We start from the raw sequence: 45,316 nt of genomic DNA, 5'->3' as shown, positions 1-45,316 counted from the left end.
GTGAGTTTGAAAACTTTTCTGAAGTTGAGAATTTTAGCTCTCATACCGGAGAGGATAGGCTTTTTTGTTTCCTATGGCAATTTTCAAACACCCTCATCGATAGTGTAAAAAGTTTGTTAGAATTTACTAAATTATTAAAATCTCTAAGGAGGAAGGATGCAGAAGGTTCTCCTAATCCTAAACAGGGAGCCCTACGATGGAACAGATGTAACCTGGAATGCCCTAAGGCTTGCAGGAAAGCTCCTTGAAAAGGGAGCAATTGTCAGGATTTTCCTCATGAACGATGCAGTTGACCTTGCAAGAAACGAAACGGTAAAACCTGAAAACTACGACCAGGATTTGGTAGTAATGTTAAAGGAACTAATCGAAAGGGGAGTGCCTGTAAAGGTCTGCGGGACGTGTATGGCGAGGTGTGGGATTCACAAGGGAAAACCCTACTTTGAGGGAGCTGAAAAGGCTACAATGAACGACCTTACAGAGTGGGTTTTAGACAGCAACAAGGTTTTAACGTTTTAAAGGGAGCTCTAAAGGAGCTCCCTGTATATATCCTTTCCTATTCTCTCTGCAAGTCCCTTAATGCCATCCTTTAGAACAAACGTGTTTCCGAATCCTAATAGCCTTAGTGCTATAACTACAGCAGTTGCTCTCCTGTCTGTATGACAGAGGACAATTATGGTTCTATCCTTAGGGAGTTTCTCTAAATTTTCCTCCTTAAAGAGCTCGTGCATAGGAATGTAGAGAGTATCCTTTAATCTTGGAGCTATAAATTCCTGTTCAAGAGGTGTTCTGATGTCCAGAATAACAAAAGGTTGCTTCTCCTTAATCATTCTGACGACCTGTTCTGCTTCAACAATACAGGGATTTCTCGTGAGCTTCTGAGGAGTAAACTCTGAAAAGATAGCCTGGATTCTCTTTAAAAGTTCCCTATCAAGCTCCATTTTTTATCTCCTTAAGATAGTTCCTTCATAGTTACCTCATGACACAATCTGCAGTCCATCTTTGTCTTCTGGCTACCCTTAACCTTATGTGGCTTAAAGTTACCAAAGTGGTAATCGTTCAACATCTCAACAACCTTTGCTGCAACCGTTGCTGAAAGCCTTGCACACCTTTCAGAACGCTCCTTGCTGTTGTATAGAATTGGCCTTCCGAAGTAAACAGATGCATTTTTACACCACCTCTGAACTGAAACGTGGCATAAGGGTGAGTGAGAAACACCTTTTGGGAAAGGTTGCTTGCACCAGTTACCCTTACACGGAATGTAGGTGGGTAGAGGAGTAGTTTGGTACCACTCGTAAAGTGTATCAATCATAGCTTTAAAGTCCTTTTGTTTACACGTCAGGTTAAAAATAGCACCTGCAGCATTCAGAGTTCCGCAGAGAGTTCCCCATCCTGCTGCTCCTCCACCTCCATACCAGAACATGAGTGTTGGAATTCCAAGGTAGGGTCCACCTACCTTTCTCTGGAGTTCACCGATTACTGCGTTAAAAACACCGTAGGCACACTCGTGCTCGTAGTAACCATCGTAAGCCCTATCGGCAACCTTTTTTGGGTCAAGTTTAACGTAAGGTAAGGGAAGTTCTATTTTCCCTTGAGAGGCAAAGCTCAAAGCTGAACCTACTGTAAGTCCGGCAGTTACCCCTACTCCTGCCTTTAAAACATCCTTTAAAAACTTTCTCCTTTCCATGGTACCCTCCTTAACCACTTATTGGTGGTGAATTTATTCTATTGTATCATAGGAAGTATGGAAAAGGCAGTGAAACTTTTAAAGGAGTTTGGTCTTAATTCCTACGAGGCAAAGGCTTATATTTCTCTCCTTACCATCTCAAGGGGAACAGCTACCGAAATTTCCGGAAGGTCGGGAGTTCCTCCTCAGAGGATTTACGACTCCCTAAAGGGGCTTGAGGAAAAGGGATTCGTTCACTCAATCAATGAAAAGCCAAAGGTTTACATCCCCGTCCCCGTTAGGGAAGCCCTCCTTGGTAGAATCTACCATTTAAAAACTGAGTTTGAGAAGAGGGAAAAGTTTTTAAGGAAGCTCATTGGAGAGATAGAGGAGCTCCTTCCAAAAGGTGATGAGAGGGAAAGTTTTACCGGAGTGATAAACATAGTAGGAGAGGAAAGTATCGTTTCAAAGGCAGTAAACTTGATATCGGAGGCAAAAGAGTTTCTATGGATAGCCGGAGTTCGTCCACTTTTTAAGTTTGGATGCAGGGGGAACTTGGACAGATACTTAAATCCATCCGTTAAACTAACTGCCGTTGGAATTTTTGACTTTCCATGCAAAAATGAGATAAAGAAGTTGGGGGGAGTCTACATTGAAAGGGAGGTTAAACTTCCCTACCTGTTAATAGCGGACGGAGAAAAAGCAATGATTGTTTACAGCAATTCCTCTGCTCTGTTTACTGAGAACCCTTCGGTTATTGAACCATTTAAGGTCTACTTTGAAAGCCTACTTCGTTGATGGAGCAGGTTGACTGTCGACTGTGTACCAGTTTTCGTGAACGTGGATAACCTTACCATCCTTTGTCTTTACATCGTAGTCTGTATCTGCACTGACCGTATGGGTGTTTTGCTGGTCGCTTCCAAAGACGTAGCCTAAAATTCCACCGGCAACTGCTCCGTAAATGGCAGCATCTTTTGCCTTTGTCTTGTAGTGTTTGTGTGTTGCAGCTCCTACGGCAGCACCTCCTAAAGCTCCAAGCATTGCAGCATCGGTCTTTGAAAGCTGGGTTGAGGTGCACCCTGAAATTAAGAGCCCTGAAACGCTAAGTGCCAAAACTAACCTTTTCATTGTACTTCTCCATAATCCGTTTGTACTCATCGAGAACCTTCCTCCTTATGTGGAGGTAGAGCTCCTTACTCAAGGGATTAACTATCGGGACAAACTCCCCCGTCCTGCTCCTTTTAGAGGGCATCTGTATAAAGTAGCCCTTGTTTGAATATATAACCTTAATATCCCTGATTTCCAAAATGTTGTTAATCTTCACTGTTGCAACTGCTTTCACATTTCCACCTATACCAGAGGTATCAAAGGGATAAATTTTTACATCCGTAACCTCTAAATTCATAACAGGGAGTCTCTCAATCTCCTTACGTGTCATCCTATTGAAACTCCTTCCTCAATGCGTTTGTATATGGAGCTCCCCATCTCCCTCCACCTGTTAAGTCTCCTCTTTGATATAACCTGAAGGGGGATGTAAACGTTCATTTCCTCGTAAACCTTAAGGGCCTCCTCCATTGCAGGTTTTAGTGAGGAGGTTTCATCATCAACAAGCAGAAAGACCTCAAATCCCTCGTCCTCTTCAACAACCTTTACATCAATGTAGCTTATCCTTTTCCTTATATTCACTGAAAACCTTAAGAGGGCTCTCCTCTTCTCCTCGTCTACCGAAAGCTTATCCCACCAGCTTGGTTTCTCTGCTTTCTCCTCTTTTTTCAAATAGACAACAATACCCTCGGTACCCTCAGGAATTGGTGCGGGCTCTAACGGAACGAACACACCGTTTTTAAAGACAACCTTTAAGCTTTTCATTTTCTGTAATTCTCCACATATTGAATACGTAGAAAATTTATTTTGAGGAGGGAGAGATGGCCATATTTAAGGACAGGCTCCACGGGGGAATAGAGGTCTCTAAAAAGATAGAGCTCCCTAAAAACAGCGTAATATTTGCCATTCCAAGGGGAGGAGTTCCTGTAGGTTATGCAATGGCAAAGAAAAAGAAACTACCTTTAGACATTATAGTTGTCAGAAAACTACCTATACCTTGGAATCCAGAGGCAGGTTTTGGGGCTATAACCCTTGATGGGGAGGTTGTTCTAAATCCCGATTTTAAGGATTACCTATCTCCGAAGACGATTAAGGAGATAGCAAGGGAGGTTTACAGGGAGGTTTTAAGGAGAAACGAGGTTTACAGAAGTGGAAAGGGTTATAAAAAACTAAACGGAAAGGTTGCAGTTGTTGTCGACGACGGATTTGCTTCAGGTTATACGGCAATTGCCGCCGTTAAGTTTTTAAGGAAATTGAACCCTGAAAAGGTCTTTGCAGTATCACCGGTGTGTCCCGTTCACACAAAGGAGCTCTTAGAGAGATACTACGACGGTGTCTACTGTCTAATTGAGAGTAGGGAGCTTCCCTTTGCAGTTGCCTCCTTTTACCAGGACTTCCACGATTTAAGCGATGAGGAGGTTTTAGAGTTGATTGAGGAGTTAAAGAGGGAAAACCTCTTTTGGCCGGAGGTGAAATGAGGACTGTTGAACTCTTAAAAGTAGCAAAAAAGGCTTTAGAAAACTCTTACTCTCCCTACTCAAATGTTAGGATTTCTGCAGTTCTATTCGGAGATGACGGAATCTATACGGGAGTGAACGTTGAGAATGCCTCCTACGGATTAACTGTCTGTGCAGAGAGGGTAGCCGTTTTTAAGGCAGTTTCTGAAGGAAAGAAAAACTTTAAAAAGATGTTAATATACTCTCCTGACGTTTTCCCCTATCCATGTGGAGCATGCAGACAGGTTCTATCGGAGTTTTTTCCTGAGGACTTTGAGGTAATAGTTACAGATGGAAGGAGTGAGGAGTCCTTCACGTTGGGAGAGCTCCTTCCCTTCAACTTTAAACTCTAAGGAGGAAGAATGGTTGAAGTTCTCTTGGTTGAGGACGATGAAGTAATCGGAGAAATGGTAAAGGAAAGGCTTGAGGATAACGGGTACTACGTTGACTGGGTTACAGACGGAAAGGAAGCTTACGATAAGTTGAAGGAGAGAAAGTACGACGTTGTTATTTTGGACCTCATGATACCGGGAATTGAAGGAATAGAGCTCTGTAGGAGAATAAGGAAGGAAACGATTAACTTTGATACACCAGTAATAATGTTAACAGCCTTAGGAGATGAGGATACGAAGGTTAAAGGATTAACGACGGGGGCGGACGACTACATAACAAAGCCGTTTAGCATAAAGGAACTCCTTGCAAGAATTGAGGCAGTTTTAAGGAGAACGGGAAAGGGAAAGAAGGACATTTTGGAGTTTGAGGGAATTGTTGAAAATAAGCGTTCAAAGTCTGTAACTGTTGATGGAAAACCGATTCAGCTAACAAAGACGGAGCTCCAGCTCTTAGAGTTCTTTTTGGAGCATCCCGAGGAACTATTTTCGAGGGAGGAGCTCCTTGAGAAAATCTGGGGTGCAGACCACGATGAAACTACAAGAACTGTTGATGTCTACATAAGCCGTTTGAGAAAGAAGTTGGGAGAGAAGGGAAAATATTTAAAAACCCTTCCAAGGCTCGGGTACAAACTAACAAAAGAAGTTTGAGCTAATCCTCATTAAATTGAGGAACTCCTTACTCCAGCGAACTCTCGTACAGGCTTCGGGATTTCCAATACTGCTTGGTTAAAACATTAATAGAGTTAAACGGCGATTTAGCCGTAGGTGTATCTCTCCTTATACGTTCCAGTAAGTAAACTATTCAGCCACAATTTCTTTAGCATCAATGTTTCCTAAAATAACTACGCTACTTCCCAATTTTACCCTTCCTCCAGCCTTAATGCCTCCCTTACCAGGTCCACTTCCAACAATAACTCTATTCCTAATTTCTACGTCCTGTAGAGAGGAAATTTTCCCGTAGATAAATGTCCCCTCATCTACCACAACATTCTTTGCAGAAACGTTACCCAATATTTTGCTATTTTTTCCTATTTTAAGATTACCACCAACCTCCACACTTCCTTGAATCAGCAGTCCATCGGAAAGTTCCAAGTCTCCATTACTCTTCAAACCACCAGATACGGGAACTTCAGTTTCTGGAATTTTAGGGAGCTCCTCGTCCCTTATGGTATGAACAATAGGAGCCAATATTTTTCCTGTTTTAACATTCTTTTCAAGTTTTACGTACTTTTCTGCGGTTATACTTCCTGTTATTCTGGAATTGTTCTCTACAATAACAGAATCCTTTGATACTACATCTCCTGTTATAGAAGTGGATTCCCCTATAACTAATTTCCCGTAGGAAACTAAGATTCCTCCTTTTTCGTGAGTAAATTTTGTTTCCTGAAACTTCTCTTCCTCTACCGGGTTCTTAATTTGAAGTGTTTCTTGAATTTCCCTGCTATCTTCTGTTTCCAAGTTTTTTAATTCTATTTCATCATATTTTTCATTTTCTTCAGAATTCTCAATACTTTCATCTTCCATTTGATGACTTACCGTTTCATCCTCAATGTGAGTTTTTTCCCTGAGTTTTTTAATTAGATATCTAATAATTATTAGAAAGACAATTAAAAAGACTAATAAAACAGCAATAACTTCAAAATTCATCCTCCCCTCCTTTTTGGTATTCAGATTTGTTATTTTATGAATGTGAAGAGTACCGTTACTTTTCTCCTCTTTATTTTGACTTTCTCTATTAATTGCTTTTAAATTACCGAGATAATCAACCTTTTTAATCAGAGTAGTGTAATTTGTACTTTGATAACTGTTTTCTTTTTTTAAAGAGGTTTCTTTACTATTACTAACTTTATCAAAACTTTCAGACGTAATATTATCTATTGTCTGAATGAGCTTTTTCTTCTTTTCTAGGTTCTTCTTTTCCAGGTTCGAAGCTAAAACTGTTCTTCGAGGTTCGTAATTAATTAAGCTTATATATCCCTTTCCTTCAAGATTGTGTTTTAGAACAAATTTCTTTGCTTCCTCATAACTTTTGAAGTTTCCAATTCTTACTTTGTACCAGTCATTTACCTTATCTATACGTACAGGTAAGTTCTTCTTCTTTAACGACTCAAAAACCCTTACAGCTTCATCCTTTGATTTAGTAGCTATAATTTGCAAAACGTACGTTTTCATTTCTAACCTATCTTAACTCCAATAATGACTTCATAGGTAGAATTCTAACCCAACTTAGCTACAATATGTTGAAACGAAATTTTTATAAGTTAAATTAACTCTAACATGAAACAGACCTTAAAGAGAATTAAAGAGCTCCTATTTTTAGTTACACGGGACAACTTTAAGTACTTTAACAGGGTAAAAGATCCAGATGTAGTCCTATCAAAGCTCTTTAAGGAACTTCTTCCTTACCTTGATAGAAAGAGGAAATCTTGGCTAAACAGGGTTTTAAAGGTTTTAGAAAACTATAAAGGACTGCCTGAAAAGAGGAAAAAGGAGCTATTAAAGGAGCTCCACACAGTCTTTACACTAAAGTTCCTCCCCGAAGAGATTGAAAGGGCAAGGGAAAGGGAAATTCCAAGGGAGAGAATAATATCCAAGAGGGAAAAAATAGAGAGGAAAAAAACCTATCCTATTGAGGCATTCTTTCAGGAAGTAGAAAAAGTAAAGGGAATTGACAAAAGGAGGTTAAACAGGCTTAAGAAGTTAGGAATTGAAAGGATAATAGACGGAATTTACTACCTTCCCTTCAGGTACGAGGACAGGACAACAGTGACTCCGATGGCATATCTAAAGCCAAACGGTGAGTTCTTAGTAAAGGGAAAGGTTGTAAACGTCTCAGAGCTCCAAACCTCCAAAAAGAAGAAGAGAATTCTAAAGGTAGTTCTATACGACAGAACCGGCTCTGTAACACTCCTCTTTCTTCAGGAGAGGGTCTTAAACTACTACAAGAGCCTGTTTAAAAAGGTAAAGGAGTTAGGGAGGGAAGTCCTTGCCTTTGGAACGGTTAAGAGAAAAACCTCTGGATTCGAAATTGTCCATCCGGAGGTTGAGATTCTTGACCCTCATAAGGGAAAGCTTGAAAAGTTGGGAACGATTCTCCCCGTATACCACTGTGCAGAGGGAATAAAGCAGACAACAGTTAGAAAGGACATTCACTTTCTGATAAAGAAGGTCCTTCCCTACTTTCCCGAGTACCTCCCTAAGGAGATTCTCAAAAAGTACAACTTTCCAGAAGCCCACGAGGCATTCTGGAGGGTTCACTTTCCCCAAGATGAAGACGTTGAGGAGCTCCAAAATTTTAAGTCTCCCTCGCAGAAAAGAGTAATTTTTGATGAGCTTTTCCTGTTCCAGCTTGCAATAGGTCTCTACAAACAGAAAGTAAAGAAGGAAAAGGGTATCTCTTTTCCAATAGATGAGGGACTGATAGAGGAGTTTAAAAAGGTTCTTCCGTTTAAGTTAACGGGAGCCCAAGAGAAGGTTTTAAGGGAAATTGTTAACGATATGAAAAGCCCTGAGCCGATGAACAGGCTCGTCCAGGGAGATGTTGGAAGTGGAAAGACCGTTGTTTCTGCAGCTGCAGCCTTTTTTGCTGCAAGGAGTGGCTATCAAACTGCTGTTATGGCCCCAACGGAAATTTTAGCAAATCAGCACTTTAAAAAGTTCAAGGAGTTTCTAAACCCCTACGGGATAAGGGTTGGTCTTCTAACTGGAAGCCTTTCAAAGAAGCAGAAAGAAACAATGTACAAGGCAATAAAGGAAGGTTATTTTCAGGTTGTTGTTGGAACTCATGCCCTCATTCAAGAGGGTGTTGAATTTAAGAACTTAGGACTTGTAGTTATAGACGAACAGCACAGGTTTGGCGTTAAACAGAGGGCAGAGCTTAAGAAAAAGGGAAGGATGCCCGACGTTTTGGTTATGACGGCAACACCGATTCCGAGAACCCTTGCAATGACTGCCTACGGGGACCTTGATGTTTCTGTAATAGACGAGCTTCCGGCGGGAAGGAAGCCGATAGAGACGAAAATTGTCTTTGAGGATGAGAGGAGAAGTTTGGTTGAGTTCTTAAGGAAGGAGCTTTCAAAGGGAAACAGGGTTTACATAGTCTATCCACTCATTGAGGAATCGGAGAAGTTGGAACTAAAGGCTGCAACTGAGATGTTTCACTACTGGAACGAGAAGCTAAAGCCCTATCCTGTGGGACTTCTCCACGGCAGGATGAAGCAGGAGGAGAAGGACAGCGTAATGGAGAAGTTCAAGAGGGGTGAGTTTTCCGTCTTGGTTTCAACAACTGTAATTGAAGTTGGAGTTGACGTTCCAGAAGCTACAGTTATGGTAATCGAACATGCCGAGAGGTTTGGACTTGCTCAACTCCACCAGCTTAGAGGAAGGGTAGGAAGAGGAGATAGGAAATCCTACTGTTTTTTAGTAACCTCGAGGGGAATTGGTGAAGATTCGGTAAAGAGACTAAAGGTTTTAGAGTCAACAAATGACGGATTTAAGATTGCAGAGGCGGACTTTCTCTTTAGGGGGCCAGGTGAAATCTTTGGAACAAGGCAGTCTGGGCTTGGAGACTTCAAAGTAGCAGACCTCAGGAGGGACTACGAAGTCCTAAAGTTGGCAAGGAAAGCAGCTGAGGAGTTAGTATCGAAAAATCCCGAGCTTGAGGGACTCGATAACCTAAGGAAACTGTTGAGTTTAAGGTTCGGTAAAAAGTTTGACCTTGTAGGGGTTGGTTAGTAGGTCCTCTCAACTATAAAGTCGGCAACCTCACAGAGAGCTCCCCTGTACTCTGATTCGGGGAACTGTTTTAGGAGCTCCTTTGCCCTCTCAACGTATTCCCTTGCAAGCTGAAACGTTTTCCTGTCTCCCCCCTTACTCAGAACAATCTTCCTTACTCTGTCTATCTCCTCTCTGCTCGGTTCTACTTCAGAGAAAACCTTTCTAATAAACTCCCTTTCCTTATCTGACAGCTCGCTCCAAACGGAAAGGAGGGGATACGTAACTTTCCCCTCTCTAATATCGTTTCCTGCAGGTTTCCCTATCCTCTCTGAATGGGAAACGTAATCGAATGCATCGTCAACCAACTGAAAGGCATAACCTATAAATTCACCAAACTTCCTTAGAGATTCCCTCTTCTCGTCTGAGGGATTTCCCAAGAGAGCTCCGCACTCACAACAGGTGGAAAGCAGAGAAGCCGTTTTCCTGTATATAACATCAAAGTAGTAGTCTTCGTCAACATCAGTATTTCCAACATTTTCAAGCTGAAGGAGCTCTCCCTCAGACATGTCCTGAACGGTCTTTGCAGCTACCTTTAAAACTTCCTCTCCCCCGTAAACTGCCAGTACGTAAATTGCCTTTGCAAACATGTAGTCACCGACCAAAACGGCAACATCGTTTCCAAAAACGTCGTTTGCAGAAGGCTTTCCCCTCCTAAGCTTTGCTCCATCAACTATATCATCGTGAAGGAGGGTTGCAGTGTGCATGTACTCCATGACGGTTGCAACGGGAATTAACCTCTCAAGGGGAGCTCCAACCAACTTTCCAGAGAGAATCGTAAGTCCCGGCCTTATCCTCTTTCCACCGCTGTCTAAAATGTACCCACCAGCCTTTAAAACGAGGGAAACCTTTGTTGAAAGGAGCTCCCTTGAAAACTCCTCACTCTTAAAGAGCTCTTCCTTTATAACTTCAAAGGGTTTAAAAATCTTCATCCCTGCTATTTTAACCTACTTTAAGGGTATGTTTCTACTTCCCGGTTTGACCAAGGGTTCCTTTCCCTCTTTACACAGCGGACACTCGTCAGGTTGATATACAGGAACCTCCAACCTCCAAAGGGTTTCGAATGGGACTCCAAAATCCACCTTTCCACCGCTCCTGTCAACTAAGCTTCCAACTGCAACAACCTCTCCACCGTGGGATTTAACGACTTCAATAGTCTCCCTCGTTGACTTTCCCGTTGTAACAACGTCCTCAACAACAACAGCCCTCTCTCCCGGTTTTATCTCAAATCCCCTTCTCAGCGTCAACTCTCCATCTACCCTCTCTGCAAAAATTCCTCTCACCTTTAGGTGCCTTGCAGTTTCGTAGGAAACAATAATTCCACCTATGGCAGGAGCTATTACGAAATCGTAGTCAACTCCCAATTCCTTTATCCTCTCGGCAAGCTCCCTACATAGAACTTCTGAGTACTCCGGATACTGAAGAACCTTTGCACACTGAAGGTAGTAAGGACTGTGAAGGCCACTTGACAGCAAGAAGTGTCCTGTCAGAAAGGCATCTGCCTTGAGGAATATTTCCTTTATCTCCTCCTCTGTAAGCATATCTCCTCCGGCAATTCTTAAATTTCTGTTTAGTCAAAATTTATCCTAAAAAGGAGAGTTTGGAATGGAATTAGGGGAAATTATTCTGAAGAACTCCGAGGAGATAAAGGAAGAGGTCACATCCTGGAGAAGGCACATCCACATGTACCCGGAGCTCTCAGGAAGGGAGTTTAACACGGCAGAGTTTGTCTCAAACAAGCTTAGAGAGTTCGGGGTCGATGAGGTAATTGAAAACTTTGCAGACTCCACTGCAGTTGTTGGATTAATAAGGGGAAAGAAGGAGGGAAGAACCGTTGCACTTAGGGCGGATATGGATGCCCTACCAACGGAGGAAAAAACGGGAAAGCCTTATTCCTCTAAAATCAAGGGGATTATGCACTCCTGCGGTCACGATGCCCACACTGCAGTTCTCTTGGGGGCTGCAAAGCTCCTGTGTAATCTGAGAGAGCACATAAGGGGAAATGTAAAACTAATCTTCCAGCCCTGTGAGGAGAGGCACGACTGTAAGGGAGCAAAGTGGTTGGTCGAAAACGGGGTTTTGGAAAATCCAAAAGTTTCAGCCATATTTGGCCTACACGTCTATCCGGAGCTCCCAACGGGATTTGTAGGGACAAGGCCTGGGCCTCTCCTTGCCTCCTCTGACGTTTTCAGAGTAAAGATAAAGGGAAGGAGCTCCCATGCTTCCCGCCCCCACTTGGGAATAGACCCTGTAGTTGTTGCATCACAGACGATAACTTCACTCCACCACATCGTCAGCAGGTACGTTGACCCTTTAGAACCGGCAGTTTTAACGGTAGGTAGGATTAAGGGGGGATTTGCAGAGAACGTTATCCCCGACGAGGTTTCCTTTGAGGGAACGGTAAGAGCCCTCTCAAACGAGGTTAGAGAAAACTTCCCAAAACTCATAGAGAGAGTCCTTTCGGGAGTAACATCTGCCTACGGTGGAGATTACGAGTTTAGGTTTGAGGAGGGAACACCTCCCCTAATAAACGACCAGGAGACAACGAAGTTTGCCCTTTTAAAGATGGCAGAACTCTTGGGAAGTGAAAGGGTCGTAGTCCTTGAAAAGCCGTCAATGGGTGGGGAGGACTTTTCCGTTTACCTCCAGCACGTTCCCGGAACGTTCATAAGGCTTGGAACGGGAAACGAAGAGAAGGGAACGAACTATCCACTCCACAACTCAAGGTTTGACATCGATGAGGATGCTCTCCCTGTAGGTGTTGCCGTCGAAACTTACTTGGCAGTTAAGTGGTTGGAGGAAGGAAAATAATTCAATTTTATTGAAAATTTTTCTCAATAATATAGAATTAATAGTGCCGCGGGGGTGGAGCGGAGCTCCTGAGACCTGCGATGCAGGAACCCCTGGAACCTGATCCGGGTAATGCCGGCGTAGGGAGCGGCAAAGGTTCCCCTTTCCCTCCTTACAGCCTCCCTCGTGGTAAAAAATACAATTTCAGGAGGCAGAAGTGGAAAACTTAAGTGAGGTAACCATTTCTCAGGCAATCATCTCTTCTTTTATGGAAAAGCTCCAAAATCACTTGGAAAATGACGTTTCAATTGTTGGAGGAGGTCCTTCGGGACTCGTTGCTGCCTACTATTTAGCAAAGGAAGGTTACAGGGTAGCCCTCTTTGAGAGAAAGCTCTCAATCGGTGGTGGAATGTGGGCAGGAGCGATGTTTTTCAACGAAATTGTTGTTCAGGAGATGGGAAGGGAAATTCTTGATGAGTTTGGCGTTAACTACAGGGAGTTTAAACCCGGTTACTACGTTGCTGATGCCGTTGAGGCCGTAACAACGATTGCATCAAAGGCAGTAAAGGCTGGAGCAACTGTATTTAACGGTGTAACTGCCGAGGACGTTGTTCTGAAAAGGGTAAACAGCCAGTACAGGGTATGTGGCCTTGTGATAAACTGGAGTACCGTTGATATGGCACACCTGATGGTTGACCCTTTAGTTGTAACCTCAAAGTACGTTATCGATGCAACGGGACACGATGCGACGGTTGTTTCAACCCTCCAGAGAAAGGCTGGGATAAGGTTGGATACAGAAACCGGTTGTGTAGTTGGAGAGAAACCCCTGTGGGCGTCTGTTGGGGAGGAGGATACAGTTAAAAACTCCCGTGAGGTCTTCCCAGGAATATTTGTCAGCGGAATGGCAGCAAATGCAACGTGCGGTTCCCATAGGATGGGTCCCGTTTTCGGAGGAATGTTGATGTCAGGCAAAAAGGTTGCCTCTCAAATATCAGAGAGGCTTAAACAGAATGAGGAGGAGTAATGGCAACGTTAGTTGAACTTGCTAAAAAGGGAATTGTTACAAGGGAGATAGAGTTTTGTGCAGACTATGAGAAGAGGCCTGTTGAATACATAGTAAACGGACTTATAGAGGGAACAATAGTAATTCCTGCAAACATCTACCACAGGGAGAGAAGCGATTTCACACCGAGAGCAATAGGTAAAGGACTTAAGACAAAGGTAAATGCAAATATTGGAACATCCGGAGATATTGAGAACATAGAACTTGAAATCGAAAAGCTCAGAGTTGCAGTGAAGTACGGTGCAGATGCTGTCATGGACCTATCTACTGGAAAGTTCATAGACGAAACGAGAAAAAAGATTGTTGAAAATTCACCTGTCATGGTTGGAACAGTTCCAATATACCAGGCTGCAAGGGAGGCAGCAGAGAAGTACGGGTTTATAGGAAAGATGACCGTTGACGACCTCTTTGACGTTATTGAGAGGCACTGTAAGGATGGAGTTGATTTTATAACGGTCCACTGCGGCGTTACACAGAGCTCCTTGGAGAGGTTGAGGAGAGAAGGAAGAATAATGAACATCGTTTCAAGGGGTGGAGCTCTTATGGCCGAGTGGATGGTCTACAACGATGCTGAGAACCCACTCTATGAACACTACGATAGGCTGTTGGAGATAGCCAAGAAGTACGACGTTACCCTGTCCTTGGGTGATGGAATGAGACCTGGATGTATAGCAGATGCAACGGACAGGTGTCAGATAGAGGAGCTCATAACGTTGGGAGAGTTGGTTGATAGGGCAAGGGAAGCGGACGTTCAGGCAATGGTTGAGGGTCCGGGTCACGTTCCCTTAGACCAGGTGGAGGCAAACATACTCCTTCAAAAAAAACTGTGCCACGGAGCTCCCTTCTACGTTTTGGGACCGATAGTAACCGACGTTGCACCGGGTTACGACCACATAACAGGTGCAATTGGAGGGGCTATTGCAGCAAGGGCAGGAGCCGATTTTCTGTGCTATCTAACTCCGGCAGAACACTTAGCCCTTCCAGATGTTGAGGATGTTAAACAGGGAGTTATAGCTGCGAGAATTGCGGGGCATGCTGCAGACATTGTCAAGGGAGTCCCGGGAGCCCTTGAGTGGGATATTGAAATGGCAAAGGCAAGGGAAAACTTGGACTGGGAAAAACAGTTTGAACTCGCAATAGACCCTGAAACTGCAAGAAGGTACAGGGAGGAGAGGGCTCCTCAGGAGGATGAAAAGACCTGTACAATGTGCGGAAAGCTCTGTTCGATAAAGAGGGTAGAAGAGTATCTTAAGAGGAAGTAGGGAGCTCCCTACTTCTTCCTCTCTTAAAATTAACTTCTTCGGTTTTATAATTACACCTGTAGTCAATTTTAAGCTTAAAAAAGGTGGAAAATGAAGAGATTAGGGATTCTCCTGTTAACATCAATTTTCATCGGCTCCTGTGTAAACTTTCCAAAACCAAGGGTAAATCCGAAGGAAGTAAAAAAAGAAAGTAATTCTGAAAAAACCTCTCAGAGGAAAAAGGTAAGGGAGGTAAAAGAGAAGGGGGCTAAACCCGTAAGGATAAAATTAGACTACACCTACTACTACGCCCTTTACTTAAATTTTACATCGAAGGGAGACAACTTAAACGCCTACAAGGCAATAAAGAAGGCCTACGAACTGAGTAAAAGAACGGACTTAGGAATAGAAACTGCAAGGCTTGCAGCCTCCCTACACAAGTTTGATGAAGCAAAGGAGATTCTACAGAGTATTCTAAAAAAGGAACCGAAAAATGTTGATGCCCTTAAACTCCTTGCAGGAACCTGCGTGGTTGAGAGGGACTTTAGGTGTGCAGAGGAGCTCTACAGGAAGGTTTTAAACGAGAAAAAGGATAGGGATACGTACGTATTCCTCTCAAACCTATTTATAAATGAGAAAAAGTACGACGAAGCCTTAAAGTTTTTAAAGGAGGCAGAAAAACGGTTTAGGAATGACTATCTAATAGACTACTTCTTGGGTCAGGTTTTCTACTTGAAGGGAGAAATTAAAAAAGCTGAGAAGTACTTGGAGAAGTCAATTTCAGAAAACACGGATTTTGAGAGTTCATACATCCTCCTTGGAAAGGTCTATCAAAAAACAAAAAACTACAAAAAAGCAGAGGAGTTTTTAAAGAAGGTTCTAAAGGACTCTCCGGACAACGTTTATGCTCTGAGAGAGCTCCTAACGGTCTACATATCTGAGGGAAAGACAGACGAAGCTGTTAAACTGATAAACAAGTTGGTCTCCCTCCACCCTTACAACCTTAAGCTTCTATCGTGGGTTGCTGCAAACCTGTTTCAGATGAAGGAGTACAAAAAGGTAATTCCGATAATTGAGAGGATTTCTAAGCTCAATCCGGACAATCCTAACGTTTACTTTATGTTGGGACTTGCTTACGAAATGTCGGGAGACCTCCAAAAAGCAGAAAAGGCCTACGAGACTTCGCTAAAGTACTACCGTAAAAATCCAACAGTTCTTGAAAGACTGGCACTGGTCAAGTACAAGCTTAAAAAATTGGGTGAGGCGGAGGAGGTTTACGAGGAGCTCTGGGAGCTTACTGGAAATCCCGACTACCTCATAAAGGCAGCTATTTTAAAGGATAAGTTGGGAGATACTGAAGGGGCATTTGAGCTACTTTCAGATTTTAAAAAGGACTTGGAAAACAATCCGGACTTTCTCTTCTACTATTCATTTTTTGCAGACAAGTTGGGAAAGGACGAGGAAGCTGAAGAAGGTCTAAAAAAACTTTTAAAATTGAAGCCATCTCCAGACATTTACAACTATTTGGCCTACTTCTATGCCCTAAGGAATAAGAACTTAAAAGAAGCTCTAAGGTTGGTTGATAGAGCTCTCAAGTCAAAACCTAACAGTCCTGCCTACATAGATACAAAGGGCTGGATACTCTACAAAATGGGGAACTACAAACAGGCCTGCTCCCTCTTGAAAAGGGCACTTTCAATGAAGCCAAACGACGCAGTTATCATGTACCACTACGGAAGCTGTCTCTTAAAAGCTGGAAGTAAAAAGGAAGCGAGGAAGTATTTGGAGGAAGCTCTTAAAATTGTAAGGGAAAATCCAGATGTCGAATCTGAAGAGCCGGGAATCTTAGAAAAGATTGAGGGAGCTCTAAAGGAAATAAAAACTAACGAATCGGGGAGGAAAAAGTGAACTGGCAGATGCTTCTCTGGGGATTGATAGCCTTCTTAGTAATTTCACTTCCAACAATTACTGGACTGATGAGGATACTGTCAGCCCTTAAATTTTTGGAAAAGACAAAGACCGACAGCTACAACCCGTTAAATGCTATAAAGCCGGGGGGATTTGCCTACGCACTGACGTTCAGCTTCAAGATAACGTTTCTAACGGCGGTTATCCTTGACTACGTTGAGTACGTAAAGCAGGTTTACTACATAATCTCCCTATACATTTTCTTTTTGATGGTTGACTTTATCGTCCAAAACTCCGGAAAGGAACTGTTTACACTATCTATGAACATAAAGAGTGCATTTGTAGGTGCATCACTTCCCGTATTTACAATATTCGTCCTCAATTTCCTCATTCAGAGAAAGTTTAAAAGGATACTTCCCTCAGAAATGGAAAACTACAGGAGAGGAAAAAGCTCCCCTGCACTTAAAACCTTTGACCAAAGGGGATAGTTATGGAATTTAAAACGTTAGAGTTTGACTTAAGCAACGAAAGGGTAATCTTTAAACCATTCGAAAAGGAAGGAATTTACGGAGTAATAGACTACGGAATATACCTCCATAAGAACGTCCTCAAAAGCTACAAATTCCCTCCCTACGATAAAAAGAATGCAGTTGTGGTTGGGATTGGTCCCTTTGCCGGTTCGGTTTTACCGGGCTCTCACAGACTAACATTTTTCTTCCGCTCTCCACTCTACGGAACCCTCTACCCCTCAACGATGGGAGGTGCAGCTTACACGTTTTTAAGAACGGGCATTGATATCATCTCGATTACAGGAAGGTCTGAGAAACCTGCCATTTTGGTCATAAACGGAAGTCCATCAAACGTTTCGGTATCGATAGAGTTTGTTGAGGAGGAACTCCTTTACAAAATTTGGAAAAACTACAAGGAAAAGGAAGGAGTTTACGCCTTCAGCCACTATCTATTGGACAGATTTTCTGACTTGTTTGATGGGAAGAAATTTAGAATGGCATGTGTAGGGCCTGCTGCATACACGACAAACTACGCCTCAATATTCTCTCAGGACGTCAGGGATGGAAAGTTCGTTGAAGGAGCTGAGGATTGGGCAGCGAGGGGAGGAGGTGGTTCAGTCCTTGCAAGGGCTCACAACGTTGTAGGAATTGTCTTTGGTGGAAACTGGGAAGGAAAGAGGTTTAAGGCCTTAGACCTTTCGAACTACGACTTTGTCAAAAAGCTCTTTTCTGAGGTCTACGATAAACCCCTCTTCAAGGTAATTGCCGAAAAGACGGAGAAGTACAGGTACAATCCAAAACTCAAAACCGGAGGAACCTTTGGAGGGGATTACCTATCAGAGAAGGATAAGACTCCCGTTCTCAACTGGCAGATTGCCTACATGGACAGGGGAGACAGAGAGAAGCTCTACAGGGTAATTGAGGAGTTTTACGTTAAAGTCTTTAACTCTGAGAGCATTGAAACTAAGAAGTGGACAACGTGTGGAGAGCCGTGCCCTGCAGTCTGTAAAAAGGTTAGGGAGGGTTACAAAACAGACTACGAGCCCTACAACGCCAACGGTCCACTGTCCGGAAGTTTTTGGTTGAAGGCAAGCGACAGAGCAGTTAAAAAGGTTGACTCTTTGGGCTTTGATGCTATTGAGTTTGGAGGGGTTGCAGCCTGGATATTTGAAGTTGTCCACAGGGGAATGTTAAAACCTGAAGAGGTCGGAATATCGGATAAGCCCGATTTTGATGTTAGTTCAATTTTAAACGACCCTGTAAGGACGAGTGAAAAGAATGCAGACCTTCTCTGTCAGCTTGCAGAAAAGGTTGCCTATGCCGATGGTGATATACCGAAACTAATTGGACTTGGAAAGAGGAGGGCGTCAGAAATTCTTGATGAAAAGTTTAAAGATAGACTACCAGAAGGAAAGAGCTTTAAGGACTTTGCCGTTTTCGTCCCCCTTGGAAAGAAAGGAGAAGTTAACCCTACAATGTACTGGGCCATGGGAAACTTTATTCCGCTTCCCGTTCAGGGAAAGTACTGGACATACTACAAGTTTGGAGTCTTTCCGGAGCCTGAGGAACTTGCAGAGAAGATTGTTGAGAGCTCAGTAGGGGAGTACTGGTACGACAACGTAGGGTGGTGCAGGTTCCACAGGAGGTGGATGAGGAGCTTGGCAAGTGTTGAGTGTGAGCTTTCTGAAGGAAAGAGCTGCAACGTTCCCGTCAAGTGGACAAAATCTGTTGTTGAACTCCTCTTCCTGAGGGCTTACGGTGAGAAGCTCAATGCAGAGGAGCACGGAAAGAAAGTTTTGGCCGAACTTGTCGATTACGCACTGAAGGTGGACTGCTATCCCGTGTTTCCTGACAGTGAAAGGGTAGTTGACCTTATTGTTTCTGCAAGTAAGGAATTTAAAGGAAACAAGTGGCTGGAGAAGTTTAGCGAAAATAAAATAAAGTTTGTCCGTGAGTACATATCAAGGACACTTGAGGAGTACAGCAGAATTTTGGATGTAAACTGGAACATTTAGGAGGTGGAAGATGAAGATAACATATTCAACAGAGATAAAAGGGAAGAAAGCAGATGCTCTTATAACAGGAGTCTATGAGGGTTTACAGGATGTAGAGGAAAAGGAGAAAATCAAATCCTTAGGCTTTTCAGGTAAAAAGGGAGAGATTGCTGTCCTGCCTGGAGAGGGATTTAAGGCAGTTGTATACGTAGGACTTGGGAAAAAAGGAGAGATTTCCGAAGATGTTGTTAGGCTTGCCTCTGCCAAGGGAATCCAAGAGGCAAAGAGGAGAGAGTTTAAAAGGGTTGTCTGTGAACTTTTAGGAGTTGAAAAACTGAAGGAAAGGTCTGCGAAGGCAGTTGCAGAGGGATTGATTTTAGGAAGTTACGAATTTAAAAAGTACAAATCTGAAGAGAAAGATAAAAAGGAAGTGGAAAAAGTTTACGTAGCAGGTGTTAAGGAATATAAAAAGCAGTTTGAGTTGGGAAGAGTTCTTGCAGAGGCTGCAAACTTTACAAGGGACCTGGTAAACGAGCCCGGTAACGTTATCACTCCAGATGTCTTGGCAAGAAAAGCGAAGGAGCTCTCAGAGGAGTACGGCTTTGAGTGTAAGGTCTTTGATGAGAAGAAGCTTGAAAAGAACAAAATGGTCGGAATACTAACCGTTGGAAAGGGAAGCAAGAATCCACCAAGGTTTATCCACATAACTTACAAACCTAAAAAAGCAGAGAAGAGGGTTGTCTTAGTAGGAAAAGGAGTAACGTTTGACAGTGGAGGGCTGAACATAAAGCCTGAACAGTACATGAAGACGATGAAGTCCGACAAGGCCGGAGCCTGTGCAGTACTTGGAATAATGAGGGCAGTTGGAGAGTTAAAACCGAACGTTGAAGTCCATGCACTCATTCCAACCGTTGAAAACATGCCAGACGGTAACGCCTACAGGCCGGATGACATAATTGTATTTAGAAACGGAAAGAGCGTAGAGGTTCACTCAACGGATGCAGAGGGAAGGTTAATCCTCGCAGATGCTCTCATCTACGGTTCGGAGCTCTCTCCAGATGTAATGATAGACATGGCCACCCTTACAGGAGCGTGTGTTGTTGCCTTAGGTCACTACACTTCAGGTCTCTTCTCCAACAGCGAAAAATTGGCCAAGGAGCTCCTTTCCCTGTCTGAGGAGACAGGAGAAAAGATGTGGAGAATGCCATTGGACGAGGATTTGAAGGAAGACATAAAAGGAAAGTACTCCGATTTACAGAACGTCGGAAAGAGCCGATACGGTGGGGCAATAACTGCAGCACTGTTTCTACAGAACTTTGTTGATTCAAAGAGCGTTAAATCGTGGGCTCACATAGACATAGCAGGACCTGCCTTCCTTGATTCACCTTGGAAGTACTATACCAGTGGAGCTACAGGTCAGCCGGTTAGAACAATTACGGAGCTCCTAATAAAAGAATAGATGGAAAACTTAAAGAGACTATTCTTCTTTTCTATCGTTGCAGGCCTCTCAACGGGGCTTGCCGTCTCATTCTACGTTCTCCTGTCAAAGGGATTTGCCTACGCCTTTTATCTTGGAAATCCAACAGAGACAATACCGAAGCTGCCCTTCTGGTACGTTGCATTTATAACGACGTCATCAATCCTCATTGTGAATCTGATAATACTCAACAACGAAAAGGCAAGGGAGTACGGAGTAAGGGAAATTGCAAGAGCTCTCGATGAAAACAGAATAACGTTTTCACTTGGCGACCTTGCACACAAAATTGTTGCCTCTGCACTGTCAATTGGAAGCGGATTTGCAGTTGGAAACGAAGGTCCCTCTGCTGCAATAGGAGCAATGATTGCCTACAGGTTTCACAAGTTTTTTAATCTACCGAAAAACCTCTTAAAGGTTTCAATAGGAATAGGAGCAAGCAGCGGAATTGCAGCTGTCTTTGTTTCTCCGATAACGGGAATTCTCTTTGCAGTTGAAAATGTTGCCTACCAGTTGATAAGGGATTTTGTAGGGTTTATGATAATTGGAAGTTTCTCTGCCTTCTTAGTTGCCCTCTTAATCTTAAAACCTTTAATCTTTGAGTTCTCAATAGGGAAATCGATTCAGTTTGACTACATATTTTCAATTTTTCTCTTCATTCCTGTTGTAACCTTAGGAATATATATGTATTTATTACTAAGGGACAAACTCCTCTTTTACTTAAATGGCATTGCTCAGAGGAAATTCTCCCCATTTATGAGAATAACAGTAATATCCATTTTAGGTGGAATCTCCATTGCTTTCCTTTTAAAAATATCACCCTTTGCCGGTTTTTCTGGACATGAGGTAGTTGAAGAACTCATAAACGGTAAGTTCAAAATTCCTCTAACTACAATATTTTTGCTGACACTCCTTAGAATAGTTTCAAATGCAATCTCCCTCTACTCAAATGCAGTAGGAGGACTCTTCATCACTCTTATGAGTATAGGAGCTCTCGTAGGATACGGATTTGGAGAAAGTATGAAGTACTTTGGATTTAACGTTGAGCCCTTCTACTTTGCAGCAATAGGCGCCTCTGTCTTTGTTGGAGTTGTGATGAAAATCCCATTTACAGCTGTTGTTTTGGCTCTTGAAACGACGTACGACTACAACGTAGTTGTTCCTGTAGGAATAGTTGTTTCAATAGCAGGTTTTCTAACAAACTTAACGTTTAACCTGAGAAAAGGTTATTTAAAAGGGGCGGGGAGGCCCCAGAAGGAAACTAAAAACTAAACTCAGCTTTAACCATTCCTGCAAATATATTATCGTTGTCACTGTTTCCATGTGGATTAACTACGTACTGAATGTCAGGTGTTATGTGGAAGTTCTCCGAGACTTCTATCCTGTAGTACCCTTCAAGGTGGTACTCCGTATCATCATTCTTTAATTTATCATTTGTTATTAAAGCTGCAACTCCCACTCCTAACGTATCCTTTGGCCTTGATGGTATTAACCCATCTATGCTTGCTCCTACCGAGTAAAACTGCTCTACTTCGTAAACATCATCGTTTGCCCAAGCTGCTCTTGCAAATAACCCCACGTTATTTGCTACCTTTTGGTCTATTGAAATACCTACTCCCCAACCATCTCCTGTTGACGGTTTCCTGTTTGGATTATCAGTAGGCTCGTTTATTTTTATATGGTCTGCACTATCGTTCCAGTAGTAAATCCTGTAGTTCCCAGGAAGTCCTCCTATCTCAGGAGAATACTTGAGCTGAACGGCATAGAATGGTTTATCAAATACATCACTGTAAATATCCTTATCCTTAACCACCCACTCCTTTCCGTTCCAGCTTACAGAGCTCTGGTCGTTGCTCTGAACAACTGCTGCCAATTCAATCCTATCAAAGGGGGAGAAGGTTAAGCCTGCCATTGGGGCAAAAATGTCCTCTCCATCTAAAATAGGGTTATTAACAAAGGGCTTTCCTACAAATTGGGAAACCTCATCGTTTGCATACTCGTTGTCGTCTATGAGTATAAAGGGCTCTGTTTTTCCAATAAATACGTTTAGCTTTCCGTTTAGAAGTTCCTGAGCGTAGTAAGCTTCAAGTAGGTCAAATCTGTCATTGTCAGGGTTGTCATCTGCTAATGTGTTGAGATTTGCATAGAGAACATCAGAGACTCCATTTCCATCTGCTCCCGTTCCCTGTCCTCCGTGGAGTCTCATGTAGAACTCTCCAGTATCTGTGGGTTTGAAGGAAATTTCCAAGTCTGCGGTATAACCTGTTCCTGACGGATCCTTGTACTTCTGACCGTCTATTTTGTCAACTGTAGCTCCTTGATAGTAGAGTGTTGCTCCTCCGTGAATCTCCAAGGAGCCTAATTTTTCCTTGATTTCCTTTACCTCTTTAGCTACTTCCTCCTCTTTTTTGTTCTTTTCCTTTAACTGCTTCTCCAACATTTGAATTTTCTGTTTTAGGAGCTGGAGCTCCCTCAAAACCTCCTCGTCCGTTTGGGCAAAGGAGTTTGTTGTTGAGAGAGTAAAAAGAGTAGCTAAAATGAGTCCCTTTCTCATCTTCCCTCCTACAGAAGTTTTTCTTGGAGCAGTCTATACAAGGGTTTTTTAGGCGTTTCCAGATTAAGTAAACAGAAAAGAGAAGTACTCCTGTAATGATTAAAATTCCTAAAATGTTCAAAACTTCCTCCTGAATTTTGTTAACCTTAAACTTAGCATATACAAACTTTTTTATCAATACCTATCGCTTTATCATATCTATTTAGTAAAAAATTAGAAATTGTTCATAAAAAGCTTGACAAAAATCATAACAAACTATTAGAATTTTCGACAAGAATCAGAATTTAAATGTGGGAGGTGAAAATGAGAAAGCTTCTTCTGACTCTAAGCCTTTTCCTTGCAGGAACAACCGGAGCTTCTGCCCACTTTATGCTCCTCAAACCTTCAACAGACATTGTTGAGGGGAACCATGCCAAAACGATAGAGATTGAGGCTAAGTTCACCCACCCGATGGAAGGAGCTCCAAACATGCCCTTCAAAATCCTCAAAAGCGGAGTCTTTATAAACGGCCACGTGGAGAAACTTCACTGGAAAAAGATAATGATTCCCGCAGCTCCAGGTTCCAACAAGAAAGTTCCAATGTACAAGGCAGAGTACAAACTGAGGAGACCGGGCGTTTACCAGTTCTTCATCTATCCGAGTGCCTACTTTGAACCGGCAGAGGAGAAGTTTATACAGCAGGTAACGAAGGTTGAGGTTGAGGGTTTCGGAATGGAGGACGGCTGGAACAAACCAATAGGATTAAAGGCTGAAATAGTTCCCGTAACGAGGCCTTTTGGACTTTGGGAAGGAAACACATTTAAGGGAAGGGTTTACTTTAACGGTAAACCTGCCCGTAACGTAAGGGTGGAGATTGAATACCTTAATACAAAGGGGATTAAGGTTCCAGCAGATGCCTTTGTAACACAGGTTGTTAGGACAGACAACGATGGATACTTTGTTTACACAATTCCATGGGCAGGATGGTGGGGATTCTCAGCAATTGGTTACGGAGGAAAAAAAAGGTACAAGGATGGAAAGCTCTACCCTGTAGAGTTCGATGCTGTTATGTGGATCAAGGCCTATCCAAAACCAGAGGGGGTTAAATAATGCATATTTCAGAAGGCGTTCTGCCTGGCTGGCTCTTGGTTACAGGTTGGGGATTAACCTCGGTAGGACTTTATTTGGGTTTTAGAAACTTAGAAGGAGAGAAAATTCCGAGGACGGCCCTACTTTCGGCCGTCTTCTTTATAGCCTCCCTCATCCACGTTCCAGTTGGAGTTACAAGTGTTCACCTTCTGTTAAACGGACTTGCCGGAGCCCTTTTAGGTTGGGCTGTCTTCCCAGCACTGTTTGTTGCTCTCCTATTTCAGGCAATTCTCTTTCAGTTTGGAGGGCTTACAGTTTTGGGAGTCAACACGTTCAACATGGCCTTTCCTGGAGTTGTTGCCTACTACATTGTTAGACCACTTCTCAAGAAGGAGAGCTACCTGTATACGGTAGTCGCAGGAGTTTTGGCAGCCTTCATAGGCGTATTTTTGGCAGCAACCTTTGTAAGTTTAGAACTCCTTGCAACGGGGAGCTCCTTTACAAAAACTGCAGAACTTGCATTCTTAGCCCACATACCTGTCTTTGCAGTTGAATCTGTTGTTAACTCATTTGTATTTCTCTACCTTAAAAAGAGCTCTATCAGTCTGGAGGTTTAAATGAAAAAGCTACTCATACTAATCTTCCTTGTTCTCTTTCCCTCCCTCTCCTTTGCCCATAAAATTTCTGCATTCGTTGATGTTGAGGGAAACACCGTCTCCATTGAGAGCTACTTCAGCGACGGAACACCTGTAAAACACGCTGAGGTTATCGTCTACGATTCAAAGGGAAACGTTGTCCTGAGAGGGAAGACAGACAAGGAAGGAGAGTTCAGTTTTAAAATATCAAAACCTGGAACCTACAGGGCAGTTGTCAATGCAGAGTTAGGTCACAGGGCAGAAACAACCTTTCAGGTAGGGGAGGTTTCTGGAGAAAGTCAAGTGACAAAATCTAACGAGGTAAAAAGCACGGAGAGTACAAAAAGGACAGAGGAGAACAGTATAAACACTGAGGAGCTGAGAAAAATTATCAGACAGGAGCTCCATCCAATCCACGTAGAGCTCTTAAAGTTGGAAGAAGAGGAGAGCTCCATTTCCTACAAGGACATCTTTGGTGGACTTGGATGGATAGTTGGAATATTCGGAGCCTTTATGTTTGGATACTGCTACAGGAGAAGGAATGGAAACGCCGCTTAACGGTAAGAGTTTTTTAAGCCAAATAGATCCGAGGATAAAAATAGTTACCTTTCTAATTTTAGCTTGGACAATAGCTCTTTCGAAGAATCTAACTCAAGCCCTGGTATTCCTTCCCCTTGCCCTCCTATTTTTCCTTCCACTTTTAAGTGAGTCGGCAAAGATACTAAAGTATCTTCTCTTTGCCGACCTGTTTCTGTTGTTTGTTGTCGTTACACAGTTTCTCTTCGGTTCTCCTTACTTAGGGATTCTTATTTTTTTTAAATCTACAATCATTGTCGCTCTTTCTCTCTTTCTCCTATCTACCTCTTCAGTCTTTGACCTACTCCATGCTCTCCATCACCTTAAAATCCCAAACAGACTCCTCCAGCTCCTGTTTTTCTTTTACAGGTACCTCTTCAGTCTGTACGAACAGTACAAGTTGACGTTAAAGTCTACATACTCCAGGGGTTTTACACCTAAAACAAGCAGGGAGACCTACAGAACGTACGCCTATATAATAGGGAACCTAATTATAAAGAGTTACTTTAAATCTGAAAGAATTTACAAAGCCCTACTTTCCAGGGGATTCAACGGGTATTTTCCCGTTTACAGACACTTTGAACTAAAACAGAAGGACATAATTTTTCTGTTCTCAGTTCTTCTATACTGGGGGATTGTAACTTGGAAATTTTATCTACACGGAACTTAAAGGTAAGTTTAGACAATAGAGAAGTTTTAAGGGGAGTTAACTTTTCGATAAGGGAGGGAGAAAAAGTATTCATAACGGGACCAAACGGTGCTGGAAAAACTACGTTTCTTGAAACTCTAATGGGATTTGTTGAAATAGAAGAAGGAGTAGTTTTCTATAGAGGAAAGGAGTTAAAGAAAGAAAAGGACTTTAAAATTTTGAGGGGAAAAGTCGGATACGTCTTCCAAAATCCAGATGATCAACTATTTGCCCCAACTGTTGAGGAGGAACTTGCGTTTGCTCCGCTTATAAAGGGTTTAAAGAGAGAAAGGGTAAAGGAAATTGTTGAAAGGACATTAAAACTCTTCTCCATTGAGAACTTGAGAGATAAACCAACATACAAGCTGTCAGGGGGAGAAAAGAGAATTGTTTCTGTTGCTTGTGTTCTGACCATGGAGCCGGAGCTCATTCTTTTGGATGAACCTACAGCGGGACTTGACTCGGAGAGGTGGAAGCTCCTTAAAAAATTTTTTGAATCAACAGAGGTTTCTCTCCTTGTAGTTACCCACGATAGGGAGCTCTTAGATTCCCTTAACTGGCCTGTGTTTAAGATGGAAAACGGAGCTCTCAGTCAAGTTAGATAATTCCTAACTCTTTTCGATTAAACTTAATTTCTGAATTCGTATATCAGTTTTCTTTTTTGTCAATTCAATTGCATTTTCCCAATATTATACATATAATAAATTCTCAGTTACCAATTAATCTTAAGAGGAGAGGAAGATGGAAAAGGAAAAGTTCCTCGTTGTCCTTTGTAACTGTGGAGGAAAAATTTCAGAGAAAATTAACTTTAAGGAGTTAAAGGAATTAGCAGAGAAACAGGAAAGAGTAGCAGAGGTTCTTGAGACCAAGGATTTCTGCATCAATCCAGAGGAACAGGTTAAGAGATTGGGAAAGGAGTTTAGCGGTCTAATTTTCTGTGGATGCTCTGAAAGGTCTTCTCTGAAGTTTAATGAGGACAGAATAACAAAACTTCTCAAGAACTTGGGAATTAACCCAGCAATGTTTGAAACAGTCAACCTTAGAGAACAGTGTTTAATGGTTCACGATGACACTGAAGGAATGAATCAAAGAGCTAAAGACCAATTTTTAATGGCCTACGAGAAACTTAAAACGAACGTTGAAGCCCTGAAGGAAAATCTTAAAAAGAGAGTTTTAATTGTTGGTGGTGGTGTTGCAGGGCAGTCCTGTGCTCAGGCTCTATCAGATATGGGAATCGATACAGTTATTGTTGAAGAGAAACCTTACTTGGGCGGATTTGCTGCTTCCATTCCTGCTCTCTGGCAGTCTGAAAGTTATCCTTCAGTTTGTACAAGTCAGTGTGTTATCCCCGTTGTCGGAAGGGAAACCCTCCTTAAGGACGGGATAACTGTTTATACAAATTCAACCGTAGAAAAAATCGAAAAGGAAAATGGTAAATTCAAAGTTAGGATAAGAAGGAAAACTTTAAAAGTTGACCCTGAAAAATGTATAGGCTGCGGAAAGTGTGAGGAGGTTTGTCCAGTTGAAGTTCCTAACGAATTCAACTTAGGAAAAACAAAGAGAAGGGCTATCTATAAAGCTTTCCCACTTGCTCTACCTGATGTTTACCAGATAGATGAGGAAAACTGCACCTTGTGTGGTGAGTGTGAAAAGGTTTGTCCAACAAGTGCAATAGACTTAAGCAGAGAGGGAGACACTATAGAGGACGAGTTTGGAGCAGTAGTAATAGCAACAGGACTAAAGGGAGGGGATGTATCGGTCTACAAAGAATTGGGATACGAATTTCCAGAAGTTATAACCCTTACGGAGTATCAAAGATACAGAGCAAACAACTTCTTTGGAAAAAAACCGAGGGAAATTTCTTTTGTTCTGTGTAAGAAGGACAGTGTTGGTTACTGTTCAAGACTCTGCTGTTTAGAAACGGTAAAAGCGGCCTTTATGCTTGCAAAACAAGTGCCCGATGTAAAAGTAAAGATTTTCTATAAAAGTTTAGGGACAACGGGAAGGGCATTTGAAGAGTATAGAAGGAGAGCTGAAAAGTTAGGTGTTGAGTTTATTCAAACTCAGGTTGAGAAAATTGAAAGAAAAGGAGAGGGGGAGCTCCTTATAAAGACGGAAAATGGAGAATACTACTCAAATCTTGCAGTTGTAGCAGACCCACTGATTCCAGCTCAGTACAGGATTACGGAGATGCTCAAGGTGTTTACGGACATTTACGGTTTCCCCCTTGAATTCCAGCCACGGGTTATCAATCCATTGGAAACCTTTGTTGAAAGAGTTTACGTTGTTGGAGCTGCTAAGGGATTTAAGGACGTCCAGGAAAGTATTGAATCTGCCTTAGGAGCAGCTCCGAAAATTTACAGAGACTTAAAGGGAAGGGAGAAAAAGTACTACGCTGAAATAGACCAGGACAAGTGTTCAAGGTGTGAGACCTGTCTGATGTGCTGTCCACACGGAGCAATCTCTATAAAGGAAGAAAAGGAAGAAAACAGAGTAGTTATAGACTCGAACCTGTGTAGGGGTTGTGGGCTCTGTTATGCTGCATGTCCTTCAAAGGCAATAAGGTTTTCAAATCTCGAGGATGAGCAGATTCTCAAAATGGCAGAGGTCGCTTTCAAGCACCTGCCAAAAGGTAAACCGAGAATCCTTGCCTTTCTCTGTTACTGGTGTGCTTACGGTGCAGCAGACCTGATGGGCTACAACAATGTAAAAATCCCTGAAAACGTAAGGACTATAAGGGTTAGGTGTTCTGCTTCTTTAAGCCTCGACGTTATTTCAGAAATTCTTGCCAGGGACTTGGCAGACGGAATAATCGTTGCTGGATGTCCGGTTGATAACTGCCATCACGCCTGGGGTAACTACATGCAGGAGAGGAGAATAGAAACCCTCAACGAAAGTCTTGAGCTCTTGGGTGTAACTGACAAAAAAGTAAGGTGGGAGTACATAGGTGTTCCTAACTGGTTAAAACTGGCAAATGCAATTAAGGAGATGAACAGGGAGTTAACAGCTATTAAGGAGGGGAGTTATGTCCAAAATTAAAATGGCCTACTATTTGGCCGGTGGATGTGCCGGTTGTGACACGTCACTCTTAGATACTGCAGGAAAACTTGTTGATTTTTTAGAGCATGTCGACCTAACCTTTTTTGCTCCAACGCTCATAGACGTCAAGTACAGAGATTTTGAGGATATTCCTGACGGTTCAATAGATGTTGGATTTTTTACAGGTAACGTTAGAAACTCCGAACACGAAAGAATGGCAAGGTTAATGAGGAGAAAGTGTAAAACACTGATAGCCTTTGGAATCTGTGCAAGTTTAGGGGGGATAAAAGGACTTGTAAACCTATTTCCTCAAGAAGAAATAGTTAAAAAAGCTTACATAGAAACCGTTACAACAGATAATCCGGAAAGAATAACTCCTCAACCAGAGTACAAGGTTGATGGAAAGTACGATTTAGAACTTCCAAAACTAATGCCGGCAAGGGCTTTAGACCAGGTAGTTGAAGTTGACTACTACGTTGGGGGCTGTCCTCCCCACTACAACCACATTAAGTGGATTCTAGAAAAACTTTTAAATGGTGATTTACCCCCAAAAGGCAGCTGGTTAACAATGGGAACCGCCGTGTGTGACGTCTGTCCTAGGAACCCCATAAGACACGGAGGAGTAAAGAAAAAACCAACTGAAGTAAAAAGAACGCTGGAGAAACCTCCTGAGGATGCCTGCCTCCTTGAAGCAGGATTTTTGTGTCTTGGTCCCGTTACACAGGGAGACTGTCAGGCAGCCTGTCTAAAGGCAAACATGCCGTGCAGGGGATGTGGAGGTCCCATACCGGGAGTAAGTGACTTTGCGGTTAAGGCAATAAGCACTATTGCAACAACTCTATCCGATAAAAGCCTTCTCAAGAAGGTACCCGACCCTGTAAGGCTCTTTTACAGGTATTCACTTCCAAAGTCAAAGTTAGTTAAACCAAGGGGGTAAAAATGAAAAAGGCTGTAATAGAACCAATTACGAGACTTGAAGGGCACGGAAAAATAACGATTTTCCTTGACGATAACGGAAAGGTTGATGAGGTCTTCTTTCAGGTCGTTGAATTTATGGGTTACGAGAAGATGGTTGAGGGAGCTCCCATAGAGGAAGTTCCAAGAATAGCAAGTACAATATGCGGAGTTTGCAGGGCTGTCCACTTTATGGCTTCTCTCAAGGCAGGAGACGGTGTTTTTGGGGTTGAGCCTCCTCCTGTAGCAAAGAAATTAAGAAAACTACTACTTTCAGCCCATCACATTGAGGACCACACGGAAATCCTATATGCAATGGGACTCCCAGATTTCATAGTCGGTCCAACTGCACCTCCTGAAAAGAGGAATCTCCTTGGAGTTGCAGAGAAAATAGGAAAGGATGTTGTTAAGGACATTCTAAATAAGAGGTTTGCAGCTGCCAGAATAGTTGAAATATTGGGAGGTAAAACTGCCCACCCGGCTCCGGCCATTCCGGGAGGATGGGCTAAGTCGCTAAAACCCGAGGAGGTTGAGGAAATTAGAAAACTCTCCGATGAGTGTTTGGAACTTGGTAAGAGGAGCGTGGAGCTTTTTAAGGAGGTTGTTGTAAACAATCCGGAGTACTCAAAGCTCCTCAGGGAGGAAAAGTTTAACGTAAGAACGAACTACATGGGAACTGTTGATGAAAACGGTAACGTAGCCTACTACGAAGGAGTTCAGAGAATAATCTCACCTTCAGGGGAGGAAATTGGAAGATTTACAGGCAAGGATTACCTTGAGTTTTTCTCAGAGAAAACGCTTCCCTGGAGCTACGCTAAGTTTCCCTACTTAAAGAAGGTAGGCTGGAAGGGATTTGTTGATGGAGAGGAAACTCCGTTCTGCAGTGTTGGTCCACTTGCAAGGGTCAACGTCTCAAATGGATTCTCAACTCCGTTAGCCCAGGCTGCCTATGAGGAAATGGTTGATTTCTTCGGCGGAAAACCAATATACAACATATTTGCCTATCACTGGGCAAGGGCTATAGAGATTCTCAACCACGCAGAGGAAATTAAGAGACTCATTGAGGACCCTGAAATTACAAATTCCGATACCTGTACCCAGTTAAAGGAAGTTGTGGGAGAAGGTGTTGGAATTATTGAAGCTCCAAGGGGAACGCTCATACACCACTACAGAACCGACGAAAATGCCATGGTAACTGATGCCAACATGGTTGTTCCAACTACGTTCAACAACGGTTCAATTCAAATGGCCGTTAAGAGGGCGGCAGAGTACTACTTAAACGATGGAAAGTACGAACCTGAGAAGCTCAACCTAATAGAGATGGCTCACAGACCTTACGACCTGTGTCTTGCATGTGCAACCCATGCCTATCCGAGCCAGTATGGAACGGAGCTCCTAATCTACTCAAAGGATGGGAAACTTATCAAAAGGATTAGAAATACCTAATGAACCTTTTAATAGGCTTTGGAAATCCGAACTTTTCTGATGATGGTTTCGGATACTACGTTGTTGAGAGTTTGAGGGAGGAATTTCCCTCCCTTCACTTCCTTGCTCCTACGTCCGACCTCATAAACAAAATCCTGAAAAAGGAAAAAGTTGTTTTCGTTGATGCAGTAAAGTTGGGAAAAAAACCTGGAGAGATAATTTTCTTTAAATTAAGTTCTGAAAATCTCAAAGTAAATAACTCCAAAAGTCATACACTCTCTTTAAACTCTGTTCTAAAGCTTGGATACGAACTTTTCAGAGATGAAATGTCAATGGAAATCTACTTTATAGGTGTTGAAGCTGAGAACATTAATACATTTAAGAAGGGACTCTCCGAGAGGGTAAAACGTTCCCTCCCGGAAGTTAAAGGAATAATCAGGAGGATTTTTTCCTCTTAGTTCTTCCTTTCTTTTCCTCAGGGTAAAGAGCAAGTTCAAAGACAGGTTCAACTCTGTTAACAAATACGAGTTTAATCTTCTTCTTGGCCTCCTCGGGGAGCTCCTCCATGACCTCCTGTTTGTTCTTCTCAGGGAGGATAACGGTTTTAGCTCCGTACCTTAAGGCTGCAAGTATCTTTTCCTTTAGTCCCCCCACGGGAAGAACCTTTCCTCCAAGGGTTATCTCTCCCGTCATTGCAACTTCCTTCCTAACCTTCCTCTCAGTTAGGGCCGAGAGCATTGCAGTTGCAATTGTTATTCCTGCAGACGGCCCATCCTTTGGAATTGCACCAGCGGGTACGTGAACGTGAATGTCTATCTTTGAAAAGTCCTTCTTTATCCCGTACTTATCTGCATTGGCCTTTATGAATCCCAAGGCAGCCTGGGCAGACTCCTTCATAACGTCACCAAGTCTTCCCGTTAAGATTAGTCTTCCACTTCCCTTTGTTACTATTGCCTCAATAAACAGAACGTCCCCACCAACAGGCGTCCATGCAAGGCCTGTTGCAACTCCTACTTCATCCTCCCCAAGCTCAACCTCCGGGATGAATTTTGGAGCTCCCAAAATCTTCTCGACCAACTTTTTAGTTATTCTGTACTTCTTCTCCTTACCCTCACTTATCCAGAGAGCCACCTTCCTGCAGACGGCGGCAATTCTCCTGTCTAAGTTCCTTACTCCTGCCTCCCTCGTGTAGTGCCTTATGATGTGGAGGATTGCCGAATCTGTGAACTCTATGTCGTTCTCTGTAAGGGCGTGATTTTTAAGTTGCTTAGGAACGATGTACCTCTTTGCTATCTGGAGTTTCTCGTACTCTGTGTATCCGGGAATGTTTAAAACCTCTAACCTATCGTAGAGAGGCTCCGGAATCGTGTGTGGGGTGTTTGCCGTTGCAATAAAGAGAACCTCCGAAAGGTCAAAAGGATGGTTTATGTAGTTGTCAACAAACTCCCTGTTCTGTTCGGGGTCAAGAACCTCCAAGAGGGCTGCAGCAGGGTCCCCTCTAAAGTCGGAGGACATCTTATCTATCTCATCAAGGAGAATTACGGGATTCTTCGTTCCGGCTTTCCTCAAAGCCTGAATAATCTTTCCAGGCATAGCTCCAACGTAGGTTCTCCTGTGTCCCCTTATTTCAGCCTCGTCCCTGACGCCACCTAAGGAAATTCTCACAAACTTCCTTCCCAAAGCCCTTGCTATTGAGCGGGCCAAGGATGTTTTTCCTACTCCCGGAGGACCGACGAAGCAAATTGTAGGCTGTTTTACCTCCTTTATCCTCTTCCTTCTCTTCTTTATGAGAGATTTAACTGCCAAGTACTCTAAGATTCTATTTTTCAGCTTTTCTAAATCGTAGTGATCCTCATCAAGTATCTTCCTTGCCCTCTCTATGTCCAACCTGTCCTTTGTCCTCTTAGACCAGGGAAGCTCAATCATCCACTCAAGCCAGGTCCTTAAAACGGCTGCCTCTGCAGATTCGGGGTGCATCTTCTCAAGTCTTGAGAGCTCCTTTAAAACCGACTCCTCCACTTCTTTAGGCATTTTTGCCTTTTTTATCTTCTCCCTGTACTCCTCAATCTCCTTGCTCCTTTCCTCCTCCTCTCCTAACTCCTTCCTAATGGCCTTTAACTGTTGCCTTAAGAAGTACTCCCTCTGTTCCTTCTCCATAGACTCACGGGCTTTTGTCCTTATGAGTTCCTGAACCTCAAGAACCTTTATCTCGTGCTCCAACCTCTCACTTACCTTTTTGAGCCTCTCTATGGGGTCCTCTGTTGACAGAATCTCAATAGCTTCCTCGGTTGAAAGGTCAATCTGAGCGGCTATGAGGTCTGCAAGCCTTCCAGGGTCCTCTATCGAACGGAGAATTGCAACCATGTCGGGTGGAATCTGCTTTCCTAATGCAACGACCCTCTCAATCTGGTCCTTTACTAACTTTATGAGGGCTTCCTCCTCAATGCTCCTTGCCCTGTACTCCGGCTCAACAACGTGCTCTAAGAGAGCTCTATAGAGGCCGTCCTCCTTTTTCAGTTCTTTTATCTTTGCCCTTCCGAGCCCCTGAACCAAAATCTTTACTCTACCGTCCCCCATCCTCATTGCTTTGAGGATTACTGCAACTGTACCGTAGTCGTAGAGCTCCTCCCTCGTCGGCTCCTCAATCTCCTTGTTCTTCTGAGTAGCCAGAAAAATTAACTTGTGCTCCCTCAATGCCTCTTCAACTGCATTTAGTGAAAAGGGCCTTCCAACAAAGAGGGGAGCTATCATCATTGGAAAAACAACAACGTCCCTTAACGGTAGTAGAGGGAGCTCCTCTGGTAGGTTTGGTTGATTAACCATTCCCTCCTGAATTATCTCTGCCATTTCTTAACTCCTTTTCAATTTTTTCTTTTAGGAACTTGAGGAACGGTTCCCTCAAATCCTCCCTCGTTAGAGCAAAATCAACTGTTGCCTCAAGAAAGCCCAACTTGTCTCCTGTATCGTAACGCTTAACCTCTAAAATCCTACCATATACAGCTTCCCTCTCAGATAGTATCCTAATGGCATCTGTAAGCTGAATCTCTCCTCCCCTCCCAACTGGCGTTCTCCTTAAGGCATCAAATATGCCGGGAGTTAAAATGTACCTTCCTGCAATGGCTAAGTTTGATGGAGCCTCATCAATGTTTGGTTTTTCAACAAGCTCATCCAACTTAAATATTCCCTCCTCTATCTCCTTTCCTGAGGCTATACCGTACTTGTTGACATCCTCCTTCGGAACCTCCTGAAGGCCCAAAACTGAACACTTGTACCTGTTAAAAACCTCGATAAGTTGACTTGTCGCAGGAACCTCTGAAACCATAACGTCGTCACCCAACAAAACTGCAAAGAGCTCGTTTCCCACAACGGGTTCAGCCGTCAAGATTGCATGTCCCAAACCTAAAGGCTCCTTCTGTCTTATGTAGATAAAATCGGCAACCTCCGGAATCTCCTTGACTACTTTCAGGAGCTCCAACTTCCCCTTTTCCTCTAAGTTTCTCTCAAGCTCCAAGTTTCTATCAAAGTGGTCCTCAATTGCCCTCTTGTGTCTTCCCGTAACAAATATTATCTGCTTTATTCCTGAAGCTACAGCCTCCTCGACTATGTACTGGATTACAGGCTTATCCACCAAAGGAAGCATCTCCTTAGGCTGGGCCTTCGTTGCCGGCAAAAACCTCGTTCCCAATCCCGCCACAGGAATAACGGCCTTCCTAATCAATTCAAACCTCCCAAGGGAAACTCCTTGCAAATATGCACTTTAAGTACCTCGACTCGGGAATCTGTAGGACAAACGGATGGTCCTTTGATTGGTACGTTGTGTATAAAACCTTTAACGGTGTTCTCGTATCAAAGGCTGCAGACTGGAGAATCTCCTCTAAAATCGGAGGAGTAACGTGGTGAGAGCAGGAACAGACGACAATGCTCCCTCCGGGTTTTAACATCTTTAACCCTCTTAAGAAAAGCTCCTTGTATCCTCTTTTTGCTTGCTCTAAAACCTTTTTACTCTTTGCAAATGCCGGAGGGTCAATAACTATTGAATCAAACTTTTCACCTTTTAAGGACATCTCCTTCAAAACTTTAAAAGCATCACCCTTTACAAAGGTAAATCTGTCCTCAACCCCGTTTAGAGCTGCATTTTCCCTCGCCAAATCAAGTGCAAGCTGAGAACTATCGAGGGCAACAACCTCAGAAGCCTTTCCTATTACGGCTGCATGGAGTCCAAATCCCCCAAGGTGGCAGAAGGCGTCCAAAACCCTATCTCCCTCACTTACAAACTCCCTTGAAAAGAGAAGCTTATTCTCCCTCTGGTCCAAGAAGTAGCCCGTCTTCTGTCCCCCAACTATCTGAACGTTGAACTTTATTCCATTCTCTAAGATTACAACCCTTTCAGGAATCTCCCCGTACAGGGGCTTTTCAACTAAGGGAAGCCCCTCAAGCTCCCTCGTAGGAACGGTTGACTTTTCGTAGATTCCCTTTGGTTTTACAACATCTATTAGAGCTCTAACTACTTTCTCCTTTAAAACTTCCATTCCAAGTGTGGTTACCTGAACGACCAAGTAGCCAGAATAGTAATCAACTATCAGACCTGGAAGGTAGTCTCCCTCAGAGTGGATGAGCCTGAAGGCTGTACAGTCCTCAGGAACCAAACTCCTTCTGTACTCAAGGGCTTCCGAAATTCTCCTTACAAAGAAGTCGTAGTCAATCTCCTCTTCCTTCTTAAACGTGAGAATTCTCACAGAAATGTAGCTCTCCGGATTTATGTAACCTTTAGCAAGAAAGCCTCCCCTGTAATCCCTGACAATGCAGAGCTCTCCCGGCTTGGGCTTTCTCGAAAATGATAGAATCTCGTGTTTATAAACCCAGGGGTGAAATCCCCTTATCCTCTTTTCCCTTCCCCTCTTTATTGAAACCTGAAGCATACTACCTCCTGAAGGGAGCTCTAAGTAAAATTCCCGCGTACCTCATTAGAGCTTTTCTGTACGGAACTTCACCAGAAAGGAGCTCTGCCGTTAAGTTAGCAATTTTCTCAGACCTTTCAACCAACGAAAGATTTAAACCTCTAAAGGAAAAAAACAATTTCCCAACAACCCTTGCCCAGAAAAATTCCCCACCAAACTCCCTGTCAATTTTCCTTTTATAGCTTTTGAGCTCCTCTGCATCCAACTTTTCAAAGAACCTCTTTAAACACTCACCTGCCAAAATACCACTTCTTGCTGCGTAGAATATCCCCTCACCAGTTAAAGGGTCAACCAGCCCTCCCGAATCTCCAACAAACAGAACGTTTTTTCTTAGAACATCGTTTTTTCTTTTTCCTGCAGGAATGGGGAAGCCTGATTCCCAGAGGACGTTTCCGTAAATTCCGTGTTTTCTTTCAAATTCAATTAGCTTACCTCTTAGATTACTCCACTTTTTAAACTCCCCAAGTCCTGAGGTTACCCACTCCCCCTTTGGGAAAACCCAGTAGTATCCCCAGTTAAAGTTGGAAAAGTCAACTATAAGCTCGTTCTTCCTTACTTTAAGGTCCCTTTCGTATGTAAATCCAATTTCCCTATTAACGTTTAACTGTCTTGCTATTCTGCTGTTCACACCTGAGGAGTCAACTAAAACCCTTCCTACATAGGAATCTTTTTCCGTTTTCAGCTTTACCCTTCCTTCTTCAATTTCTACCGAGAGAGCACTCTCACCTAAATGAAGACTAAACTTACTGTGGTTCAAAGAGTTGAAAAGAAAATGGTCAAGTTCGGCTCTATCCGTTAAGTATGTTAAAACCCTCCTTGATGAGAGTACAACTTCCCTGTTACCGTTGTAAAGGAAAAACTCGTAGGCTCTTTCTCTGACAACTCTATCAATTTCAGGAAACTTCTCCTTTAAGATAGAGTATGCCTTTGGAGTTAACCCTCCGGCACAGGGCTTCTTTTTAGGAAAAATTCCCCTTTCAACAGCAAGAACTTTTAAGTTTGAATTCTCCAAGGACTTTAGTAGGGAAATCCCCCCCGGCCCCAATCCTACAACTATGACATCGTACACACTACCTACCCTTGTAATCTGAGATTAACCTCTCAAACTCTCTAAAGAGGTATCTTGAATCGTGTGGACCTGGAGAGCTCTCCGGATGGTACTGAACCGTAAATAGAGGTTTTGACTTGTGTTTCAACCCCTCTACGGTTCCATCGTTCAAGGAGTAGTGAGTTACCTCCAAATCGTCAGGGAGTGTTGACTCGTCAACTGCAAATCCGTGGTTCTGGGCAGTAATCTCAACCTTTCCGGTTCTTTTATTCTTAACAGGCTGGTTTGCTCCCCTGTGTCCGAATTTCAGCTTGTACGTGGATGCTCCCATTGCAAGGGCAGTGAGCTGATGTCCCAAACAAATTCCAAAGATTGGCTTTCTGTACGTCGCTATCAGATACTTTATTGTCTCAATTGCGTAAGTAACTGCAGCAGGGTCTCCTGGACCGCAGGAGAGGAAAATCCCATCCGGGTTCATCTTTAAAATATCTTCCGGTGGAGTTTTTGCCGGAACAACGATAGGCTTTATTCCAACGTCCACCAAGTTTCTCAGAATGTTGTACCTTATACCAAAGTCTAAAACGACTACAGAGTACTTAAAGTCCTCTCTCTTGGGATAACCTTCCCCAAGTCTCCAGGTCCCGTACTCCCACTCGTAAGGCTCCTTACAAGAAACCTCGTCAACCAAGTTTAAGCCCTCCATAGGAGGAATTGAGCGCGCCTTTGAGATGAGGCTGTCAACGTCAAGGTCAACGGTTGATATGACCCCCCTCATCGTTCCGGCACTTCTCAGCTTCTTAACAAGTTCCCTTGTATCAATCTCACAAATCCCGACAACTCCGTGCTTCTTTAGGTAGTTCTCAAAGGAGTCCTCTGCCCTCCAGTTTGAGTAGATTTCAGAAATCTCCTTAACGATGAAGCCTTCAGCCTTAGGGCCATCTGATTCAACGTCCTCCCTGTTCACTCCAACGTTTCCTATCAAGGGATAGGTCATCGTAACAATCTGACCCTTAAAAGATGGGTCTGTAACGACCTCCTGATATCCCGTCATTGAGGTTGTAAATACAACTTCTCCGGAAGTCTCTCCTTCTGCACCGAAGCTCAATCCCTCAAAGTAGGTACCGTCCTCAAGGACTAAAATTGCCTTTTTCCTCTTAAGCATACTCTAACCTCATAAACCTTTTGATTTATTTCGTTTAATGGCATATTATATACTACGTTTATTTGTTGTCGGGAGGCTTAAATGTTGAGGTTTCTACTGCTGTTTTTTATTTCTCTCCTAACCTTTAGCTGTATTTCAGAGAAGGGAAATAAACCCCTGATAGTCACATCCCTCCCAGTCTGGAAGAGCGTTGCCGAGTATATAGGCGGAACGGACTTTAGGTACTACTCAATACTTAAGGGAGGAGAATCACCCCACGGATACGAACCAAAGCCATCCGACATTGAAAAGGAAAAGGAGGCATCGCTAATAATCGTTCACGGATTGGGACTTGACGATTGGGCATTAAAGGGCGTGAGTGACAGGAAAAAGGTTCTCAATCTGGGGGTGCTCTTTTCCAAAAAGTACCCTCAAGTTAAGGAACCTGCCTACCACCTCTGGATGAACCCCGTTCTGATGGAGGACGTTTACTTTGAAGTGGCAGAGAGGCTCGTAAGTTTCTATCCAAAAAGGGAGACCTACTACAAGAAGAGGGCTGACGACTACGCAGAGATGATTGAGCAGCTTTTAGGAAGGATTAATGAGTGTTTAAAGGGTAGGAAGGAAAATGCTGTTGTTATTTTCCACCCCGTCTGGAAGCCTCTCCTTAAAACCTTTGGAATTGATGTAATTGAGATAGCAAGAACTCCCGAGGAACAGGTTACACCTGGAAGGATCAAAGAGGTCATAGAGGAGGCCAAAAGGAAAGGAGCAAAGGTTGTTATAAGTGAAAGTTTTGCAAACCAGAAAATTCCCAAACTGATAGCAAGGGAGATTGGCGGAAGAGTTTTAGTTTTAAACCCCATACCATCTGAGGACTACGTTAGAGCCCTCTCTGAGTGGGGAAGTAAAATCTGCAGAGCTCTAAAGGAGTAGAGAATGATTTTAATGATAGACAACTACGATTCATTCACGTACAACGTTGTTCAGTACTTTGGAAAGTTAGGAGCAGAAATCGAGGTTTACAGGAACGACAAAATTACAGTAGAAGAGATTGAGAAAAAGAAGCCTGAAGCACTTGTAATTTCGCCGGGTCCATGTACTCCAAGGGAAGCCGGAGTTTCTGTTGAGGCTATAAGACACTTTTCAGGGAAACTTCCCATTTTAGGAATATGCTTGGGCCACCAGTCGATAGGATTTGCATTCGGAGCGAAAATTAAGAGGGCTAAAAAGCTCATGCACGGGAAGGCCTCATTGATTCACCACGATGGGAAATTTCTGTTTGAGGGAATGAAGAACCCCTTTTCTGCAATAAGGTACCACTCCCTCGTTATAGATAGAGAAACTCTACCTTCGGAGTTTGAAATAACCGCAGAGAGCGAAGACGATAGGGAGATAATGGGAATAAGGCATAAGAAGCTTCCAATATTTGGAGTTCAGTTTCACCCCGAATCAATATTAACCGAGGATGGAATAAAGATAATTGAGAATTTCCTGAAACAGATTTAATCCTTCTTTGTGTAAATTTTAACCAGTGTTTTAAACAACCTGTTGTGGGTTGGGTACTTCAGGTGCAAAAGTTCGTGAACTATTACCTCATCCCTGAACTCCTTAGGTTGAAGGAGAAGGTCGGATGAGAATGTCAGTCTTCCCCTCGAGGAGCAGCTTGCCCACTTTTTCCTCATTTTCCTAATCTGAATCTCCTTAGGTTGAACGTTTAACTTAACAGCCCACCTGATGACTTCCCTTTTGAACTCGTCCTTAGAAATCATCACTTCCTTAGTATCTCAAGAATTTTGTTAACCGTTTCTGTAACTTCCCTTATCCTCTCACTTCCCAAGAGATTTAAAAAGAGCTTTGTAAGCTCAATTTTCAACTTTCTACCTTCGCTTTTATTTACCTTCCAGAGCTTATGCTCGTTAAAAATTTCCTCAATTTTATCCTTAAAGTCGAGAGCTCTCTCAACTCCCATTTTCTTCAAAATCCAATAAACAGTGAATGTTTCAACGCTCAATCCCAGAGCTCTCATCTCCTTTCTTACCCTTACTATCTCCTCTGATAATTCCTTCAGCTCGTTTAACATCTCCTTTGTATTTTTCTGTCTGTTGTGGTACTCCCTTGTAAGCTCCTCAAGCCTCTCTGCAAGGGGTATTAGGTAGGGTTCTTTTTCTAAATTCCTGTTGATGGTCAGTTCGGCACTCTTTAAGAGGTTAAAGACCTTTTCCGTATCGGTTGCTTTGCTCGAAAGGAGCTTTTTCAGCGTATTCTCGTCTATTTCTACAATCTCCAACTCTTCCTTTATTGTGGCATTAACAGGAGCTCCCTTTATCAGCTCCTTTATTTTTTCACTCAACTCTCTTTCAAGTATCTTTTTTCCAACGTCAACACTCTCGTAGGCCTGCTTCAGAATGCTGTAGATTCTCGTGTAGAGCGCAAAGTCCTCTATGTAAGGCCTTAAAAACGGGTCTGGCGTTAAGATTTCGTAGATTGCCTTTAATTCGTTGAAGAATTGATAAAACTTATGTCTCTTTTCCTGGTCTCTGAAGACATTTAAAACCTCCTCAACGGCCTTATCTCCCCTCTTTCCCTTTAAAATGGAAAGGTACTCGACCCTTCCCTCCTCCATTAAGTCCTTCAGGTGTCCCTTTAAAACCTCTAAATCGGTCAGAACCCCTTCGATATCGCTGCTGTCAAATGAGAGAGCTCTCTCAAGGTTGTCAAGTATCCCAACAAAGTCAACAATCAATCCGGCAGGTTTCTTTCTACCATTTTCATCCTCGTAAGGCCTGTTTACCCTTGCTATTGCCTGAAGCAGAACGTGGTCCCTCATAGGTTTATCCAAGTACATGGCGTAGAGAATAGGAGCATCAAATCCCGTCAGTAACTTTTCGGTAACTATCAGTATTTTCGGAGTTTCCTCCTCCTTGAATCTCCGCCTTATTAACCTTTCCTCCTCCTCGGTGTGGTGGTACCTCTTTAGCTCTGGAGGGTCGTTGTGGTTTTTACTTATAACAACCTCCGAGTATTCGGGAGAAAGGTATCTATCGAGGGCTTCCTTGTAGATTGCGCAGGCTTCCCTATCAACTGCAACAATAAAAGCCTTGTATCCCATAGGTTCAACGTTTTCCCTAAAGTGCTTTGAGATAAACTGAGCAATTCTGTCTATCCTCTCCCTGTTTTTGAGGAGGTTCTTTAAAGTTGTTGCCTTAGAGAGAGCTCTGTTCAGCGTCTCTATATCGCTGACCCCTTCAATTTCCTTTAGGTTTAAAAATTCCCTTTCAAGAACCTCTTTTGACGGAAGGAGTGAATTTTCGGCAAGCGTGTAGTTTATTTTTAAGGTTGTTCCATCCTCTATTGACTCCAAAATGCTGTACTTGTCCAAGTATCCGTAAGGAGGGTCATCTATACCGAACGTAACAAAGGTTCCCTTTCCGTGTTTAGTCTTATCCCTCGGCGTTCCTGTAAACCCTATAATCGTTGCATTAGGAAGGGCTGCCATTAAGTAGGTTCCTAAATCCCCCTCCGTTGTTCTGTGAGCCTCGTCTATAAAAACGAAAATGTTTCTCCTCCTGTTCACATCCTTTGGCATCAGGTGGAACTTGTGAATTGTTGAAACTATGAGCCCCCTGTAATCATCAATGAGGAGTTTTTTCAAGTCCCTTTTAGACATTGCAACCCTTACGTTTTCAAGCCCAACGGAGGAGAGGTTGTTGAAAAGCTGCTGTTCAAGTTCGTTTCTATCAACAAGCATTATAACCGTAGGGTTTTCAAATTCAGGGCTTTCAAGTATGAGCTTTGCGGCAGTTATCATTGTGTAGGTTTTACCGCTTCCCTGAGTGTGCCATACAAGTCCCCTCCTTTTCCTCCTATCCCTTGCCCTATCAACAACCTTACCAACTGCCCTAATCTGGTGAGGCTTTAAAACAACCTTGCTGAGCCTATCGTCCTTTTTAACAAAGAGAATGTAGTCTGTAACAATTTTCAGAATGTTTTTTCTGTCAAAGAACGTCTTTATAAGGTGCTCAAAATCAAATTCTTCTTTGTGCTTCCACCTGTTTAAATCCTTTGCAGACAGATTCCAGGTTGCCGAGTAGTAAAAGTCTATTAAGTGAGTTATCGAAAAGAGCTGTAAAAGCGAGAGGGCTTCCGGCGTTTCCCAGTGGTATCTCTTAATCTGTTCAAAGGCTTCGGAGAGTCCATTTATTTTGTAAGCCGCTTTTGTCTCTATCAGTAGAATAGGGAAGCCGTTTACGTAGAAAACTAAATCGTACCTGTTTGTTTTGTTACCACTTACAAATTTAAGCTCATCCGTTACGTGAAAGACATTGTTCCTGAAGTTTTCCGTATCTAAGAGCCTTACGTTTATCTCCCTGTTTTCGTCCTGAACGAACACCTGTTTTAATCCCTTCAGGTACTCCCATGCCGTAAGGTTTCCCTCTACGTTCGAGGGAATTCTCTCTAACTTTCTAACAACTTCCTCAGCGTTTTCATATTCCAACTTTGGATTTAGATTGAGAATCTGTCTTATAAATATCTCCCTTAGGAGAATGTTTCCCTCTCCGTTCCTGTAGGTAAGAGCCTCCTCTGGACTTAAATACTCCCAGCCAATATCTGAGCAGTACTTGATTATTCTGTTCTGAACCGCTCCTCTCTCACTTCCAAACTCCATTTTACTCCCCAAATTTCTCAACAAATTCCTTTTTTAATCTTTTTTTTCCGGTCATAAGCTCGTTGAGGAGGGTTTTAAAGAGCTCCCCCAAAGCCTCCTTCTTCCTCTCCTCTGCTTCGATTCTATCGTCCAACTTGGTCAGAATCTCCGCGATTTCTTTCTGCTCATCAATCGGCGGAAGAGGAATAGGAAGTTGCTTTAATTTAGTTAAAGTTAAATATTTTTGACTTGTTCCAGAGATATTTTTCCATATCCAATTTTGGCAATTCGTATTTTGGAAATAGTAAAATAGAAATTTTGAAATTCTCTTATCACCAAAATTAGTTTTAAATAATCCTACATTCTTTATTGCGAACTTAGGTTCATCTTCCACATAAGCAACCTCTCCTATTGTTCCTATCATAGAAATTAAAATATCATCTTTATTAACTTTGCTCCTTTTATTTATAAGTTCATAATCATTTTGACTTATAAAGTAATCTACTTTTCTAAAATCTATTTTTCCATTTTTTATTTGTTTTGATTTAATTAAAGGAATACCTTTGTCTAATTTCTTAGGAGTATCATGAGTTCCATCAGTGATTTTATAAAAAACATCTTTGGACTGTTTTATTTCCCAATGTTCAGGAATTAACCCAACTTCCGTTTTTTTAAGTTTAACTTTGTCAACTTCGTCAACAGGGACTGCTCCGTATGTAAAAAGGTGCTTCATTAATGATTTTTTAAACTCTTTTAATGAATTTATAACTTCTTCCGTTTTATCTATCGTTTCCCTGACCTTATCCAAAACAGCTGCAATTGCCTTCTGCTCCGAAATCGGCGGAAGAGGAATTTTAAATTCAGATAAGTCCTTGAAACTTAAACTCCTTCTAACACTTCCTCGAGTCATTGAAAATCTTTTAATTTCCTGTGTATATTTAGTAGTTCTTAACAAATATAATAGGAATCTTGAGTTTAACTTTTTGGCATCTTTGACTTTAAAAACAAGATAAGCTGGACTTACTAAACCAATATTATCCATAAATAGAGCTATAGAGCCTACATTAATACGATATGGATTGTAAGCAAAATAATTATTTCTAACTATTTTATAGTTACTCAAGTTTTTACTATAAACTTTTTTGCTAAAAAATTCTTCTGACAACACAAATCCATACACCTTAGATACAGTATAAACAGGAATATTCAAATTTTGTTTATTCTTTTCTTTAGATTGCGTTATATAATCCCCCAACCTCACAACTTCCCAATCCTTTGGAATAAGCCCTATTTCGGTCTCTTTAAATTCTTCATTCTTTCCCAATTCCATTTTCTATTCAATTCCTTTTAATTTCCTTGAAAATTCCGACAGAAGTTCGTTTTCAGGATAGTGTCTTACATTTCTTGTTACTATTCTTAAACCGTATTCCTTAGCAGTTGCCATAATAAGACAGTCTATATTTGAAAGAGTAATTCCTCTTTTTCTATATTTTCTATAAAATTCCGATGCGGTAAAAATAATGTTACCGTTTAAATTTAAAATCTTAAACATACTGACAAAATCTTTAATAATTTTTCTCTCTTTTTCGGTGTAAGCTCCTTTAAGAAGCTCATAGTGGGTTAATATGCTCAGAAAAACTTCTCCTTCTCTAAGCAACTCTGAAAACAACTCTACTGCAAAATCCATCCCCTTTAAAAAATCAATACATACATCAGTATCAATTATGTATCCCAACTGCTTTCCCTTTCCCTCTCTGCTTCAATTTCTTCTTCCCTAAGTTTTTCTACAAATTCCCTTCCGTCCTCAACTTCCCAATCTCTAAGGCTTCCCGCAAAGGATAAAATTTTTTCTCTCTTTCTCTTTTCCAAATACTCCTTGAGAGCTCTCTGAACCACCTTACTAAAGTTTTTGGAGCTCTCAATTCTTTCCACTTCCCTGTATAAACTCTGAGGTAACGAAACAGTCTTCTTTACGATACCCATAGCCCCTTTCTTCCAATTAATTCACACTTTAAATTAATACTCAAATTTCCTACATTCAAGGAAGTGTTCTCGTTCAATACATGGTGGACACCCTGGAGTTTTTTAATATATTCCTCAAACTTCTCTACTGGAGTCTTATAACCGAGACTTTGATGAGGCCTAACGAAGTTGTAAAAGTTCAGATACCTAAAT

At 42.4% G+C, this 45,316-nt stretch carries 44 protein-coding genes, 1 pseudogene and 1 riboswitch; of the genes and pseudogenes, 25 read left to right on the top strand and 20 right to left on the bottom strand.

The window, feature by feature from the left end; translation table 11 throughout:
• The first annotated feature begins 156 nt into the window (after positions 1–156).
• Entirely contained in the window at positions 157–516 is a 360-nt protein-coding gene (locus FN732_RS07025; protein WP_142935859.1) for a DsrE/DsrF/TusD sulfur relay family protein, read from the top strand.
• 8 nt (positions 517–524) lie between these two features.
• Here the strand turns inward: FN732_RS07025 and FN732_RS07020 are convergent, their stop codons facing one another.
• Positions 525–938: a rhodanese-like domain-containing protein gene (locus tag FN732_RS07020; RefSeq protein ID WP_142935858.1), complete on the bottom strand. Its 414-nt coding sequence runs from the start codon at positions 936–938 to the stop codon at positions 525–527.
• A gap of 11 nt (positions 939–949) precedes the next feature.
• Positions 950–1,684: a C-GCAxxG-C-C family protein gene (locus FN732_RS07015; protein WP_142935857.1), complete on the bottom strand. Its 735-nt coding sequence runs from the start codon at positions 1,682–1,684 to the stop codon at positions 950–952.
• Between the two features lie 57 nt (positions 1,685–1,741).
• Here FN732_RS07015 and FN732_RS07010 point away from each other — a divergent pair, with 57 nt between their 5' ends.
• Complete coding sequence (locus FN732_RS07010) at positions 1,742–2,461, top strand: TrmB family transcriptional regulator (protein ID WP_142935856.1); 720 nt, start codon at positions 1,742–1,744, stop codon at positions 2,459–2,461.
• Here the strand turns inward: FN732_RS07010 and FN732_RS07005 are convergent.
• The 3 genes from FN732_RS07005 to FN732_RS06995 are packed head-to-tail and all read right to left on the bottom strand — an operon-like array spanning position 2,450 to position 3,532.
• Complete coding sequence (locus tag FN732_RS07005) at positions 2,450–2,791, bottom strand: glycine zipper domain-containing protein (protein ID WP_142935855.1); 342 nt, start codon at positions 2,789–2,791, stop codon at positions 2,450–2,452. The two genes, FN732_RS07010 and FN732_RS07005, sit on opposite strands and share 12 nt — an antisense overlap.
• Positions 2,766–3,101, bottom strand: coding sequence for a SpoVG family protein (locus FN732_RS07000; protein WP_142935854.1), 336 nt, complete (start codon positions 3,099–3,101; stop codon positions 2,766–2,768). The genes FN732_RS07005 and FN732_RS07000 overlap by 26 nt, the downstream gene beginning before the upstream one ends.
• Complete coding sequence (locus tag FN732_RS06995) at positions 3,098–3,532, bottom strand: hypothetical protein (protein WP_142935853.1); 435 nt, start codon at positions 3,530–3,532, stop codon at positions 3,098–3,100. The genes FN732_RS07000 and FN732_RS06995 overlap by 4 nt, the downstream gene beginning before the upstream one ends.
• 56 nt (positions 3,533–3,588) lie before the next feature.
• Between FN732_RS06995 and FN732_RS06990 the strand changes: the two genes are divergently transcribed.
• Genes FN732_RS06990 through FN732_RS06980 form a run of 3 tightly spaced genes read left to right on the top strand, consistent with a single transcriptional unit; the run spans position 3,589 to position 5,303 of the window.
• Complete coding sequence (locus tag FN732_RS06990) at positions 3,589–4,245, top strand: phosphoribosyltransferase (protein ID WP_142935852.1); 657 nt, start codon at positions 3,589–3,591, stop codon at positions 4,243–4,245.
• Positions 4,242–4,616 carry a cytidine deaminase gene (cdd, locus tag FN732_RS06985; RefSeq protein ID WP_142935851.1) on the top strand — a complete coding sequence of 125 codons (375 nt, stop codon included), beginning with the start codon at positions 4,242–4,244 and terminating at the stop codon, positions 4,614–4,616. Before FN732_RS06990 ends, cdd begins: the two co-directional genes overlap by 4 nt.
• Before the next feature lie 9 nt (positions 4,617–4,625).
• Positions 4,626–5,303: a response regulator transcription factor gene (locus FN732_RS06980; protein WP_142935850.1), complete on the top strand. Its 678-nt coding sequence runs from the start codon at positions 4,626–4,628 to the stop codon at positions 5,301–5,303.
• Between the two features lie 150 nt (positions 5,304–5,453).
• On the opposite strand, the gene FN732_RS06975 is transcribed toward FN732_RS06980, so the two are convergent.
• Positions 5,454–6,827, bottom strand: coding sequence for an SPOR domain-containing protein (locus FN732_RS06975; protein WP_142935849.1), 1,374 nt, complete (start codon positions 6,825–6,827; stop codon positions 5,454–5,456).
• Between the two features lie 105 nt (positions 6,828–6,932).
• On the opposite strand from FN732_RS06975, the gene recG reads away from it, so the two are divergent.
• A complete protein-coding gene (gene recG / locus FN732_RS06970; RefSeq protein WP_142935848.1) occupies positions 6,933–9,389 on the top strand; it encodes an ATP-dependent DNA helicase RecG in 2,457 nt (818 codons plus the stop codon).
• Here the strand turns inward: recG and FN732_RS06965 are convergent.
• Both FN732_RS06965 and pyrE read right to left on the bottom strand, forming a co-directional pair.
• Positions 9,386–10,360: a polyprenyl synthetase family protein gene (locus tag FN732_RS06965; RefSeq protein ID WP_142935847.1), complete on the bottom strand. Its 975-nt coding sequence runs from the start codon at positions 10,358–10,360 to the stop codon at positions 9,386–9,388. The two genes, recG and FN732_RS06965, sit on opposite strands and share 4 nt — an antisense overlap.
• Before the next feature lie 15 nt (positions 10,361–10,375).
• Positions 10,376–10,969, bottom strand: coding sequence for an orotate phosphoribosyltransferase (gene pyrE, locus FN732_RS06960; protein ID WP_142935846.1), 594 nt, complete (start codon positions 10,967–10,969; stop codon positions 10,376–10,378).
• A 64-nt stretch (positions 10,970–11,033) separates the two neighbouring features.
• On the opposite strand from pyrE, the gene FN732_RS06955 reads away from it, so the two are divergent.
• The 8 genes from FN732_RS06955 to FN732_RS06920 all read left to right on the top strand — a co-directional run bounded on the left by FN732_RS06955 (position 11,034) and on the right by FN732_RS06920 (position 21,679).
• Positions 11,034–12,239 carry a M20 metallopeptidase family protein gene (locus FN732_RS06955; protein ID WP_142935845.1) on the top strand — a complete coding sequence of 402 codons (1,206 nt, stop codon included), beginning with the start codon at positions 11,034–11,036 and terminating at the stop codon, positions 12,237–12,239.
• Between the two features lie 40 nt (positions 12,240–12,279).
• A riboswitch (TPP riboswitch) is annotated at positions 12,280–12,382 on the top strand.
• Between the two features lie 53 nt (positions 12,383–12,435).
• Complete coding sequence (locus FN732_RS06950) at positions 12,436–13,242, top strand: sulfide-dependent adenosine diphosphate thiazole synthase (protein ID WP_142935844.1); 807 nt, start codon at positions 12,436–12,438, stop codon at positions 13,240–13,242.
• Complete coding sequence (gene thiC / locus FN732_RS06945) at positions 13,242–14,543, top strand: phosphomethylpyrimidine synthase ThiC (RefSeq protein WP_142935843.1); 1,302 nt, start codon at positions 13,242–13,244, stop codon at positions 14,541–14,543. The genes FN732_RS06950 and thiC overlap by 1 nt, the downstream gene beginning before the upstream one ends.
• Before the next feature lie 90 nt (positions 14,544–14,633).
• Positions 14,634–16,430 (top strand): tetratricopeptide repeat protein, encoded by a 1,797-nt coding sequence (locus FN732_RS06940; RefSeq protein ID WP_142935842.1) that lies wholly within the window; start codon positions 14,634–14,636, stop codon positions 16,428–16,430.
• Entirely contained in the window at positions 16,427–16,918 is a 492-nt protein-coding gene (locus FN732_RS06935) for a hypothetical protein (RefSeq protein ID WP_142935841.1), read from the top strand. The genes FN732_RS06940 and FN732_RS06935 overlap by 4 nt, the downstream gene beginning before the upstream one ends.
• Before the next feature lie 2 nt (positions 16,919–16,920).
• Positions 16,921–18,954: an aldehyde ferredoxin oxidoreductase N-terminal domain-containing protein gene (locus FN732_RS06930; RefSeq protein ID WP_142935840.1), complete on the top strand. Its 2,034-nt coding sequence runs from the start codon at positions 16,921–16,923 to the stop codon at positions 18,952–18,954.
• 10 nt (positions 18,955–18,964) lie between these two features.
• Positions 18,965–20,392 carry a leucyl aminopeptidase gene (locus tag FN732_RS06925; protein ID WP_142935839.1) on the top strand — a complete coding sequence of 476 codons (1,428 nt, stop codon included), beginning with the start codon at positions 18,965–18,967 and terminating at the stop codon, positions 20,390–20,392.
• Positions 20,393–21,679 (top strand): chloride channel protein, encoded by a 1,287-nt coding sequence (locus FN732_RS06920; protein ID WP_142935838.1) that lies wholly within the window; start codon positions 20,393–20,395, stop codon positions 21,677–21,679.
• Here the strand turns inward: FN732_RS06920 and FN732_RS06915 are convergent.
• Entirely contained in the window at positions 21,669–22,961 is a 1,293-nt protein-coding gene (locus FN732_RS06915; protein WP_142935837.1) for a carbohydrate porin, read from the bottom strand. The two genes, FN732_RS06920 and FN732_RS06915, sit on opposite strands and share 11 nt — an antisense overlap.
• Before the next feature lie 303 nt (positions 22,962–23,264).
• Here FN732_RS06915 and FN732_RS06910 point away from each other — a divergent pair, with 303 nt between their 5' ends.
• The 9 genes from FN732_RS06910 to FN732_RS06870 all read left to right on the top strand — a co-directional run bounded on the left by FN732_RS06910 (position 23,265) and on the right by FN732_RS06870 (position 31,804).
• Positions 23,265–24,050, top strand: coding sequence for a DUF4198 domain-containing protein (locus FN732_RS06910; RefSeq protein ID WP_142935836.1), 786 nt, complete (start codon positions 23,265–23,267; stop codon positions 24,048–24,050).
• A complete protein-coding gene (gene cbiM, locus FN732_RS06905) occupies positions 24,050–24,646 on the top strand; it encodes a cobalt transporter CbiM (protein ID WP_142935835.1) in 597 nt (198 codons plus the stop codon). The genes FN732_RS06910 and cbiM overlap by 1 nt, the downstream gene beginning before the upstream one ends.
• On the top strand, positions 24,647–25,222 hold the full coding sequence (locus tag FN732_RS06900) for a carboxypeptidase-like regulatory domain-containing protein (RefSeq protein ID WP_142935834.1): 576 nt from the start codon (positions 24,647–24,649) through the stop codon (positions 25,220–25,222). It begins immediately after the preceding gene.
• Positions 25,206–25,910 (top strand): energy-coupling factor transporter transmembrane component T family protein, encoded by a 705-nt coding sequence (locus FN732_RS06895; protein ID WP_142935833.1) that lies wholly within the window; start codon positions 25,206–25,208, stop codon positions 25,908–25,910. The genes FN732_RS06900 and FN732_RS06895 overlap by 17 nt, the downstream gene beginning before the upstream one ends.
• On the top strand, positions 25,883–26,533 hold the full coding sequence (locus tag FN732_RS06890) for an energy-coupling factor ABC transporter ATP-binding protein (RefSeq protein ID WP_142935832.1): 651 nt from the start codon (positions 25,883–25,885) through the stop codon (positions 26,531–26,533). Before FN732_RS06895 ends, FN732_RS06890 begins: the two co-directional genes overlap by 28 nt.
• A gap of 136 nt (positions 26,534–26,669) precedes the next feature.
• Positions 26,670–28,967 carry a hydrogenase iron-sulfur subunit gene (locus FN732_RS06885; protein ID WP_142935831.1) on the top strand — a complete coding sequence of 766 codons (2,298 nt, stop codon included), beginning with the start codon at positions 26,670–26,672 and terminating at the stop codon, positions 28,965–28,967.
• Complete coding sequence (locus FN732_RS06880) at positions 28,954–29,904, top strand: NADH-quinone oxidoreductase subunit B family protein (protein ID WP_142935830.1); 951 nt, start codon at positions 28,954–28,956, stop codon at positions 29,902–29,904. The genes FN732_RS06885 and FN732_RS06880 overlap by 14 nt, the downstream gene beginning before the upstream one ends.
• Positions 29,905–29,906: 2 nt before the next feature.
• The gene (locus tag FN732_RS06875) at positions 29,907–31,367 is read left to right on the top strand and encodes a Ni/Fe hydrogenase subunit alpha (protein ID WP_142935829.1); all 1,461 of its coding nucleotides are present in this window, start codon (positions 29,907–29,909) and stop codon (positions 31,365–31,367) included.
• Entirely contained in the window at positions 31,367–31,804 is a 438-nt protein-coding gene (locus FN732_RS06870) for a hydrogenase maturation protease (RefSeq protein WP_142935828.1), read from the top strand. Before FN732_RS06875 ends, FN732_RS06870 begins: the two co-directional genes overlap by 1 nt.
• Here FN732_RS06870 and lon read toward each other — a convergent pair.
• The 5 genes from lon to carA are packed head-to-tail and all read right to left on the bottom strand — an operon-like array spanning position 31,782 to position 38,514.
• Positions 31,782–34,193 (bottom strand): endopeptidase La, encoded by a 2,412-nt coding sequence (gene lon / locus FN732_RS06865; protein ID WP_142935827.1) that lies wholly within the window; start codon positions 34,191–34,193, stop codon positions 31,782–31,784. The two genes, FN732_RS06870 and lon, sit on opposite strands and share 23 nt — an antisense overlap.
• Entirely contained in the window at positions 34,162–35,064 is a 903-nt protein-coding gene (galU, locus tag FN732_RS06860) for a UTP--glucose-1-phosphate uridylyltransferase GalU (protein ID WP_142935826.1), read from the bottom strand. Before galU ends, lon begins: the two co-directional genes overlap by 32 nt.
• Position 35,065: 1 nt before the next feature.
• A complete protein-coding gene (locus FN732_RS06855) occupies positions 35,066–36,265 on the bottom strand; it encodes a class I SAM-dependent rRNA methyltransferase (protein ID WP_142935825.1) in 1,200 nt (399 codons plus the stop codon).
• Between the two features lies 1 nt (position 36,266).
• Entirely contained in the window at positions 36,267–37,373 is a 1,107-nt protein-coding gene (locus tag FN732_RS06850) for a geranylgeranyl reductase family protein (RefSeq protein WP_185954277.1), read from the bottom strand.
• A 1-nt stretch (position 37,374) separates the two neighbouring features.
• A complete protein-coding gene (carA, locus tag FN732_RS06845; RefSeq protein WP_142935823.1) occupies positions 37,375–38,514 on the bottom strand; it encodes a glutamine-hydrolyzing carbamoyl-phosphate synthase small subunit in 1,140 nt (379 codons plus the stop codon).
• An 81-nt stretch (positions 38,515–38,595) separates the two neighbouring features.
• On the opposite strand from carA, the gene FN732_RS06840 reads away from it, so the two are divergent.
• Together FN732_RS06840 and FN732_RS06835 are read left to right on the top strand one after the other, a co-directional pair.
• Positions 38,596–39,429: a metal ABC transporter substrate-binding protein gene (locus tag FN732_RS06840; protein WP_142935822.1), complete on the top strand. Its 834-nt coding sequence runs from the start codon at positions 38,596–38,598 to the stop codon at positions 39,427–39,429.
• A 3-nt stretch (positions 39,430–39,432) separates the two neighbouring features.
• Positions 39,433–40,002 carry an anthranilate synthase component II gene (locus FN732_RS06835; protein ID WP_142935821.1) on the top strand — a complete coding sequence of 190 codons (570 nt, stop codon included), beginning with the start codon at positions 39,433–39,435 and terminating at the stop codon, positions 40,000–40,002.
• Here FN732_RS06835 and FN732_RS06830 read toward each other — a convergent pair.
• The 6 genes and pseudogenes from FN732_RS06830 to FN732_RS09650 form a co-directional block, all read right to left on the bottom strand.
• Positions 39,999–40,265 (bottom strand): M48 metallopeptidase family protein, encoded by a 267-nt coding sequence (locus tag FN732_RS06830; RefSeq protein ID WP_142935820.1) that lies wholly within the window; start codon positions 40,263–40,265, stop codon positions 39,999–40,001. The genes FN732_RS06835 and FN732_RS06830 overlap by 4 nt on opposite strands.
• The gene (locus tag FN732_RS06825) at positions 40,265–43,162 is read right to left on the bottom strand and encodes a type I restriction endonuclease subunit R (RefSeq protein WP_142935819.1); all 2,898 of its coding nucleotides are present in this window, start codon (positions 43,160–43,162) and stop codon (positions 40,265–40,267) included. Before FN732_RS06825 ends, FN732_RS06830 begins: the two co-directional genes overlap by 1 nt.
• 1 nt (position 43,163) lies before the next feature.
• The gene (locus FN732_RS06820) at positions 43,164–44,471 is read right to left on the bottom strand and encodes a restriction endonuclease subunit S (RefSeq protein WP_142935818.1); all 1,308 of its coding nucleotides are present in this window, start codon (positions 44,469–44,471) and stop codon (positions 43,164–43,166) included.
• Between the two features lie 3 nt (positions 44,472–44,474).
• Positions 44,475–44,876: a type II toxin-antitoxin system VapC family toxin gene (locus tag FN732_RS06815; protein WP_142935817.1), complete on the bottom strand. Its 402-nt coding sequence runs from the start codon at positions 44,874–44,876 to the stop codon at positions 44,475–44,477.
• On the bottom strand, positions 44,864–45,124 hold the full coding sequence (locus FN732_RS06810; protein WP_142935816.1) for a hypothetical protein: 261 nt from the start codon (positions 45,122–45,124) through the stop codon (positions 44,864–44,866). Before FN732_RS06810 ends, FN732_RS06815 begins: the two co-directional genes overlap by 13 nt.
• Positions 45,112–45,316, bottom strand: a pseudogene (locus tag FN732_RS09650) (hypothetical protein); the annotation flags it as partial. The pseudogene FN732_RS09650 and the gene FN732_RS06810, both read right to left, overlap by 13 nt.

The organism is Balnearium lithotrophicum (genome assembly GCF_900182585.1).
Taxonomy (GTDB): domain Bacteria; phylum Aquificota; class Aquificia; order Desulfurobacteriales; family Desulfurobacteriaceae; genus Balnearium; species Balnearium lithotrophicum.
This window is presented reverse-complemented; position numbering and strand designations above follow the sequence as displayed.

Coding starts and splice junctions, on each gene's coding strand:
- carA (WP_142935823.1), bottom strand. CDS start 38,514: ATGCTTAAGAGGAAAAAGGCAATTTTAGTCCTTGAGGACGGTACCTAC.
- thiC (WP_142935843.1), top strand. CDS start 13,242: ATGGCAACGTTAGTTGAACTTGCTAAAAAGGGAATTGTTACAAGGGAG.
- FN732_RS07015 (WP_142935857.1), bottom strand. CDS start 1,684: ATGGAAAGGAGAAAGTTTTTAAAGGATGTTTTAAAGGCAGGAGTAGGG.
- FN732_RS07010 (WP_142935856.1), top strand. CDS start 1,742: ATGGAAAAGGCAGTGAAACTTTTAAAGGAGTTTGGTCTTAATTCCTAC.
- FN732_RS06975 (WP_142935849.1), bottom strand. CDS start 6,827: ATGAAAACGTACGTTTTGCAAATTATAGCTACTAAATCAAAGGATGAA.
- FN732_RS06925 (WP_142935839.1), top strand. CDS start 18,965: ATGAAGATAACATATTCAACAGAGATAAAAGGGAAGAAAGCAGATGCT.
- FN732_RS06830 (WP_142935820.1), bottom strand. CDS start 40,265: ATGATTTCTAAGGACGAGTTCAAAAGGGAAGTCATCAGGTGGGCTGTT.
- FN732_RS07005 (WP_142935855.1), bottom strand. CDS start 2,791: ATGAAAAGGTTAGTTTTGGCACTTAGCGTTTCAGGGCTCTTAATTTCA.
- FN732_RS06895 (WP_142935833.1), top strand. CDS start 25,206: ATGGAAACGCCGCTTAACGGTAAGAGTTTTTTAAGCCAAATAGATCCG.
- FN732_RS07020 (WP_142935858.1), bottom strand. CDS start 938: ATGGAGCTTGATAGGGAACTTTTAAAGAGAATCCAGGCTATCTTTTCA.
- FN732_RS06990 (WP_142935852.1), top strand. CDS start 3,589: ATGGCCATATTTAAGGACAGGCTCCACGGGGGAATAGAGGTCTCTAAA.
- FN732_RS06910 (WP_142935836.1), top strand. CDS start 23,265: ATGAGAAAGCTTCTTCTGACTCTAAGCCTTTTCCTTGCAGGAACAACC.
- lon (WP_142935827.1), bottom strand. CDS start 34,193: ATGGCAGAGATAATTCAGGAGGGAATGGTTAATCAACCAAACCTACCA.
- FN732_RS06915 (WP_142935837.1), bottom strand. CDS start 22,961: ATGAGAAAGGGACTCATTTTAGCTACTCTTTTTACTCTCTCAACAACA.
- FN732_RS06930 (WP_142935840.1), top strand. CDS start 16,921: ATGGAATTTAAAACGTTAGAGTTTGACTTAAGCAACGAAAGGGTAATC.
- FN732_RS06810 (WP_142935816.1), bottom strand. CDS start 45,124: ATGGGTATCGTAAAGAAGACTGTTTCGTTACCTCAGAGTTTATACAGG.
- FN732_RS06840 (WP_142935822.1), top strand. CDS start 38,596: ATGTTGAGGTTTCTACTGCTGTTTTTTATTTCTCTCCTAACCTTTAGC.
- FN732_RS06940 (WP_142935842.1), top strand. CDS start 14,634: ATGAAGAGATTAGGGATTCTCCTGTTAACATCAATTTTCATCGGCTCC.
- FN732_RS06820 (WP_142935818.1), bottom strand. CDS start 44,471: ATGGAATTGGGAAAGAATGAAGAATTTAAAGAGACCGAAATAGGGCTT.
- FN732_RS06920 (WP_142935838.1), top strand. CDS start 20,393: ATGGAAAACTTAAAGAGACTATTCTTCTTTTCTATCGTTGCAGGCCTC.
- FN732_RS06880 (WP_142935830.1), top strand. CDS start 28,954: ATGTCCAAAATTAAAATGGCCTACTATTTGGCCGGTGGATGTGCCGGT.
- FN732_RS07000 (WP_142935854.1), bottom strand. CDS start 3,101: ATGACACGTAAGGAGATTGAGAGACTCCCTGTTATGAATTTAGAGGTT.
- FN732_RS06885 (WP_142935831.1), top strand. CDS start 26,670: ATGGAAAAGGAAAAGTTCCTCGTTGTCCTTTGTAACTGTGGAGGAAAA.
- cbiM (WP_142935835.1), top strand. CDS start 24,050: ATGCATATTTCAGAAGGCGTTCTGCCTGGCTGGCTCTTGGTTACAGGT.
- FN732_RS06955 (WP_142935845.1), top strand. CDS start 11,034: ATGGAATTAGGGGAAATTATTCTGAAGAACTCCGAGGAGATAAAGGAA.
- FN732_RS06835 (WP_142935821.1), top strand. CDS start 39,433: ATGATTTTAATGATAGACAACTACGATTCATTCACGTACAACGTTGTT.
- FN732_RS06855 (WP_142935825.1), bottom strand. CDS start 36,265: ATGCTTCAGGTTTCAATAAAGAGGGGAAGGGAAAAGAGGATAAGGGGA.
- FN732_RS07025 (WP_142935859.1), top strand. CDS start 157: ATGCAGAAGGTTCTCCTAATCCTAAACAGGGAGCCCTACGATGGAACA.
- FN732_RS06870 (WP_142935828.1), top strand. CDS start 31,367: ATGAACCTTTTAATAGGCTTTGGAAATCCGAACTTTTCTGATGATGGT.
- FN732_RS06875 (WP_142935829.1), top strand. CDS start 29,907: ATGAAAAAGGCTGTAATAGAACCAATTACGAGACTTGAAGGGCACGGA.
- FN732_RS06980 (WP_142935850.1), top strand. CDS start 4,626: ATGGTTGAAGTTCTCTTGGTTGAGGACGATGAAGTAATCGGAGAAATG.
- recG (WP_142935848.1), top strand. CDS start 6,933: ATGAAACAGACCTTAAAGAGAATTAAAGAGCTCCTATTTTTAGTTACA.
- FN732_RS06825 (WP_142935819.1), bottom strand. CDS start 43,162: ATGGAGTTTGGAAGTGAGAGAGGAGCGGTTCAGAACAGAATAATCAAG.
- FN732_RS06900 (WP_142935834.1), top strand. CDS start 24,647: ATGAAAAAGCTACTCATACTAATCTTCCTTGTTCTCTTTCCCTCCCTC.
- pyrE (WP_142935846.1), bottom strand. CDS start 10,969: ATGCTTACAGAGGAGGAGATAAAGGAAATATTCCTCAAGGCAGATGCC.
- FN732_RS06965 (WP_142935847.1), bottom strand. CDS start 10,360: ATGAAGATTTTTAAACCCTTTGAAGTTATAAAGGAAGAGCTCTTTAAG.
- FN732_RS06995 (WP_142935853.1), bottom strand. CDS start 3,532: ATGAAAAGCTTAAAGGTTGTCTTTAAAAACGGTGTGTTCGTTCCGTTA.
- cdd (WP_142935851.1), top strand. CDS start 4,242: ATGAGGACTGTTGAACTCTTAAAAGTAGCAAAAAAGGCTTTAGAAAAC.